A 56,490-nucleotide genomic window follows, 5' to 3' on the forward strand; every position below is an offset into this window, starting at 1 on the left:
CATTCGCCCAATCCTCAAATTTTGCTAACTCAAACAGCTTCTAAGAAGTAACCGCAATGTGCAAATCAGCCCTGAGCCTCTAACTGCTCCAGTAAACAGGGCGACAGGGACAGGCTGCACGGACTCAGGCTCCATTTTCGGGCTGGCGAAGCAAAGGCTTCGCCCTACACTTATGGATTTGTTACTTGGTCGGTGAAGAGGATGGCATTCGATAACTTCTCGCGGATGAAGAATAGGAAAGGACGGTTCACGGCTACGACCGGCGGCAACGACGTGTTGATGATGCCCACCGACGTGACGGCGGCCGCCTCGGAGCCTTCCTCGTTCACTTCCAGAAAGGCCTTGTGCTGGACCTCGCTGATGGCCAGGTCGGCGGGTCCACTGGCCAGCATCCGGCTAAAGTTGGCCTGGCTTGAGAAGGCCACGCCCATGCCCAGCTGCGTGAGGGCCTCGCGGAGCTTCTTATCGTAGTCGAGCTTGAATTTGGGCAGGCGCAGCTCCAGGCCGGTGGTGTCGGCCGCGGCCAGCCAGGTGCCGAGCTGGGTACGGCTGAGGCGGCCGGCAACGCTGGCGAGGGTACTCTGGCCCTGGGGCACTACCAGCGTCATGCTAAACTGGCGGTTGCTGTAGGGCAGGTTGATTAAGGGCCCGGAAGGCAAAGTCGTTGGGTCTGGCCACCGTGCTTTTTTCGGCGCCACTGAGTGGGCGCGGGGGCTTGCCAACGGGCTCCGGCGCCTCTTCGGCTGATTTTTGGCACGAGGCCAGCAACAAGGTGCTGGCCGCAAGGCTCAGCAGAACATTTTTAAAGATAAGCTGCGACATCAGAAGGAAGATAAAAGGGAGTGGGTAAAAACTGAAGCCTCACCCGAGGCTTCTCTGCGCCTGACCAGCGAGCCCCCGCCGGGGTTGCATGCGCCATTCCCAGACTCCCCAACTATCTTTCGCACCCACTCCTACCGCCTCCACATGAACCTGCAAGCACATTACGACACCCTCCGCGAAGATGCTCTCCGCCAGCTCGCCCAGGGAGAAGCCGACCTTGACCTGTTGATTGATTCGAGTGAGGATAACCGCCGGGGCATTACCCTGCTCACCCGGCCCCCGGCGCCCATCACGGCTATTATCAAGGCAATCACTGCTGATTTTCAGAGCGCCGACCCCACTCAGTATTATTACCCCGCTACCGATATCCACCTAACCATCTTGTCCATTATATCCTGCTACAGCGGGTTTACCCTGGACATGATTGCCCCAAGTGCTTACCAGGAAGTCGTGCGGGCTATTGTGGAGCACGTCCGTCCATTCACTATTACCTATTCGGGCCTGACGGCTTCGCCGAGCGGTATTATGGTGCAGGGCGTGCCGGAAGACGACAGCCTGGAAAATCTGCGAGAGCAGACGCGAAAATTTTTCCGGCAATCGGGCCTTCAGCATTCCATCGACCAGCGCTACACTATTCAAACGGCTCATTCCACGGTGATACGCTTCAAAAATCCGATTCAGGACCCGCATATTCTCGTCGAGATTATCAGAAAGTACCAGCAGTTTTTTATCGGCTCATTCGAAGTCAATACCGTCGAATTGGTGTACAACGACTGGTACCAGCGGGCGCGCAACACGGTGCTGCTGGAAGAGTATTCGCTAGGCCGCTAGCCGCGCGGGCGTCTTCCGGCTGTACTTGTCGCGGTACGCTACCGGCGAGACGCCCGTAATCCGCTTAAACAGCGTCCGAAACGCCTTGGTATCGGAATAGCCCACCGAGTACATCACCTCGTTCACGTTCTCCTGCGACGACTCCAGGCTCATTTTAGCGGCTTCAATCTTCACCCGTTGCACGTATTCGGCTACCGTGTTGCTGGTGGCTTTCTTGAAGCGGCGCTCAAAATTTCGGCGGCTCAGGCAGCATAGCGCCGCCAGCTCGTCCACGGCAAGCCTGGCCGCAAAGTTTTTCTCGATGAATTCCTGGGCCTTCTTGATGGGCTCATCCTCGTGGTCTTTCTGGCCCTGAAAAATGACGAAGGGTGACTGGCTGCGACGCCCAATGTCAATCTGAAACACCTTGGCGCAGCACACGGCCATGTCGCGGCTCACGTACTTTTCGATGAGATAGAGCACCAGGTTCAGATAGGAATAGGCTCCGCCGCTCGAATACAGGCCCTGCTCGTCGGTAATCACTTGCTCGGCCACGAGGTGCACGGCCGGAAACATGGCGGCAAACTGCTGGGCACCCAACCAGTGCGTGGCACACTGCCGGCCATCAACGAGGCCCGTGGCCGCTAGGATGAACGCGCCCAGGCATAGGCTGGCCACTTCGGCCCCAGCGGCGTGCTGCGCCAGTATCCAAGGAATAAAAGCTTCATTCAGCTCCACGGCCTCGCGCAAGTCGCCGTGCGGCGCCGGGATGATGATGAGGTCGGTACGAAAGTCCTCGTCAAGGGTGCGGTCGGCGTGCAGCGTAAACAAGCCGCGGTTGAAGGTTCTGTGCTTAGTCAGGCTCACCAGTTCAATTCTGAAGGCGGGCTCCTGTCCCCTATCACGCAGAAAGTCATTTACCTGGCTCAGCACCTTGTGCGGGCCTTCGATGCTACCGACCACCGCGTCGCCGGCCGGCACCAGAATAGAAATGTGCTTCATAGACCAAATGTAGGCAAAACCCTGCCGCATTCAGCCCCCTAAATGGACGTAATTCCCCCTATCGCCCCCTCTCATTTGCTAATACCTTTGCTAAACCAATTAGGCAATACTAAACCTCTAATCACTCATTTTTCATCCCAATTCCAACCATGAAACCACGCACCACCGCCCGCCTGTACTGGACCCTGACTATTCTCTTCTGCCTCATGATGCTGGCCAATGGCGTCACCAGCCTGATGTTAGAAAAAACGGGCCAGGAAGTCCTGCGCCAACTCGGCTACCCCATGTACATTATGACCATCACGGGCGTCGCCAAAATTCTGGGCGCCCTGGCTCTGCTCCAAAACAAGTACCGCACTTTGAAAGAGTGGGCCTTCGCCGGCTTCACCATCGACTTCATCGGGGCGGCGGCTTCCATCGCATTTTCCGGCATGGGTGCCGCTGCCACCCTGCCGGCTCTGGTGATGCAGGCAGTACTCTTCGGGCTCTATTTCCTCTGGAAACGCTACCTCGCCACCGCCAAGCCCACGCCCGAAACTGTAGAAGCTTCAAGGATGCGCGTAGCCGCCGCGGCATAATTGAACGACTGTAGAGACGCGACCCTTCGCGTCTCGGCGTTGAACGATAGCACTTAAACCCTTCCATTCCAACCAATCTAAAGCCGTTCTGGCGCGGACGCCGAGACGCGAAGGGCCGCGTCTCTACATCTCCTACCTACAAACTCTTTATCAACCATGGCCCAACTCAGCCCCTATCTCTCGTTCCAAGGCACCTGCCGCGACGCTTTCACCTTCTACCAAAGCTGCCTCGGTGGCAAGCTCAATCTCCAAACGTTTGCCGACTCGCCCATGGCCGCCCAAGTACCAGCGGACATGCAGGACCGCATTCTGCATGGCAGCTTGAGCGCCGGTACGCTCACCCTGCTTGGCTCCGACGCCGGCGACCCGCGCACGCCCTTCATCGAAGGCACCAACGTGGGCTTGTGCCTCAACTGCGAAAGCGATGAGGAAATCACAACTCTGTTCCTAGCCCTAGCCGAGGGCGGCACCATTCTCGACCCACTGGCCGATGTGTTCTGGGGCGGCAAGTTCGGAGCCCTCACCGACCGCTTCGGCCTGCGGTGGATTCTTAATTATCAAAAAGCTCCCGCACAATAAATTTTTAAATTTCATGAGCAAAGTAATAGCCGCCGAATACCTCACGCTGGATGGGGTGATGGAGAACCCCGCCTGGACTACTCCTTATTTCAACGATGAAGTGGGCGAATTCCAACACGAGCTGCTTTTTGCCAGCGACGCATTGCTGCTGGGCCGCACCACCTACGAGGGTTTCGCCGCCGCCTGGCCCGGCATGCAGGACGAGCAAGGCTTCGCCGACCGCATGAACACCATGCCCAAATTCGTAGCCTCCCGCACTCTGGAAAAGGCCGACTGGAATGCCCAAATCATTCAGGGCGACGTGGCCGCCGAAGTAGCCCGGCTGAAGCAGGAGCCAGGCCACAACCTACTGATTTACGGTAGTGGCGAACTGGTCGAATACCTGCGTCAGCACCGCCTGATTGATACCTACCGCCTCATGGTGCACCCGCTGGTGCTGGGCAGCGGCAAGCGGCTCTTCCCGGAAGGCAGCACCAACACCGACCTGCAACTGGTATCGAGCCACACAACCAGCACGGGCGTCCTCATTCTCACCTACCAGCTAGCCGACGCCTGAGCCGCCGCTGTCAACCTCAACCCGCCATCCCATGGACTTCAAACTCGAATTAATCCCGGTTCCGGTTGCCGATATTGACCGCGCCAAAACCTTCTACCGCGAACAAGCCGGCTTCCGAGTAGACCACGACGTGCGTCCAAGCGATACGGTTCGGGTGGTGCAGCTGACACCACCCGGCTCCGCCTGCTCCATCTTGCTGGGCGCCGGCCTGCCCGGCATTGTCATGCCGGCCGGCTCGCTGCGGGGTCTGCACCTCGTGGTGGCCGACATCGGCCAAGCCCGCGCCGAGTTAGCCGGTCGTGGCGTGGCTATGGAAGAAATTCAGGACTTGGGCGGCATTAAATACGCTGGCTTCCGCGACCCCGACGGCAACACGTGGACCTTGCAGGAAATCTCGCCGCGCAGCTAGTCATCACTCAACTACAAGCCCGTTTGTCGCGCTGCACTACGGACGAAATCGTAAGACTACCCTCATCTTATCAACTAGTTACATTCATTCAAGCGACGGGCAATGTGAAGTTGAAGGTACTGCCGCTGCCCAGCTCACTTTCTACCCACAGCCGGCCACCTTGCGTGGTAATGAACTCGCGGGCAATGCTCAGCCCCAGGCCGGAGCCACCACGGTAGCCAGCCTTGTCCGGCAGCTGGGCAAAGCGCTGGAAGATGCGCTCGTGGTGCTCGACAGCGATGCCGGGGCCACGGTCCTGCACGCTCACTTGCACGAAGGTGCCAGCTACGGCAGCACGCACGGTGAGCACTTCGGCGCTGGGCGAGTAGCGAATGGCATTAGCCAGCAGGTTGATGAGTACCCAGGTGGTTTTTTCTACGTCGCCGCGTACTTCGGGCAGGTTGGCGGGCAGTTGCAGGTCAAGGCGCAGGTGCTTGTCGTCGAGCTGCGGCTGCACAGTGGCGGTGGCAAAGCCTACCACATCGGCCAGATTGGTGGGGCGCACGTCGAGCTGGATGCCAGCTCCCGCGTCGAGGCGCGACACGTCAAGCAGCTCGCCCACCATGCGCTGCAGGCGTTGGGTTTCCTGGCGGATGTAGCCGGTAATGCGCAGCCGCTCATCGGCGGGCAGGCGCTCATCTTGCAGCAGCTTGGTATTGAGGTTAATGCTGGAAAGCGGCGTTTTGAGTTCGTGGGAGACGGTGGCCAGGAAATTTGACTTCACCTGGTCCAGCTTTTTGAAGTCCGACACGTTGCGCAGCGTCAGAATTTGGCCGACGAATTCCATCTTATCCAAGGCTTCGTTGAAGGACACCAGCTCCTGCACGGCCAGGCGGTAGAAGGCTTCTTCGCCCTGCTGCGCGATGCGCAGCAGCGGGGCATCGGCCACGGCCTGCTCGCGGCCAGCGGCATCTGCTTCCAGCGGACGCAGCATTTCGCGCATCAGGTCGTTTTCCTGGGCCACGGCGGCGGCGGCCTGGCCAAGCAACCGCTCTACCGGCACGCTCAGCAGGGCACACGCCACCGGATTGGCCAGGATAATGCGGCGGTTTTCATCGAGCAGTAGCAGGCCCTCATCGAGCCCACTCACGATGCTGGCGGCGCGGTTGCGCTCGGTAATCAGCTCGGCCAGGGTGGAGCTGCGGTACTCTTGCAGCTGCACCAACATGCGGTTGAAGGCCCGGGCCACGCGCCCAAACTCGTGGGCCCCTTCGGCGGGAATAGTGGCCGTGAAGTTGCTGGCCGTGGCGTACTCCAGGCTCTGGGTGAGTTCGCGCAAGGGCGCTACGGCCGCCTCGGGCACGCTCAGCACAAACATCATCCCCACTAACATACTCAACACCAATACGGTGAACAGGTAGCGTGAGGCCCGAACGACGTTCTGATTGGCACGCTCATTTTTGCGGGTGAGGGCGGCTGTATTTATGGTCATTATGCGGTACGTTTGCCGGCGCAATAGCTCCAACTTGGGCTGGCGACTGGCGGCTGGCTGACCAGCATCGAGCAGATGCTGAAAATCGGCCTGAGTCTGCGTCAGGCTGTCTACTAGCTCCCTCTCCCCCGCCTCCGTGATGTTGCCGGCTTCGCGGGTCAGGCTCCGGCGAAACCGGAGCAAGCCGCTGGGGGCATTGGGCTCTGTTTCCATCTGGTCGAGGGCCTGGAGCATCTGCTGGCCCAGCGCCACGGAGTATAAATTGTCTTTAAGCACGTTGCGCAAGCTGCTTTCGAGGCGCTGCATGGTATAAAAAGCGTAGCCACCAATGCTGAGCAGCAGCAGCAACATGGCCGCGAAGCCGAGGGTGATTTTGGTTTTCAGATTCATCATTCAAGCGGTTAATAGCTGCTGGCGGTCAGCTTATCTGAGGGTAGTTACTGCCCGCTGGTCAGCAAAGCTTTACATACTAATAGCTAACCAGATACACGTCCAACTCCTGTTTGGTGTGGGCAACGACGCGGAGGAGGTCGTTGGTCACGCCGCGCCGCGCAAGCGGGCTCCACAGGCCTTTTTTGCTGGTGATACCGCAAATCAGCAGAGTGGCATTTTTCTCCTGGGCCACCCGCCGAATGGCACCCACAATGTCATCGTCCTTCACGCGCAGAATCTGGGCTCCCAGCTCGGTGGCCAGTTGCAGGTTATTGAGCAGGTGGCGCTGGGTAGCCAGCTCAATGCGGTCGGCGGTTTCGCGGCCGGTCTGAACGTAGAGCACGTACCAGGCAGCGGCTCCAAACCGGTCGGCCAAGCGCGAAGCTTTGCGAATGATTTCCTTGGCGGCCTGGTCGTTGGAATTGATGCAGGCCAGCAGACGGTCGTCGTTGCGGCGGGCGGGCAGCACGGCGGGCGCGCCGCCCGCATCGGATTCTACTTGGTGGCCCAGCAGCTGCGCCACTTCGCGCACCGCCAGCCGGCGCAGTTGCAGCAGGTTTTCAGCCTGAAAGAAATTAGCCAGCGCCGTGGGTACCTTGGCCCGGTCGTAGATTTTTCCCTCCTCCAGCCGGGCGCGCAGCTCGCCCACGGTCAGGTCTACGTTCACCACTTCATCGGCCTGTTTCAGCAGCCGGTCCGGAATGCGCTCAGTCACGTCCGTGCCCGTGATTTTCAGCACTTGGTCGTGTAGGCTCTCCAGGTGCTGCACGTTCACGGCGGTTATCACCGAAATGCCCTGCGCCACGAGAAACTCCACGTCCTGCCAGCGCTTTTCGTGGCGCGAGCCAGGCACATTGGAGTGGGCCAGCTCATCCACAATCACCACCTGCGGCCGGCGCTGGGTAATGCCTTCCAAATCCATTTCTTCCAGCGCCCGACCTTTGTAGAAAATGTGCTTGCGAGGCATCAGGGGCACGTTCTTTAGCTCGGCCACGGTGCCGGGGCGGCCGTGGGTTTCCACGTAGCCGAGCAGCACGTCCACATCGTGCTGATGCAGGTCGTGGGCTTCCTGAAGCATCCGGTAGGTTTTGCCCACCCCAGCGGCTAGGCCCAGATAAATCTTGAGCGTGCCCCGCCGCTTGGCCTGCACAAGGCGCAAAAACCGCTCGGCGGAAGTATCGCGCTGGTCTTGCTCGGACATGGAAAGTGCTACTTGAATGGCCTAAAGACACTTCGCGTCTCTACCTCACTCACCGCTATTTAAAATGAAATGGCAATGCTCGTGGTCATGTTGCCGTAGCTCTTGTTAATAGCGTCATCGCTGCGGGCGAAAATGCCGTTAATGCCATTCAAATACCGGCCCTCTATCCGAAAAACAACGTTGCTGGTCGGTGCGTAATCCATGTTGAGCGAGCCGCCCGCTACTCGGAAATTTGCATCGGTTGTGTTGGGCTTGATGCCTTGAATAATCACGCCCCGCTCTGCGTAGTAGTACTCGCCGCGTAGCGTAGTCGAAAGCTTATCAGTCAGCTTGTATTTGAGGAACGCCGATGCTGTATGCCACGTGTCGTAGTTCGAAGCGGTGGCGCTTTGCTGCTTGCCCACATCAAATATCAAGGCCAGATTCACCCGCTCGGCGGGCGCGTAGGTGATATAGAAATCGTGAAAATACCGGCGGCGCACGGCCTCTGTGGTGGGCTGCTCGTTGCCGTAGAATGTGCTGCTATTGATGAGCAGCTTGTCCGAGGGCTTCCACTGAATCTGGGTGCCGAGAGCTTTGGCCTGGTTGGTTTCGCGGATGTTCTGCCAGCCGTTCAGTACCAGCCCGGTCAGGGTTAGCTTGGGACCTACTTCGTAGGTGAAGCGCGCCCCAGACTCATAGTAGGGAGAATTCTCGGCCATGAGCGAACGGGTCAGCGTCCAGTTGTCTTTCGAAATGGCCGACTCGAACCCAATGTGCGAGCCGAAAATACCCAAATCCAGCCAAGCTTTGGCAAACGGCCGGAACCCGGCGTAAGCCTCGAACACATGCCGCAGAGCCTGGTCTTCGGCCGCGTAGTTGGCGCTGACGTAGGTGCCCGCGTGCAGGCCCAATGCGCCACGCACCTTGCCATCGTCGTAGCGCACACCAATAACGGCTTGGTTGATGGTGAACTCATTCTGGCGGTTGTGCGAGTAGAGGAACGACTGGCGGTTGTTGCCATTATCGTACTTAAAATCGTAGCCGTAATAGCCGTCGACGAAGCCGTAGGTGGTCAGCGGATTTGGGATGGCCTGGGCGGGAGCTACAGCGAGTGGCACGGCCAAGCTCGGGTCGGTGGTGGGCGTGGTTTGGGCCAGGGCGGCACTTGTACTCAGAGCAACGAGAGCAGGTAATAGTAGTTTTTTCATTGAAAAGCAGCAAAAATCAGTTTTTGCCAAAGGGAAGGTAGCAGGCCAAACGCTGGCGAAGGAGCTCGACCGTTGAAAAAATTATTTATTGCTGCCTAAGGCGTCGAGAGCGAGGTTTAGCTTCAGCACATTCACCTGGTCAGGGCCGAGGGTGCCAGCTTCAACCTGCTCCCGCACCAGGGCCCGCACGCGGCCCGCGGCCAGCTTGCGGGCGCGGGCCACGCGGGGTACCTGCACCAGCGCGCCCTGCGGCGAAAGGTGCGGGTCGAGCCCCGAGCCGCTGGCCGTAAGCAGTTCGGCGGGCACGTCAGCGGCTTTCACGCCGGGGTTTTGCACCAGGAAAGTGTCGAGGCGAGCCTTCACCACGGCCAGGTACTCAGGGTTGCTCGGGCCCTTGTTCGAGCCGCTGGAAGCATCGGCGTGGTAGTCGGCGGCCGAGGGCCGGGAGTTGAAATACTCCGGCTTATCGAACTTCTGCCCCACGTTGGCGAAGCCCACCACATGGCCATTGCGGGAAACCTGCACGCCGGCCCCCTGGCCGGGCACGGCCTGCGCCACAGCCCACACCAGGGCCGGATAAAGCACGCAGCATAGCACCATCATGGCAAGCGTGAGGCGGAGAGCGGAAATGAGTTGGGATTTCATTGGGTTGGGGTTTGGTTACTTCAAAACGTCATGCCGAGCGGAGCCGAGGCATCTCGCTCGCATCGTTGCCACGGTTGAGTTACTGCTGCACGCGAGATGCCTCGGCTCTGCTCGGCATGACGGGCGTTTGACGGGCTTTTGGTTGAATCAGCTATAAAAACATGCTCACCAGCAAGTCAATGACCTTGATGCCGATGAAGGGCACTATCACCCCGCCGAGGCCATAAATCAGCAGGTTGCGGCGCAGCAGCGCGGAGGCGCCGATGGGCGTGTAGGCCACGCCGCGCAGGGCCAGCGGCACCAGCGCCGGGATGATGAGGGCGTTGAAAATCACGGCCGAGAGAATGGCCGACTGCGGCGACTTCAGCCCCATGATGTTGAGCGCGCCCAGGCCGGGGATAGCCAACATGAATAGTGCCGGCACGATGGCGAAGTACTTGGCCACATCGTTGGCAATGGAGAAGGTGGTGAGCGTGCCGCGCGTCATGAGCAGCTGCTTACCGATTTCGACTACTTCGATGAGCTTGGTGGGGTCGTTGTCGAGGTCGACCATGTTGCCGGCTTCCTTAGCGGCTTGGGTGCCCGAGTTCATGGCCACGCCCACGTCGGCCTGGGCCAGGGCGGGGGCATCGTTGGTGCCGTCGCCCATCATGGCCACCAGCTTGCCCTGCTGCTGCTCGGTGCGGATGTACTGCATCTTGTCCTCGGGCTTGGCCTCGGCGATGAAGTCGTCCACGCCGGCTTTGTCGGCAATGAATTTGGCGGTGAGCGGATTGTCGCCGGTTACCATTACGGTCTTGATGCCCATGTTGCGCAGGCGCTCAAACCGCTCCTGAATGCCGGGCTTGATGATGTCCTGCAATTCCACCACGCCCAGTACCCGGTCGTTTTCGCTCACCACCAGCGGGGTACCGCCGTTGCTGGCCACGGCCTGCACCCGTTCGGCCACTTCGGTAGCGTAGGGCTGGCCGGCGGCTTCCGACAGCTTGCGGATGGCATCGGCCGCGCCCTTGCGGATGCGGGTACCGTTGGGCAGCGTCACGCCCGAACTGCGGGTTTCGGCGGTGAACTTGATCAGCGCGGCCCCTTCCAAACGGGGTTGCAGCTGCGCGGGGTCCACCTTGTGGTCGCGGGCCAGCGCCACAATGCTTTTGCCTTCGGGCGTTTCATCGGTGAGCGAACTCAGGGTGGCCAACTCCACGAACTGCCCCAGGGCCACGCCGGGCGCGGGCCAGAAGTGCGTGGCCTGGCGGTTGCCGATGGTAATGGTACCGGTCTTATCCAGCAGCAGCACATCAATGTCCCCGGCCGTTTCCACGGCCTTGCCGCTTTTGGTAATCACGTTGGCGCGCAGGGCGCGGTCCATGCCGGCAATGCCGATGGCCGAGAGCAGCCCGCCAATAGTAGTCGGAATCAGGCACACGAACAGCGCAATAAAGGAAGCCACCGCGATGGGCGTTTTCGAGTACTCAGCAAAGGGCTGCAAGGTGACGCACACAATCACAAACACCAGCGTGAAGCCCGCCAGCAGGATGGTGAGGGCAATTTCGTTCGGCGTTTTCTGCCGCGACGCGCCCTCGACCAGCGCAATCATCTTGTCGAGAAACGACTCGCCGGGCGCGGTGGTCACCTGCACCACAATGCGGTCGCTCAGCACCTTGGTACCGCCCGTGACACTGGATTTATCGCCGCCCGCCTCCCGAATCACCGGGGCCGACTCGCCGGTAATGGCCGACTCGTCAATGGTAGCCAAGCCTTCGACAATCTCGCCATCGGTGGGGATAATCTCGCCGGCCTCAACCACGAAAATCTGGCCCTTCTGGAGCTGGGCCGAGCTGACCTGCTGCAGCTGGCCGTTGTCGAGGCGCACGTTGGCGGGCGTGTCCTGGCGGGTTTTGCGGAGCGAGTCGGCCTGGGCCTTGCCCCGCGCCTCGGCGATGGCCTCGGCGAAATTGGCGAAGAGCAGGGTCAGAAACAGTACCGCGAACACCGTGAAGTTGTAGCCGAAGCTGCCCTGCGCCGCATCCGGCCGGAAGAGCAGGCCCAGCGTCACGAACAGCATCACCACGGTACCAATTTCCACGGTGAACATCACCGGGTTGCGAAACATCGTGCGCGGGTCGAGCTTCACGAAGGCCTGCTTAGTGGCCTCAGCAATGAGCGCGGGTTGAAATAAGGATTGGGATTTGGAAGCCATGTTAGAAGAAAATCAGAAGGCGAGCCGGCCCGAGGAACTCAAGAGCAGGCAAAAGCAGTGCATGAGCAGGCACAAGTGCCATAGGTATGCCCCAAAGTGGGGTGGGTAGTAGCCAAAGTGCCAGTCGTAAGCCCGAAAGTGTTAGTCGTAAGCCCGAAAGTGTTAGTCGTAAGCCTGGAAGTGCCAGTCGTAAGCCCGGAAGTGTTAGTCGTAAGCTCGGAAGTGCCAGTCGTATGTTCAGAAGTGCCAGTCGTAAGCTCGGAAGTGTCAGTCGTAAGCTAAAAAGCGGCTGTTGAGCAGCTCAAAATGGCTGCCGGTTCGGGCTCAGAAGCTTTTTGAGTGCGTCAGCCCGCTGTAGAGACGCGACCCATCGCGTCTCCCCGTTGAACGATGAAGGAACGACACCCACGCGGCGCGGACGCCGAGACACGATGGGTCGCGTCTCTACAGGGGGCTGGTGCGGCTTTCATTAACTCAGACAGCTTCTTTTCTTAGTACAGCGTGAAATGCTCGGCCAGCGGCCCCAGCGCCAGCGCGGGGAAGAAGGCCAGTGCCGCGATAATCCAAATCACAAAGAAGACCATCACGCCAAACGTGGCGGTATCGACGCGCAGCGTGCCGGCGCTTTCGGGAATGTATTTCTTGCGCGCTAGCAGGCCGGCAATGGCCACCGGCCCGATGATGGGCAGGTAGCGGGCCAGCAGCAGCACCACCCCGGTGCTGATGTTCCACCACGGCGTGTTATCGCCCAGGCCCTCGAAGCCCGAGCCGTTGTTGGCGGCCGACGAGGTGAACTCATACAGCATCTCCGAGAAACCGTGGTAGCTGGGGTTGGCCAGCCAGCCGGCGTACTCGGTGGGGTTGCTGGCGTAGAGGTGGGCCGACAGCGCCGTGCCCGTGAGGATGAGCAGCGGGTGCAGCAGGGCAATGACAATGGCAATTTTCATCTCGCGGGCCTCAATCTTCTTGCCCAGGAATTCCGGGGTTCTCCCCACCATCAGGCCTGAGATAAACACGGCCACGATGATGAACACGAAGAAGTTAAGAAAGCCCACTCCCACCCCGCCGTAGAAGGCGTTGGTCATCATGCCCAGCAGTGTGTTCATGCCCGACAGGGGCGTGAGGGAGTCGTGCATGGCATTCACCGAGCCGTTGCTGGTGACGGTGGTGGTAATGGCCCACAGCGCCGAAGCCGGGGCCCCGAGGCGGATTTCCTTGCCTTCCATCGAGCCCAGGCTTTGGTCGACACCCAGGTGGCCGATGGCGGGGTTGCCGTGCATTTCGAGCGCCACGGTGGGCACTTGCAGCAGCAGGTAGCCGGCCGTCATCACCCCAAATACCATCCAGCCCAGCTTGGGCCGGCCCAGGTAGTAGCCGAAGGCCAGCGCCATGGCAATAGGAATCAGGATAATGGCTCCATTCTCCACGGCATTGGTGAGGTAGGTAGGATTCTCGAGCGGGTGGGCCGAGTTGACGCCGAAGAATCCACCGCCATTGGTCCCAATCTGCTTGATACCAATCAGGGCTGCGGCCGGGCCCCGGCTCACGCTCACCGAGTCGCCTTGCACCGTCACGATGGGCGCTTTGGCCGCCCAGTTCATCGGCGTGCCCTGGAACACCAGCACCAGCGCCACGGCCAGTGACAGCGGCAGTAAGATGCGGGTAATACTCTTAACGAAGTAGTTATAGAAGTTACCCAGCTTCTCGGTGGTGCCTTCGCGCAGGGCGTTGAATACGACCACGCAGGCGGCCAAGCCGGTCGCAGCCGTCACGAATTGTAAGAACATCAGGCAGAACACCTGCGAGAAGTACGTCACGCCCGATTCGCCGGAGTAGTGCTGCAAGTTGCAGTTCACCAAGAAGGAAATGGCCGTGTTAAACGCCTGGTCGGGCGTCATGGAGGGGTTATGGTCGGGATTGAGCGGCAGGCTACCCTGCGTGCAGAGCACGAACATAGCCCAGATAAACCACACCAGATTGATGGTGAGCAGCGCCACCAGGTGCTGCTGCCAGGTCATACCCCGGTTGGCATCGATGCCGCCAATGCGGAACAGCAGCCGCTCAAACGGCGCCAGGAAATCGGTCCAGCTCGTGTCGCCCCGGTACACGGTGGCCAGGTAGCGGCCCAGCGGAATGGCCAGCAGCACCGTGCTGCCGAAAATGAGCAGGATACCGAGAATTTCTTTGTTCATGGGTGTGCGGGGTAATTAAATCTTCTGTCATGCTGAGCGCAGCCGCAGCATGACGTTGTTTTTAAATCAGAACTTTTCCGGTTTGAGCATCACGTAGCACAAATAGCCGAAGGTGGCAATGGCAAGCAGCAGCAGGGCGAACATCATGGCAGTGGGAGCGAAAGCGGAGTAAAATCAGATGCGGTCGAAGAAGTCAATGGCGCGGAAAAACAGCCAGAAGCTAGCAAGGCCAGCGACATACAATAGCGGAATCATAAGAAGAGCAGACATGAGCAATCAGGGTTAGAAGCGTCGTGTGCCGGAGGGTTGGCAAGGAGCGACCCAATCAGTGGCAAGCTTGGCCACTTCTAAACAACCCACTGATTATGAATGAAAATATTTTCAGAACCGCCGCAGCAAATTCATGAGCCCGGTACCGGACCGTAGCGTTTCGCTAGGGTATTTCTCAAAATGCTAGGCTGGTCGGCTAGGGCAGCCTGTATGGGGGCGGCTGTGGGCCCGGTACAGGCCCACGGGCATGAGCAGACACGCGCCGGGCCGAGCCTGATTTCCTGCGCTTCTGCCTGGAATGGCGCGGCTACGATATGCGGGGCTTCATGGCCGCAGCTCTCCATCGGCGCCTTCAGCCCCTAGGTTGCCAACGGTGAATTCAATGGCGACTTACCTCCGCACGCCCCGGGGCGCTAGCCCCCAAAGTACCTACAGGCCGTATTCCTGGATTTTGCGGTAGAGCGTGGTGTGGGCAATGCCCAGCACACGGGCGGCTTCAGTCTTGTTGCCGCCAGCTTCCAGCAAAATGCGCTGCACGTGCTGCTTCTCCACGTTGCGCAGGGTGCGCGGGTCGTCGGAAGCCGGGGCAGCGGTGCCGGTGGGCGTAGCAGTGAGTTGGATTTCGATGGGCAGGTCCTCCACGGCCAGGGGCTGGTCGGGCGGGGTGAGGATGGAAGCGCGTTCCAGCACGTTTTTCAGCTCGCGCACATTGCCGGGCCAGGGGTAGTTTTCGAGGGCGCGCAAGGCTTCGGGACCGATGGTGAGTGGGCGCTGGCGGAGCTTGGCCGCGAAGTGCTGCACGAAGTAGTGGGCCAGCGCTGGTACATCGGCCCGGCGGGCGCTTAGCGACGGCACCCGGATAACCACCACCGAAAGCCGATAGTACAAATCAGCCCGGAAATGGCCGGTGTCGGCTTGCTCCCGGAGGTTGCGGTTGGTAGCGGCCACCAGGCGTACGTTCACCCGAGTGGGCCGGCTGTCGCCGAGCTTGGTAAACTCCTGGGTTTCCAAAGCCCGCAGCAATTTAGCCTGGGCCCCAATTTCCAGCTCCCCAATCTCATCCAGAAACAGGGTGCCGCCGTTGGCTTCTTCAAATTGCCCCTTCTTATCAATCAACGCCCCCGTGAAGGCTCCTTTCTTGTAGCCAAACAGTTCCGATTCCAGCAAGTCTTTGGGGAAGGCGCTGCAATTGAGCGCCACAAAAGGCTTGTTGCGGCGCGGGCTAGCCTGGTGAATGGCCTGGGCAAACAGCTCTTTCCCCGCACCAGTGGGGCCTTCGAGCAGCATCGTCGCATCGGTGAGGGCAACTTGCTGGGCGGTTTTTTTAGCCTGCTCCAGCGCGGGCGCATGGCCAATCATCGAATCGAAGCTGTACTGAGCCCCAACTTTCTTCTCCAAAGTCGCCACGCGGTGTTGCAAGCGGGCTTTTTCGGCGGCGCGGTCCACTACCACCACTATCTGCTCGTCGGCATCACCTTTGGTGAGGTAGTCGAAGGCGCCTTCCCGCATAGCACGTACGCCGTCGGCAATGGTGCCGTAGGCTGTCATTAACACCACTTCGGCCAGAGGGGCCAGGGTCTTGTAGCGGGGCAGCAGGTCGAGGCCACGGCCATCCGGCAGCTTCACATCGGAGAGAATGACCAGGATTTCGGCGGCGTGCTCGCGCAGGCTTTCGAGGCCGCGGTGCCCATCAACGGCTTGCAGCACGGTGTAGCCCTCTAATTCCAGCGTGCGGGCAATAGCCTGGCGCAGCACGGCTTCATCGTCGATAAGTAGAACGGTGCCGTCGGGCATGAGCGCGAAAGAGTAGGGGCCGGCAAAGTACGGTTATGCTCCGCCAATCCATTTAGCTCCTCTCCAGCCAAAGGCCGAAAACAGAGGTAAATCATGCTAGCTGACCATCATGCCAAACTCAACGGAGCATGACGACCAAGTTGCTAACCCAAGTTGCAGAATTCCGTTACGCGGTCCGCAACTTGGGTTAGCTACGCAGCAGCAACTGAATTAAACTCCACAAACCCTCCTCATCTGGTTTTGCCAAAAACTACTTCTGTGCCGTGGGCCCAGCGACCACCGCCGTATTGGCTGGCAGGGGAATCTCGCGGGAAGTTTCGAAGATGCCGGCTTCGGGAGCGGTTTCCTCTACCCGGCGCTGCACGATGCGCAGCCGACGAGCGTCGACCACGAGCACGGCCAGGTCGGAGCTGATACCGGTCGAGGCCTGGTAGCTACGGAAACCCAGGAGCATGCCGTCGGGAAAGTTGGCAGCCTTGGCCTTGGCAGCATTCACGATGTCGGGCTTGCCAGCAAATTTGCCCAGGTCAATATCCATCGGCTTGGCACCTTGCAGCAGCAGGTGGGCGTTGGTTTTGGGATGCTTGGGGTCATCGGGGTCGGGTACCGGCTTAAAGCTGAAGGACATTTTCAGGGTTTCGACCTCCTGCAGCTTGGGGGCTACGTGAGGCGGCGCGGTGGCCACACCATCGGCCGGGGCCGCAGCCGAATCTGGCGCGGCAGGCTTGCTGGCGGGCGCTTCAGCCGTGGCGGACGCGGCTGATGTAGTGGGAGCCGAGGTGACAGGGGCAGTTTGATTGCAGCTGGCCAGCAGCACGGCGGAGCAAATAGTAAGGTAAGAATACTTCATAAAAGAACTTATTATTGAAGGTTGCCGCCGTAAGATTAAGCATAATTCATGAGCAGTCCGCATCTTTTCACCATTTACTAATGCTGCGCCATGACGACTGTAGTGCGGCCTAACCAACCACAAAAAAGCCCTGTCAGCAGTTGACAGGGCTTTTATCAGAATAGCCAACCGGTCCTCCCCGGTAACTACCAGCGGCGGCCGTGCCCCCGGTAGCCATAGTAGCGTGGCGGAGCGTAGTACCGCCGCGGCGCGCAGTAAGGCGCAGGCACCACCACTACACGGGGCCGAGGTGCGGCGTAGACCACAGTCGGCCGGGGCGGGCAATAATAACGGGGGCCGTAGTAAACGGGTGGCGGGCCGTAATAACGAGGCCCAACGCTCACCACCACCTGGGCCGCAGCTGGGCCGCTGGCCAACATTTGCCCGGTGAGCAGCAAGGCTACCAGCAGCAAAAAAGAACGTGTCTTCATCGGATTAAGCAAATTAAATGAGACTACTGAGGTATTTTACGTATCTCAGACAGCGCCCAGTTGCCCAGGTTTAATGCGGTGTTTTACTTAGTCGGGGGCGCGCCGCTAAAGCGGAATGCGGTAAGTAGCATCGGCGGCACCGGCAAACAGGCCATAGCCGGAGCGCACGTTTGAGGTTAGCGGCGCGGGCTCGGCGAAGGGGCTGTCGTCGCTATCCTCGTATCGACGGCGCGAGAGGTAGAAGTTATAAGCTTCGGGGGTAATGCTGCTTACGTAGACCTCAATGTAGGTCGGCGTCGGGCAGCTGGGTTGCCCCGGTGGGCAAGGGGAAGTAGTAAAGAAGGATACATCGGAGGCCAGCGAAATGCGCTTTCCGTTCACATTAGTATCGGCGAATGGGTAAACGTCAGACCTCGTCCGCAGGCTGGAAAGCTGGAACTGTTCGATGTTTAAGCCAGTGTCTTCATCGCCATAATCCACATCCAACGACGACCACTGGCCGGGTTTCCCCTGCGCGTCGAGCACGCGGGCATAGGCCACGTAATAGTTGGCAGTGGCCGGGTCGTCTTGCAGCACCAAGTTCACGCGGCCCCGCTGTTGGGAAGAGCTGGTGCCGGAGCCCCCGGCGCGGGGCGTGTAGGTGCCACTTTCCACCACGGGCGGCGTGGGTATGGTCTGGGTACTTTCTACCGTTTCCAGGCCCGGCACGGCGGCGCGAAGCGTGTAGGTTTGGCCGGGCTGGGGCTGGTAGCCAAGCACCGGCCGGTAAGCGCCCGTAGAACTGAAGCCCAAAAATGCTCGCACGGGCTCGTATCGCTCCACTATATTGCCAGCGGCATCGCGTAGCTCCACAGTGGCATCGGCGCGCCCAGTCAGCGCCTTTTGGTCGAATACGCTCTGACTGCTACTAATATAAAGCTGACGCTGTTGGTACAGTTCCTCGAAAGAGGAGTCCTGAGGCGTCGGTGTCAGGGTGAAGCTTAGGGCCACACGGGGCGTATGCGGCGGCTCGGGCACATCCACGGAGGTTTCGCAGCTGGTCAATAAGGCGGCGGCCAGCAGTATAGAGAGGGCAGTGAGATTTTTCATGAGTGAGCAAGTGCTTTAGAACCGGAACGTTTTGCTGAAAGAAGGCAGGATAGGGAATAGCGACACCTGCTTGTAAGTTGCCCGCTGGCTACCCAGACCGCGGTCCAGGTAAATGAAATACGGGTTTTTGCGGCTGTAGACGTTGTATATGCTGAAGCTGTTTACCACTTCACCCCAGCGCTTTTTCTTGGTGTGACTCAGGTCGAGGTCCATGCGGTGGTAGGCCGCCATGCGGTAGCTGTTGCGTGAGCCATAGTCCTCGTACTCCTCGAAAGGTCTCAGCTGGTAGCGGCCCTGCGAAAGCGTAGTAGCGTTGCCGGTGCCGTACACAAACGTGCCCGACAGAGTGAGCGTGGGAGTAAATTCGTGAATCACCACCAGCTTGAAGTCGTGGCGCCGGTCGTACTTGTAAGGGTAGGTTTTGCCTTGGTTCAAATCTGAAAAGCGGCGGTTGCTCCAAGACAGCGTGTACCCTATCCAGCCAGTGGTTTTGCCCGATTTCTTTTGCAGAAACAGCTCGCCACCGTAGGCCCAGCCCTGCCCGCTCGCCACTTTGCTTTCGTAGCTGGCGTCGGAAGTACCCACGAAATCGGCACCCTCACGGAACTCAATCAGGTTCTTCATGGGCTTGTAGTAGCTCTCGAAGCTCAGCTCAAACTCCTCACCCTTAAAGCGCAGGTTGCGGGCAGCCCCCACGCTGAACTGCTGGGCTAGTTGGGGCTTGACCTTGGCCGTGGCGGGCACCCACAGGTCGGTGGGCAGGCCAATGCCGCTGTTGGTGAGCAAGTGCACGTACTGCGTCGTACGAGCGTAGGAGGCCTTCAGCGACCAGTCTTCGGTGAGCGAAAAGCGGGCAGCCAGCCGCGGCTCCACCGATGGGTAGAGCTTCTTATCGACCAGGAAGTTATTCAGCCGCACTCCGATGTTCACCTTTACCCGGCTGGTCAGCTTTACGTCGTCTTCGGCGTAGAGGCTGGCCTCGTCGGCGTTGATGCGGCGACCCGAAGCCACATCCTGCGAGGGGTCGGCGCTGTTAGTGGTTTGCTGGGCGCCGGGCCGAAACTGGTGCCGGATGTATTGCCCCCCGAAGCGCACGTAGTGGTTGGGGTTGGGCACGTAGTCGAAGTCCGACTTGACGCTTAAGTCCTGAATGTTGGACAGGTAATTCAGGGAGGATTTTTCCGTCTGCAGCGTACCGTTGTTGCGGAACCGGTCGTCCGTTTTGATGCCCACGTTGAACTGGTAGCGGGTGTAAGTGAAGTGGGTATTCATAAACAGCCGGTCGTTCACCACGTGGTTCCAGCGCAGCGCGGCGGTACGGTTGCCCCAGCCCAGCGAGCTATTTTGCTTGTCGTATTCTTCACCCCGCTTGTCCTCGTCGTTGGCATAAAATTCATCGTATCCGGTGTAGCCGCTCAGGTAGAGGCGGTCGCGGGAGCCCACTTTCCAGTTCAGCTTGCCGTTGAGGTCGTAGAAATAGTAGCCGGCCGTCACCCCATCCGCCTGGGCCTTGATGAGGGGCCGGGCCAGGATGTCGATGTAGGTGCGGCGGGCCGAGAAGATGAACGAGGCCGTGTCTTTCTTGATGGGGCCTTCCAGCGTCAGGCGCGAGGCAATGAGGCCAATGGCGCCCTCCCCGTGAAACTTCTGCATGTTGCCCTCCTTCATGCTGATGTCGACCACCGACGACAGCCGCCCGCCGTAGCGCGCCGGAAAGCCACCCTTAATCAGCTCCACGTTCTTGATGGCGTCGGCATTGAACACCGAGAAGAAGCCGAACAAGTGCGAGGCGTTGTATACCGGTGTGCCGTCGAGCAAAATCAGATTTTGGTCGGGCGAGCCGCCGCGCACATACAGGCCGCTGCTGCCTTCGCCCCCACTTTGCACACCGGGCAGCAGTTGAAGCGCCTTCAGCACGTCGGTTTCGCCGAATAGCGCGGGCAGCAGCTTTATCTGGGCCACCGGCACGTTGATAGTGCCCATGCGGGTGGTTTCGGCAAGCTTCTCCTCCCGACTGCCCACCACTTCCACGTCCGCCAGCTCTGCCGACGAGGCCTTGAGCCGGAAATCGTGGGTGAAGCTCCGGTCAGCCTTTTGGGCCAGCCCCTGCCGCTCGTACCCTAGCGACGACACCAGCAGCCGTACCGAATCTGCCGTGGTCGGCAACGTGAGCGAGTAGAAACCGTAGGCATTGGTGGTAGTGCCCTGGCCGCTGGCGGGGTGCACAACGGCCACGCCGGGCAGGCTCTCGCCGGTAGCCCCGTCGCGCACATACCCGCTAATGGTGAAGCGACTCCCCTGCTGGGCCGACGCGGCAGAATTGTGCAACAGCCACGCCCCGCTGAGCAAGGCAACTCGAAAAAGCGTTTTCATTCAGATAACAAAGGGGGGCATAAGATTGGGGACGACCGTAAACTGCTCGCCCCGCCGGGCGTAGCGGGCCCGAAACGGAAGGCAGTTTTATCGGAGAGGAGGCTTTCTGGTGTTAGGTTGGTTGCCCGGCAAAAAAAGACCGCTCTTTTTAAGCAAACTTCAAGCAGTACAGTCGATTAATTAAATAAACACCTCCTATTCCCCTTCTTCCACTATGTTTTATCTACCTGACTTCAGCCTATGCCGGCACCAGCTTGATACTACCCCGGGGCTCTTGCTGGCATAGGCCATACTGTACCTGAAAACTTATTGCCCAGACCTTCCTGGAAGTGCCAAGGTTGCTCAGGGCCATAAAAAAACCGGTTGCTTCTCTCCGAAGCAACCGGTTTCCATGCCACCATGCGCTGACCTGAAGGCGGTAGTTGAAATAATTTCAACCTGCCCCCAACGGCGCCCTAGCGTAATTTGTTATTGATAAGGTCAAGCGCAAGTTGCTCATCAACTGGGGCGGTAGCTGAATTTCGCCCCCGCAGCAAAACCGTGTAAGAAGAGCCGGGAGCAAGGGTCACGGTCTTGGAAACCAGCACCGCCTCGGGGCTAGCAGCCTGCTGCACGGACAGCACATATTCTTTCGCATCAACGAGCACGAATGGGCTAGCCCCACCATAACCAATATTGGCAATGAGCGGGGTAGCCCCCGCGGCTTGCGGCGTCAACGTAACCGCACCTGCATCAAAGCCTAAATTGACCAGCCGGATGCTGGCCCTTCCCGTCGCCTGGGCCGAAGCGTCTAAATCTGTCGTTACTAAGGCTCCAATGCTCGAAGCAGTAGGATTATAGATAAATAAAGAATACGCCTGACCGAGCTGAATTGGTTGGGGAACGGTGAATAAATCAGCTTGAGTAGCGGCGTCTTTCAACGTTAAGGTGCCATTACCACTGACTTTGAGTGTGTAGTCAGGAGTATTGGTGCCGTATTCTACATCGCCGAGCTTCTGACCACTGAGCTGAGCCTCAACCTTGGCCTTGTTGAATGGCGCAGCGTGCAGGACTTTCACAGCAATAAGGTCGATTGAGGCCGACGACGTAATATCATCTTTACTGCATGCAGAAAGGAAAATGGTACAAGCCAAAGGAGCATACCGGAGGACGTTAGCGAAGGTTTTCATAGGGCTTAAGGAAAGAATTGAAAAGAAGCAAGGTCTATTTGACAGTCATAAAGGTACCTTGCGACTATTCAAACCGTTAGAAAGCAGCATGCTTTGGGTAGACGGAGCAGATGCCTACAGGGTTTTTCCGGCTGTCTGTCGTTTAGTTAAAACCCAAGAGGGAGGAGTTAAAATAAAAGTTGCTTTCTGAATACTTACCCGGAGAAAGCCTACCAATACTGTACACGTTGGCTCCAGCGCGAACTGCTAGTCCGCGGTCCTGATGCGACACCCGAATGATTTTAACGGCGGCTATTTTTTGTAGTTCTGGTTTAGGTAGGCCAGCACCGGAGTCGTGATGTCCAGGTTCTTTTCTCCATAGGCGATGGTGCCGCTGGGCGCCGCAATTAGAATCAGCTTGTAACCGTGGGCTTTGCCGTAGGCTTCAACCTTCTTGTTCACGCTTTCGAGCACTTTTTGAGTCAGCTTGGCCTCCTCTTCCTGGGCCTGAGCCTGGAGCTGCTGCTGCTGCTGGCCCACCTGCTGCTGCTGGGCTTGCAGCTTCTGCTCGGTGGCGGCACGCTGCTCGGCGGTGAGGGTTGGGGCCTGCTTCTGGTAGGCTTCTACGGCTGACTTGAAACCGGCCAACATGGTTTGGTTTTGCTTTTCCCAGCCTCGGGCTTTGCTCTCGAAGGCTTTTCGAGCGTCCTTCATGCCTTGGTAACCGTCGAGCATCTTACCCGATTCCACGTAGGCAATCTGGGCCGCAAAGCTACTGGCCGAAGCAGCCGGAGCAGCCGCAACTGGGGTAGCGGTGCTCGCAGTTGCGGTGGGCTCAGTGGTTTTGGCCGTAGCCGTGGTATCAGCCGTGTTGGTATCCGGCGCGGCCATTACCGCCACCGATTTGTCGGTCGCAATGGCAGGCGCAACCACTTTTTGGTTGAAATGCAGAACATACAAACCGGCCACGGCTAACGCCAGCACGATGTTAATGGTTAACTGAATGGGGTTTTTCATCGAAAAGCAAAATAAGGAAAAAACAAAAGTAATGCTTCGCTCACTGGAGAGAGCTGAATAAGGCATTAGCCCCTTCAACCAACCCCATGAGGACAATCGGCATAAGAATTTGATCCAAATCAACCGGAAATCTGGTTAATGCGCCCAAGCCACCCTACTTTTTGCACAAAGCGTGGTCCTTAATCTGGCACGGCAATGTGCAACAGTGCATCGCCTTGGTTTACCACCGGCATATGGTTCAGCCCGATGACATAACCGCTCACCGGCGACTCCAGCCGCACCGACTGCTGCCCGTACGGGTCACCTACAGAACCATAAATCTGCCCCTTCTCCAGAAACTGCCCGTTCTCGACGTGCGCCCGAAACAGCCCCGCAAAGCGGGCCCGCAACCAAGTGTGCCGCCGGCATATGATGCCCGGCCGGGCCGGCGTTGGCGCCTTGGGGCCCATGCCCAAATGGTGCAGCACCCGCAGTGTACCGGCCACCGCCTCTTCAATTCCCGGCTCATCAAGGCGCAGACTCTCCCCCGTTTCGTACACAATGACGTGCTTGCCCAGTCCCTGCGCCGCCTCGCGCAAAGACCCTACCCGCAATGCCGCGTGCAGCGTAAATGGCGCACCAAAAGCCGCGGCCATGGCGTCTACCTCGGGGTCGATGCCTAGCAGGCAGCGCACTTGGGGGAAATTGGCCCGCGCCGCACCGCCGGTATGAAAATCGATGCCATAATCAATCAGGGGCATTATTTCGCGCATAAAGCGGTGAGCCACCCGGCCAGCCAGCGACCCGCGCGGAAACCCAGGAAATGAGCGGTTCACGTCCTTGCCATCAGGCACATCGCGGCTGAAATTCAGAAAGCCGTAAATATTGAGAATGGGAATGGCGATGATGCTGCCGCGCAATGGGTACAGTAGCTCACGCCGCACCAGCCGCCGAATGGTTTCGATGCCATTTACCTCATCGCCGTGCATGCCGCCCATCAGTAGCAGCGTAGGTCCAGGCTTGAGGGAGCGCATCACATGCACTGGCACATCAATCACCGTACCCGAAGGCAGCTTCGAAATCACCAGCCGCGTAAGCACCTGCTCGCCAGGCTTGATGGTGAGGCCGTTGAGGTAAAACGGGGCGGTAGCTGGGGGCATAAGCAAAGGAAAGTACCAGACAGAACGCAAGCTCCTTCCTTACCAAAGAAGGGGTATTTCAGCTACGCTGAGATGGTAGTAGCCTATTGGTCCATGGGCACATCCGACTGTGCATCTACGGCCTGGCCCGTATCTTTCTTGGGCTTGGGCTTGGGCTTCTTCTTACCCGCAAGATTGTTAGTATACTCGATAATACGGCCCGCAATATCCTGCTTCGTAGCCTTTTCGATGCCTTCCAGCCCCGGCGAGGAATTAACTTCGAGCACCAGCGGGCCGCGCTTGCTTTGCAGCATATCCACGCCGGCGATGCCCAGGCCCAGCGCTTTGGTAGCCAGCATGGCCGCGGCTTTTTCGGCCCGGCTAAGCTTTACCAAGGTGCCTACGCCACCGCGGTGCAGGTTGGAGCGAAATTCGCCCTCCTTGCCCTGGCGCTTCATGGCACCCACCACCTCGCCATCGACCACGAAGGCGCGCAAGTCGGCCCCCTTGCTTTCAGCAATGAATTCCTGCACGATTATGCGGGCTTTAAGGTTATGGAATGCCTCAATCACGGACTGCGCCGCTTTGGCCGACTCAGCCAGCACCACGCCCAGCCCCTGCGTGCCCTCCAGCAGCTTGATGATGACCGGTGCGCCGCCCACTTGGCTTATCATAGTCGGCACGTCTGCGGAGTAGTTGGTGAAGGCAGTTTTGGGCATGCCCACGCCGGCACGGCTCAGAATCTGCATCGAGCGCAACTTGTCGCGCGAGCGCACAATGGCTTGGCTGTCGACGGCAGTACGCACCTTCATCATCTCAAACTGCCGCACCACGGCCGTGCCGTAGAACGTGACCGAAGCGCCGATACGGGGAATGATAGCATCAAACCCCTCCAGCCGCTTACCTTGATAGATGATGCCGGGGTGGCCCTTTTCCAGCACCAGATTGCATTGCAGATGGTCGATGACCACCGCTTCGTGGCCCCGCACGGCGGCAGCCTCCACCAGCCGTTGGGTGGAATATGATTTCGGCTCACGCGAGAGAATGGCCAGTTTCAAGGGATGGCAGCGGTTAGATGAAAGGAGGCAGTTGAAAGGAACCCGGGGCAAACTACGGCACAAAACCCGGTCAGTGCCGCGCGCGACGCGTTGCAGCGTGCGCCAGGGCTTTGTAGGAAAGGTTACGCTTGGCTACGTCGACCACGAAGCGACCTTGACGTAACAGGCTGCGCCCCAGCAATACGGGGTATTTCATGTCGGAGCGGTCAGAAAGAGAAAAATCAGCTTCAAAATCTTCGCCATACAACTGCACCACTGCCCGGATAACGTACCGCTCCTGCACTTCGCCATTGGAAGAGCGGATATCGCGCAGGGCAAATTGAGTGAAGGCTAGTGCGCGGCCGTCCGTGCCTTCGTGGCCGGGGTCGAGGAGGTTGACCAGTAACACGGGCCGTTGCTGCGCATCGGTACCGATACGGATATCAGTGCAGTGAATAGCGCTGGTATAAGCGCCCGTATCCACCTTGGCTTCTACGCCACCCAAGGCAAAAGCTGGGAAATCAACCAATTCGCGGCGGCCGAGCAGACGCTTAGGAGAACGGGCAGGAGTCATGGAGAGAAAGGCAAACGAACAGCGAACAGGCTGCTGGCATTCAAAAATACGGGAGCACGCCTTAACAAAATGACTGCACCCGAGGCATAAAAGAAGAATACCTACTCCACGAATGATAATACACAAAACTCATGCAGCACGCTACAGCTATGGGCAGTCGACACGGAGCGGCGCTCAAGCACCAGCTGACGAATGTTCAGCAGCACGGCAACAACGAGTAGCGAATCATGACGGGATGTTGGTATCGGCAACAAGATACAGAGGCCGCTGGCGCACGTTGGCCGACAGCCGGGCAATGTACTCACCGATAATGCCCACCGCAATCAGCTGCACTCCACCCAAAAACAAAATGCTAATCATGAGCGAAGCCCACCCCGGCTCGTAGTCATGAGAAATAAATCGCGAGTACAGCGTGTAGAGCATCACCAAAAATGCTATGCCTGATACCAAAAACCCGCTTAGCGTGGCAAATTTTAGCGGTGCGTCAGAGAAGGCGGTAATGCCATCCAGCGCTAAGCGAATCATTTTGCGGTAGGTATAACCGGTTTCGCCACCAGCCCGCTCGGCGCGGTCATATTCCACAAAGGTTTGACGATAGCCTATCCACGAAATCTGGCCGCGCAGAAACTTATTTTGTTCTGGCATCTTCTTCAATCCTTCCACCACCTTACGCGAGATGATGCGGAAGTCGCCGGTATCCACCGGAATCGACACGCTGGTGATGCGAGCCAGGATGCGGTAAAACAAGCGGGCTGTAAACTTTTTGGCCGCGCTTTCACCCTGCCGCGAACGGCGCTTGGCATACACTACTTCGTAGCCAACCTGCATCTTTGCGTACAGGCTTGGGATGAGTTCGGGCGGGTCCTGTAAGTCAGCATCAATAATGACTACGGCTTGGCCCCGGGTCGCATCCAGTCCGGCCGTGACGGCAATTTGATGCCCGAAATTCCGGCTCAGATCAATATAGCCTACTTGGGGGTCGCGGGCAGCCAATTCTAGCAGCAACTCCAGCGACCGGTCGCGCGAGCCGTCGTTGACAAAAACGAACTCGTAGCTCACTTCCATTGCCTCTAGCACACCTTTCACGCGGCGGTGCAGAGCGACAATATTAGCTTCTTCGTTGTAGATGGGAATAACAACTGAAATATCCACGGGCTTAACAAATCATCATTTAGGAAGCCAACAAGGCTCCGACCGAGCAAAAGTAGGCTTAATCAGGCAACGCCGGAGAGCTACCGCTACCTTTGTGTCCTCATTTTACCACTACCTCGTGTCCATATTTGCTGCTCGCTTCCGTACGTTTCTGCTTCAGCCCAGTATGTTGCACTGGCTTTATGCTGGGCTCACCGTATTCATTACGGCTCAGCATTACTTTAAAGGCCCGAGCTCCTACAACAACTACCTGATTTTTATCAAGCCATTCTTTAACCTCATAGCGGGGAAAAACCTTTACCTCGAGTATCCGGAATATTACCAAGATACCTATAAATATAGTCCCACTTTTGCCTTGTTCATGGGCCCGCTAGCAGTGCTGCCTGTCTGGCTTGGCCTATTTCTGTGGAATGCCCTGAATAATGCTGTATTCTACTTAGCTGCCCGACGCCTTTTTCCATCTGCCCGCAGGCAGGCTCTGTTCCTGCTACTCGTGCTCATCGACGTGCTCACGGCCCTGCACAACTCCCAAGCCAATTGCCTGCTTGCTGGCCTCATGCTGTGGACCTATGTACATCTGCAAAACCGCCGCGCGGCCTGGGCTGGTTTGTGCTTAGCACTGGCCGCCTTCATCAAAGTCTACGGCATTGCTATAGGGCTGCTGTTTTTGTTCTACCCTGGTTTTTGGCGCAATGCGCTCTGGGCTGCTATATGGATAGTAGTGTTGGCTGTGGCGCCGCTTCTGGTAGTTTCGTGGCCAGCTTTTTTAATGATTTATCAGGGGTGGTACGACATCGTACGTGAATCAGCTACCGGCATCCAGCTTTCGCTTATTGGAATCATGCAAAGCTGGTTTGGCTTTCCATTACGGCTCAGGGGCCTGGTGCAAGCTGTAGGCTTAAGCTTACTCATGCTACCTCTAATATATCGCCGCGCTTGGCACGAAGCCGGCTACCGCCGGCTTTATCTAAGCTCCCTGCTCATATTTGTGGTCATTTTCAACCAAATGGCAGAGTCACCCACGTTTATTATTGCAATAACAGGGTTTATGTACTGGTTTATCTATTATGGTCGTCATGTGGTATTAGGCTGGCCACTTTTTTGGCTGGCATTTGTCTTCACTACTCTTTCGGCTACTGATTTGCTGCCCCATTCCTTGCGAGAAGCTTATTTTGACGTCTACAAACTCAAGGCTGTGCCTATGGTACTGGCGTGGGCCGTCATTCAAGGCCAGTTACTGCTCTATTACCGTTGGCAGCCCCAAAGCAACGAAAAAACAGAAGGCTCTTCCCCTTTTATCACAAGCAAGCCATTGGCGTAGTGAAGCACTGGGCATTTGCGGGCTGATTAAAAGACAATTGCCGTTCTGTCAGCATGCATACCAAATCGGTAGCACGGTCCTACCTTGGTCGTCGCTGACCAGCATCAAGCCATCGGACAGATATGAGAAGGCACACCGAGCGGCCTCAACTTTCCTGGCCCTGCAACCAACCTTAGACGAAGGTTTGGTAGCTGGTAGCATTGCCAGTGGCATCCAGCTTCACCACATATAATATGGTAGCCACTCTTTGCTACTGCGATTCCAGGAGCCGTGTTCGGGGATGAATATTTGGCTGCGGTACTGGGCGTCGAACTTAGTATCAGTATAAAATTTCATGCCCAGCACGGCTACGTGCGTGCCCAGCTTGCGAGTGGGCTTAGTATGCATCGGCGCCGCTCAATGGTTGCCAGTCGGCGGTGGTCTGGTAAAAACCCTAGGGTTAATAGTTCCTCCGCAACACCGCCCAGGCCGATAGCCAGACCGCAGTCCAAGTGGGAACTCAAAAAAAAGCCGGTCAAAAATTGAGTCCCCCTACCTGGGGGATTCAAAAAAAGGTCCGTTTTTTGAATCCTCCCTTAGCTTCTCCCTCAGTCCCTTCTGTGCCCCCAATGAACGCCTGACGACCACCCGCGCCCACTTCGGCCTGAGCCAGCGCGAGGCGGCTCAGTTACTGGGCACCCACGTCAATCACGACGAGACGAGCCGCCGTTTCCTGCCCTGCGCCGGTAGGCCTTTCACGCGGTGGGCCGGGTCGCCCCTGCCCCGCCGCGGCCGATGCGACTAACCCGCTGCCGGGCCCTCACCAAGCCCGCCTGCCGGTCTGCATGCAGAAGCTGCCGTGCTGGCCGCCCTCGAAGCCCCAGCAGATTGAGATAGATGGTTAAAACTACCTTTCTGGCCCTGCCAGGCGCAATTTACTATTACCGAGCCGTCGTAGCACGCCTCCGAAGTATCAATTGCGGTAGCCCAAGCGTAGGCAATAAGTGATTCGTGTTCGCCTCGCTAGTCCAACAGCTTTCTGCATTCCCAATGGCCTCTCCTACCGTTTCCAATCGCATCCAGCTTGTGCAGGGCGACATCACCCGCCAAGAAGTCTCAGCCGTCGTCAACGCCGCTAATTCCACCCTGCTTGGTGGGGGCGGGGTCGATGGTGCTATCCACCGTACCGGCGGCCCTGCCATTTTGGAAGAGTGCCGCATCATTCGCGCCAGCCCTGATTACAAAGACGGCCTGCCGGCGGGCCAGGCTGTCATCACCACCGGCGGGAAACTGCCGGCCGCGCACGTCATCCACACCGTGGGCCCAATCTGGCACGGTGGCCAGCAAGGCGAGCCTGAACTGCTAGCCAATTGCTACCACAACAGCCTACGCCTGGCGGCCGAGCATCAATTGGCAAGCGTGGCCTTCCCCGGTATTAGTACTGGAGTGTATGGTTACCCAAAAAAGGAAGCTACGAGCATTGCCGTGCGCGAAGTGTGCCAGTGGTTATCCGAAAATCAGTTTCCTCAAACGGTCGTTTTCGTGACGTTTGATGACGAAAGCCGACGCCTGTACGAGCAGGAACTATGACGCCATCCGCAGACGACGGCTTACGCCAATTCACCAACGGCTTCAATGCGCTCGGCTACCTGCTGCATGAGCCAAAGCGGCGTGCTGGTGGCCCCGCAAATGCCCACGGTGCTGGCCCCGGCAAACCACTCGTCCTGTACTTCCTCGGCATTTTCGACGAAGTAGCTGCGGGGGTTGTGCTGTTGCACCACGCTGAACAGCGCTTTGCCGTTGGAGCTTTTGCGGCCGCTCACAAAAATGATGACGTCGTACTCCACGGCAAACTTAGCCAAAGCTGGCTCACGGTTGCTCACCTGCCGGCAGATGCTATCGTTGGCGTCAAAGCTGTCCAGCACACCGCCCGCCGCCACGATACGCGCTTCCATCAGCGCCTTCATCTTGTAGAAGCCCGCCGTACTCTTGGTGGTTTGGCTAAATAGAGTGACGGGACGGGCGAAATTAATCTGGTCCAAATCGGCCTCGTTCATCACGATGATGGCACGATTGCCCGTTTGACCGGTGAGGCCGGCAACTTCGGCGTGGCCCGGCTGGCCGTAAATTACAATTTGGCCGTCTTGGCGCTGGCTCAGGTCGAAAGCGTGCTTCACGCGGTTCTGCAGCTTGAGCACCACCGGGCAACTGGCATCAATCAACTCCAGGTTGTTTTGCAGGGCTAACTGGTAGGTTTCGGGCGGCTCGCCGTGGGCCCGGATGAGGACTTTGCAGTCGTGCAAGGTGGCCAGTTGCTCACGGTCGATGATGCGCAGGCCCTGCTGGTGCAGGCGCTCTACCTCCATACGGTTGTGCACGATATCGCCGAGACAGTAGAGCTGCTGGCCGTGGGCCAACTCATCTTCGGCCATTTGAATGGCGAATTCTACGCCGAAGCAGTAGCCGGAATTCTTATCAATCGTGACCTTCATGCTGAATGACTAACACCACGCGTCGGCGAGAGGGTTCGCCGGGGCAAAGGTACGACTACCCTCGCGGCGCAAATAGCGCGGCCGACACTCGTTCAAGCACAAAATCCACTTGCTCGTCAATTACGAGGTGCGTAGTGTCGAGTAATACGGCGTCGGCAGCGCGGCGCAGGGGGCTTTCGGCGCGGGTCGAGTCGAGGTGGTCGCGCTTGCGCAAATTTTCAATAATGTCTTCGAGCGGCACCTGCTCGCCTTTTTCAGCCAGCTCGGCCTGGCGGCGCTGGGCCCGCACCACGACGTCGGCAGTCATGAAAACTTTTACTTCGGCATCCGGAAAAACCGTGGTGCCAATATCGCGGCCATCCATCACCACGCCGCGCTTGCGCCCCATGCGCTGCTGTTGGGCCACCATGGCGTGCCGCACCATCGGGATAACCGATACCTCGCTCACCGAATTGGAAATAACCATCTGCCGGATATCGTCCTCCCGGTTCACGCCGTCGAGTAAGACTTCGTTGCGGCCCGTGCGCCGGTTGCGGCGGAAGCTGATGTGCAGCGTGTGCAAAGCTTGCTCCACCTGCCCCAAATCCTCGAACGAAATGTTATGCTCCAACAAGTACAGCGTCACGGCCCGGTACATGGCGCCGGTATCAACGTAGGCGTAGTGCAACGCGGCAGCAACGGCTTTCGCGGTGGTGCTTTTGCCACACGAAGAGTAGCCATCAATGGCGATAACGAGTTGTTTCATAACGACGCGGGCGGCCATTGGCCCCGCAAGATTACGAAATCCAGGCCTTACGTACGGCAGGCAGGGTCTTTATCCGGGTCGGTACCGAGGCAAAAAAAGCCGCTACTGAGGCGCTTTCTCCCTCATTCAGTTGCGCATCGACCAAATGAAAGGGATTAAAAAAAAATCTTCCGGCCAGCCCGACACCGGTAGTACCGTCGCGCCCGGTGCCCCATTCGCCCCGGTATACCTGCACCAGGCAGTGCCCCAGAAAGCAGCCCAGGGCCATGATAACGCCCGGCCGCTCGGCCGCACCCAGCTCTCCACGCTGGGCCTGGATGAAGTTGGCGAGATGCGCCACGGCTTCGGCGTTGAAAGCTTTCAGCTTCAGCTGCTCGCGCACTTGCTCGGCAGCAGCCTGAATGGTATTGAGTGGATTGGAAGTGTCGTGAGCCATGAGAATAAAGATAATTATTGGGAGTACAACTACTGGCTACCACCGGGCATACGGTGATAAAACTTCCCTTAAATTTTGCGAACCTCCCGCGTTTTTCTTCGTTTTTTCGGTCAACTAATCTCCTTTACCCCATCAACGACAGCCTTGCCCCAACGAAACCAGACTTTTGCTGGTACTAATAATTTATTTTATCCGTGAGAATTTATCAGTTCTTGTTGCTTACTTAAATGAGTGCGCAACGGCAGCCCCATCATAACTCAGCCCAGGCACATAGTCACTGCCTCTTGGCTTTGTCGCCACACTCGCGGCACCTAATGGCCGCACGGGCACGGCACTGACTTGCCGCCGCTGTGGTGCTTATACCAGCTGGTCTTCTTTTGCTGAGGCGTGCGACGAGCGCAGCCAACCAGGGTGCTGGCGCCCAGGCTCAGCAGCACGAGCAGTAACAGCAACGACAGGGGTTTTCTCATGGCCAGGTATTTTACTTCAAAGTTAAGGTTCTTTGCGGACCGCGCGGCTTTTCGCTTCCATCCAGCTAATTCATGAATTTCCCCGATTTCTCGCTCCTCTCCAACGTTGTCGACATCTTTGCCCGTTCCATTCAGCCCGCTACCATTCGGGTAGTGGAGGGCCGCATTGCCAGCATCACCCCCACCGGGGCCACCACCCCCGACGCAAACCTGCCCTATGCCCTGCCGGGCTTCGTGGATGCCCATGTGCACGTGGAAAGCTCCTTGCTGGTGCCCACCGAGTTTGCCCGGCTAGCGGTAACGCACGGCACCGTGGCCACCGTCTCGGACCCGCACGAAATCGGCAACGTGCTGGGAGTGGCTGGCGTGGAGTATATGTTGGAAAATGCCAGCCACTCACCTTTTAAGTTCTGCTTCGGCGCCCCAAGCTGCGTGCCCGCCACACCATTCGAGACGGCGGGGGCTGAAATCACGCCCGCCGACATCGCCAGACTATTTGAAAACCCCAAAATCGGCTACCTGGCCGAGATGATGAACTGGCCCGGTGTGCTGCAGCGCGACACCGATGTGATGGCCAAAATTGCCCTGGCTCAGGCCACTGGCCGCCCCGTCGATGGCCATGCCCCCGGCCTGCGCGGCGACGACGCGGCCCACTACGCCAGTGCTGGCATTAGCACCGACCACGAATGCTTCGCCGCCGATGAGGCCCTCGACAAGCTGGCGGTCGGTGTGAAAATCCTGATCCGCGAGGGTTCGGCCGCCCGCAACTTCGATGCCCTCATTGGACTTTTGCCCGAGCACTACGCTCATCTGATGTTTTGCTCCGATGACAAGCACCCCGACACACTTGTACTCGGCCACATCAACCAGCTGGTGCAGCGCGCCGTAGCCCTCGGCAACGACGTATTTCATGTGCTGCGGGTGGCCTGCATCAATCCGGTGAAGCACTATAACCTACCCGTGGGCCTGCTGGAAGAAGGTGACCCAGCCGATTTCATTGTGGTGAAGAACTTGCAGGACTTCCAAGTGCTGCAAACCTACCTCAACGGCCAGTTGGTGGCGGAAAATGGCCAGCCGTTGCTACCCGCTACCCCTATTGCGGTGGTCAACAACTTCCACGCCCTGCCCGTCACGGCTGTTGACTTTCACTTACCCACAAGCCAAGAATACAACACCTTACGCGTTATCCAATGCTTCGACGGTCAGCTCATCACTGCTCGCGTTGACCTGCCGGCCCGAATAGAAAACGGTCTCATCGTAACCAACGTAGCTGAAGATGTGCTCAAGCTGGCCGTTATCAACCGCTACCAGCCGCACGTAGCGCCGGCCCTGGCCTTCATCCGGGGCTTTGGTCTGCAACACGGGGCCCTGGCCAGCAGCGTTGGCCACGATTCGCACAACATTACCGCTGTTGGCTGCGACGATGAGAGCATTGCCCGGGCTGTTAATCTGGTTATCGCAGCCAAAGGCGGCTTAGCGGCCGTGGGAGCTGACGGCCGGGAAATCCTCGTTCCCTTGCCGGTGGCGGGGCTGATGTCGGACCAGGAGGGTCAGGCTGTGGCCGGCACCTACGCTGCCGTCGATGCCTTGGCTAAGGAATTAGGCTCTCCGCTGGACGCCCCGTTTATGACACTATCCTTTATGGCGCTGCTCGTGATTCCTAGCCTGAAGTTGAGCGATAAAGGCTTGTTTGATGGACACCGGTTCGAATTTGTTGACGCCGTGGAGTAGGCCGATGCGTACGCTTTCGAAGGGCCAGGGCAATTTCCAGTGGCAATTTGGCGTATAAGTTGCCAGGGTAGTGGGGCGCACCCTACGCCCGCCATGCTCGTTTTATGATGCTACCTCCGCCTGAATTACTACTTCTTCTGCTGCTAATTGCTGGCTTGGCCCAACCGGCGGCGGCTCAGAAATACCGCACCGCCGCTGGCTTCCGCAGCGATGGCACCAACTACGGCCTCACCATTCAGCAACTCATCATTCCCAAAACCACCCTGGAAGGGCTGGGAATGCTGGCTCCGCGCGAGCGTAGCGCCACACTGCTGGCCGAACGCCATTTCGGCATCCTCGGCCCCAGCCTGAACTACTATCTCGGCGCCGGTGCCCACTACGGCCGGCACAAGGACGATGGCAGCTTTTGGGGGTTCGATGGCATCATCGGGGCCGAATACAAAATAGCCTTCATCCCTATCGTCATTTCCTTCGATTTCAAGCCCACCATCGAATACGGCTCGGGCGACTGGAACCGCTTCCCCACGGCTGTTTCGGTGCGCTACATTTTCTGGAAGAAGCGCAAAACTGGTATCTTCCGGGCTCTGGACAAGCTGTAGACCTATGTGGAGACGCCACCTTGGCGTCTCGTCGTGGAACGACCGTAACCGCACAACCTTGCGCAGGTCTTTGCATCAACAAAAAGCCCCGACGCCAGCTGGCGTCGGGGCTTTTTGTTGATGTGGCTAGTAGCTCAGAGGAAGACGGGGCTTATTGAAACCGCTTTTCCAGCAGCTTGCGCATTTTCTCTTCGGTCAGCGGCTTCGTTAAGTACTCTACATTGGGGTACTTGGCTACGCGAGCCGTGTCGGCGCCGTGCATGGATGTAGTGAGCACGGCCATTACCGTTTTGTCCTGCACGGGCTGGGGCAGGGAATTATACAGCTCCAGGAACTCAAAGCCGGAAACGCCCGGCATTTTCAGATCAACAAATACCAGGTCGGGGGCGTTGCTACCACCGTTAGCATTGCCCCAGAGTTGTTCAAACGCCTCATCGGCCCGCGAGAACGTGCTCACGTGGTCGGCCACGGCTAAGCGGCCCAGCAGGCGATTGTTGAGGAAACTGGTGGTTTCGTTATCGTCGACCAGTACAATATGATTCAAATTCGCGGACATCAGATAGGGATTTGTTTCTAGCTTTCACGAAGATACCATTGGCATCTCACTCTCACAAAGATGGTCAAAATCTTATAACCACCCTTGGGCCCGCATCCAGTCGTCGTTGTAAATCTTGCCCAGGTAGCGGGTGCCGTGGTCGGGCAGCACAATAACCATCGTATCCTCTTCCTTCAAATGTTCCCTGGCATATTCCAAGGCGCCGTAAACGGCTGAGCCGCACGACCAGCCCACAAATAAGCCTTCTTCTTTAGCAAGGCGGCGCGTCATCACGGCTGCGTCCTGGTCGGCCACTTTAATAAATAAGTCAATTACGTCGAAGTCCACATTCTTGGGCAGAATGTCTTCGCCGATGCCTTCAGTTTTGTAGGGATAGATTTCGTTTTCGTCGAAAATACCCGTTTCCTTGTACTTCTTGAACACCGAACCGTAGGTATCAAGCCCAATCGTGACGATAGCCGGGTTTTGCTCCTTCAGGTACTTGCTCACACCGCAGATGGTGCCGCCCGTGCCCACGCCAGCCGCCCAATGCGTGATTTTACCGTCGGTACCGTTCCAGATTTCGGGGCCGGTAGTGTCGTAGTGCGCGGCAGCGTTCGAAAGGTTGTCGTACTGGTTGGGATAAAAGGAATTGGGGGTTTCCTTGTTGAGGCGACGAGCCACGGAGTAGTAGGAGCGCGGGTCTTCGGGAGCTACATCGACGGGGCATACCACTACTTCGGCGCCCACGGCCCGCAGAATATCCTGCTTTTCCTTGCTCTGCTTGTCGCTCATCACGAATATCGTTTTGTAGCCTTTGGCGATGGCGGTCAGGGCCAGGCCCATGCCGGTGTTGCCGCTGGTACCCTCGATAATGGTGCCGCCGGGCTGCAAAAGGCCAGCTTTTTCGGCATCCTCAATCATGCGGATGGCCATCCGGTCTTTCACCGAGTTGCCGGGGTTGAAGTACTCCGCTTTGGCCAGTATCGTACCTTTTATACCCTCGGTTACTTTGTTGAGCTTGACGAGGGGAGTATGGCCGACGGCCTCAATAACGTGGTTGAAATACATCGAAAAGGGTGGGTGGGGAGTTGGTGAGAGAGGGCACAAAGGTAGGGACTTTCGACGGGGAGGTGCGGGCGCAACCCTCATCAGAAGTTCTCGGCCTGCGCTCCCAACTCCGTACTGCTCCCTACTGTTCGACCGCCCATGCCAGGTGAAGGTTGTAGGGCCTGGGTCTGGTCGATAACTAGCAGTGCATCGTAGCGGTGCGGCAAATCTGTAGGTACGCAGTTGCCACTTTCGCTGCCCGGGTTGTACTCTACCCCAATGGCACGGTGGCCGCGGCGTTGCGTCAGCCGCTCATCGGGGCGCCAGGATTCCACCAGAATCAGGTTGTTGCCGGGTGATTGCTCGTGCAGCGCAGCCTCCCAGGAATTGGGCTGGGCGGCGGGCACCGGCATGGAAGTCACGGGACCACCCCAGTACGGCGATGCCGTGACGGTACCTGTATAGGTTGTAAAGCCAACCACGAATACTCCCTCCGCCGCATGCTGCTCCCGCATCAACTGGCCTACATTCACCATACCGGCATCGGCCATGTCGGTGTAACGGGCGTCGCCAACGTGGGTATTGTGCTCCCAAACGGCAACTTTGGCATCGGGCCCGTGGAAGCGCATCAACCGATTGATGGTTTCGGTCATGTGCTGGTCGCGGATGTTCCACGAACCCGCGTAGCTCCGCACAGCAGCTCGGTAGTATCGCTCGGTATTCACGGCCACCAGCGCATTTTGCTCGGCATTGAAGGCCCCTTCGTGGTCGGCGGGTAGCGTCTTCAGGCGGTTGCGCACGGCTGTCAGCACGTTGGCCACCGCAGTGGCGCAGCGGGTCCCGCTGGTCGTGGCTTGGCCATAGTCCTCTTCATTCGGATAGGCGCTCAGGCAGTCCAGTGCCGCATCTACGGCGTTGCGCGTGGCCGGGTCGGCTTCGACGAAATTGGTGCGGATGTTTTGCAGCGACTCCCGTAAGCTGTAGAGGTCCAGGCCATAAAAGCCTACTTTTTGGGTTGCCGGGCGGGTGCTATTATAACCCCGCAGCCACTCGGCAAAGTCAGCCACTTCGGTATTGGCCCACATCCAGGTAGGCCAGCGCGTTAGGCGTCGCAATACCTCGGCCGCCGAGGCGCCATTGTTGACGCCTTTCACATAGCGGTTTAGCTGGTAGAGCGCCGGCCAGTCACCTTCCACACCAATCAGGGGAAAGCCTTTTTCCTGAATGAGCCGCTTGGTGATGGTGGCGCGCCAAGCGTAGAACTCGGCGGTGCCGTGCGAGGCTTCGCTCAGCAGTGCGTAACGGACCGTGCCTATTTGATTGAGGAGCGGGTCAAGATTCTGAGGGGTTTCGAGCCGCGAAATGCCGCGCTCCGGCACGGTGACGCTGATGCTTGGAAAAGCAGCATTTTCCTTTTCTGAGCAGCTTGTGAATAAAAAGCACAAGCTCAGGAGCAACACTAAACTAAGATTTTTCATCACAAGTAATTGTTACGATTGTTTTTATGATTGCTCACTAAACTGCTGTGCTTTTATCGCCGCACTTGCAGACTCACCAGCAATTATTTAGGGCTTATAAGCCAATCCGGTGCTGCTCCAACTCAATTCGGGTAAGAGCTTATGCTCTAGCAACGCGGCACCGGACGGCGGCAGTTGAAAAACGCTACTAGGGATTCCGGGGATTCCCACCGGGCCTCTAATTCAGTAGTTTTTCCTGGATTTGAGTTCTTTCCGCAGTCCGCGCGCTTTCAACGTACGCGTGCCTTGCCCCTGCCCCAAAAAGCCCTACTTTTGCAGCCGTTGCCCGTCCGGGCCACCTCCCCTACTCCATCAACTCCCAAAAACACCTCCGAATGAGCGTTCTGGTCAATAAAAATTCCAAGGTTATCGTGCAGGGCTTCACTGGCTCCGAAGGCTCGTTTCATGCCCAGCAGATGATGGACTATGGCACCAATGTGGTGGGCGGCGTCACGCCCGGCAAAGGCGGGTCTGAGCACCTCGGTCGTCCCGTGTTCAACACCGTGGCTGAAGCCGTGGAAAAGGCTGGCGCTGACACCAGCATCATTTTCGTGCCGCCGGCTTTCGCCGCCGACGCCATCATGGAAGCTGCCGATGCAGGCATCAAGGTGATTATCACCATCACGGAAGGCATCCCCACCAAGGATATGATTGCCGTGAAGCACTACTTGAAAGACCGGCAGGGCATCACGATGATTGGCCCGAACTGCCCCGGCGTAATGACCGCCGGCGAATGTAAAGTGGGCATCATGCCCGGCTTCATCTTCCAGAAAGGCAAAATCGGCATCGTCTCTAAGTCGGGCACCCTGACGTACGAAGCGGTAGACCAGCTCACCAAAGCCGGCTTGGGCCAGACCACGGCCATCGGCATCGGCGGCGACCCCATCATCGGCACCACCACCAAGCAGGCAGTCGAATTGCTGATGAACGACCCCGAAACCGAGGGCATCGTGATGATAGGCGAAATCGGCGGCGGCATGGAAGCCGAAGCCGCCCGTTGGATTAAGGAAACCGGCAACAAGAAACCCGTCGTGGGCTTCATCGCCGGCCAGACGGCCCCTCCCGGCCGCCGCATGGGCCACGCTGGTGCCATCGTCGGCGGTGCTGATGACACAGCCGCCGCTAAAATGGCCATCATGCGCGAGTGCGGCATCCACGTCGTGGATTCGCCCGCCGAGATTGGCGACACCATGCTGCGCGTGTTGGGCGGCAAGTAATTACTAAGCTCCTGCGTCGCTTGCGGCGGCGAGGGTTTGACATGAAAAAGGCCTCAGCAGAAGCTGAGGCCTTTTTTATTGCCAGGGCTGCCGTAATGGCGCGCCGCTACTCGTCCAGGGTTGTGTTTTTATCTAAGTTGATAACTATTCCCAGCTGAAATACTGAGTTGGCGGCTTTCAGGTATTTGTTGTTGCGGAAGCCGAAAATCTGGCCGCTGATTAATTGGAGCTGTACGGGGCCAACAATCTGGGTGCGGGTGAAGGTGATGGGCTCAAAGAAGACGTTGTTCTCGCCGGGAGTGGCCACACCATCGATGCGGAAGTTGTTGAGCTGCATGTAGCTCATGCGCAGGGCGGCACCGTAGGTGAGAGGGAAGTCGTGGTTAAAGAGGTGCAGGTTTTTGCTCTTTTTGCGGGCGTAGTTTACCTGGCCGAAGACCTTGGAAAGGCTACCGTTGAGGGTGCGGGTAGTGAGCTGCTCGCTGTTGCGCTCGATGCGCTCGGTGGAGCCGCCGCCGCCGCCCACGTACACTTCCAGCACACGCTTATCGGGCAGGCGGGTGAAGTAGCCGAGGCTGGCTTCGCCGAAGTCGATGTTTTCGGTGCGGTTGGACTTCTTGCGGTGCAGGGAGGAGAAAGTACCGGCTACCGCCAAATGATTGGTGAGGCCATAAGCGCCTTGCAGGGCATAGTTGGTATGCTGGTTGGTGCTGACGTTGCCGTAAAACTCGCCCTTATGCGTAAGCATCGGCGCGTGGGGCGGTGGCGGGAAATAGAGCGAGGAGCAGCCCGTGAGACCAGTGAGAGCAAGCAAGAAGACGAGACGCAACGGATACTTCATAAAGGGAGTCGAGAGAGCAGGCAACGCCTGGACCAGCAATTTCGTGTTTATGCTGAATCAGCAGGACAATTTAAATGGTGCGGTCAGTCGTGCAGGCAGGCTCAGCAGCCAAGCTCGCGCAAAGTTACTAAGTGGTACCAAAGCCACTAACTACCACGGACGGGCTAGGCGGTCGAAAATGGGCTTGTAAAACCTTATATTTGCCTACTCTACCTTTTTTCCCTGCTCCTTATGCCTTTTCCCAAAAAGCCAGTTCCAGTCAGCGACCGGTTCGCGCTGCTCAATCAAGGTATGCGCCCACCTTCGCAACATACCAGCGGGAAAGCAACGGTTTTGCACCAATATTCGCAATTTGGCTCCTTGCTCCATAACCCGGTGAAGCAAGTAAAACAGGTGCTGTGCCAGGCTTCACTACGAATCAATGGCCGCGAAATCATTAACTGGTGGTCGGGAGTTGATGTGGGGTACCACGGGTCAGGCTGGGGGCACGGCCTCCGGCGCTTATTGGCCGACCAACTGGGTCTGGACAACACAGTGAGCAACCTGGTGGAGTTGGGTATTCACTCCCAGTTGCAATCGAGCCGGGTGCGGGTGACGGGCCACCTACTGGCCCTCATCATCGCCGACCCAGCCATGATACGTTTTCAAAACGAAAAAATCCGGCAAATACGCGCCCATTCTCGCTACGGGGTTTATCCCTTCACACCAATTATTCTCCCCGCTGTTGTTGGTTTCGGTGGCGACCGGACCGGTGGCGACAACTGGAATAAACTGAGCCGCGAAAATCCCATCTTGCACAAGTCTACCTGGCAGGTAGCCACCAATGAACTTACTTGGTCGCTGCGAAATGTCATGGTGCATTGCACTGCTTCCGTGGACTCACGGGGCACCATTACCCTTAACTACTGGCTGCGAGACACTTTTGACTTGAGCGAACAGAAGGGTCGGTCGGGAGCCTACAATGCCATTAGCCGCAGTACTGGCTTCTTATATCACGACGTTGTGGGCGGCAACAGTGAGCTACAGGTAGAAGCCCGCTGGACCCAGGTGATTACTCCCCGCCGACCATGAACTTACTGTATTGCTGTGGCCTGGCCCTGCTGCTGGCCGGCTGTGCGCCCGAAGTCAAGAACCCGGACGGCAGCCCAGCCGAGGCGTTCTACACGGAATCTTCTATTGGTGACGGCGTGCGTCTCCCCTTGCTCAAGCCCTATGAGATTCTACGTCTGACCGGCGAAACGCACTGGCTCATGAACTGCTTCAATGGCCTTGGTAGTATAGATCAAGTCAATAAAGTGGCCGTCGTGGACAGCGTCATGGTGCTCTACGCAGCTGGAAAAATAGCTGATAAGCTACGGGAGTCTTACATCTCGGAAGCGTGGTACGTCATTATTCCAGCGAAAAAAGTGGAATTGCAATTTGACCATCGGAAAGACTTCGTAGCCTACTTACGCACCCTCCATGTGGACCCGGCCCGTGTGCGGCTCTATCCCATTGACTCGGTGTTTGCCTCGTTCGAACGCAAATACCCTATCGACTGGGTCCACGATTTCCGGCACTTGTCCGGCCAGTGATGAGACGTGAGGCCGCGCCTGTCAGGTAAGTCGGCGGCACGTTTTTTCTAATAAAAGCGCATCCTTTCGGGCTGCACGGGCGACCTGAACCGTACAAGGGAAACCCTACCTCTCTTGCCTACTCATGCCCGCTACTGCTTTCGACGTACTTATTATTGGTTCTGGCCAGGCCGGCAACCCCCTGGCCACCGCGCTGGCCGGGGCGGGCCGCCGCGTGGCGCTTATCGAAGAAAACCTGCTGGGGGGCTCCTGCATCAACTACGGCTGCTCACCCACCAAAGCGCTGCTCGCCACGGCCGAGCGCCTGCACCAGCTGCGCACCACGGCCACCGTGGCAGCCCCGGACGTTCCCGACGCGGCCCAGCTTCGGGTTGATTTGGCAGCGGCCGTGGCCCGGAAGGACGTCATAGTACAAGCCATGCGCGACGGCACCCGCGACAACCTCACCAAGGAGCACGACAACATCACGCTCTTCGACGGCCACGCAGCCTTCACCGCGCCGCACACGCTACAAGTTGCCCTCAAAGATGGCAGTGCCCGGGACCTCACCGCGCCACTTATCTTCATCAATACCGGCACCCGGGCCGCCATTCCGGAGGTAGAGGGGCTGGCCGAGGCGGGCTACCTCACCACTACGCAGTTGCTCGACCTGAAGGAACTGCCCGAGCACCTGCTCATTCTGGGTGGCGGCTACATTGGGTTGGAGTTTGGCCAGATGTTCCGGCGCTTCGGCAGCCGCGTCACCATCGTAGAATCGGGCCCGCAGCTGCTCGAACGCGAGGACGATGACGTGTGCCAGGGCCTGCAAGAGGCTCTGACGGCCGAAGGAATTGAGTTTGTGATGGGCGCGCGGGCCCACCGCGTGAGCCGCGGGGCTGATGGGCAGCTTATCCTCACGGCCCGCACCAGCGCGGGCGAGCGGCGGCTGCGCGGCACCCACCTGCTGGTAGCCACCGGCCGCCGCCCCAATTCGGATAAGCTGGGGCTAGGTTTCGCGGGCATCAAAACCGATGAGAAGGGCTACGTCCTGGTCAATAACAATCTGCAAACAAATGTGCGCGGGGTGTACGCGCTGGGTGATATTCACCCTGGCCCGCAATTCACGCATATTTCCTACGACGACTACCGCGTGGTGCGCGATGCCCTGCTCCACGGCCAACGGCGCTCGGCCCGGCAGCGCCCCCTACCCTACTGCGTATTTACCGACCCGCCGCTGGCCCGCATCGGCCTGAACGAGGGCCAGGCCCAGGAGCAGAAAATTCCCTACCGCGTGGCCACCATGCCGGTGCGCACCATTGGCCGGGCCCAGCACACGAGTGAGGCGCAGGGCTTCTGGAAGGTGATGGTGGGCGACGATGACCGACTGCTGGGCGCCACCCTGCTCGGTCCCGAAGTCGGCGAAATCATGGCCATCATCGAAGTCGCCATGGCGGGCCGGCTGAAGTATCAGCAACTTCAGGAAATGATTTTTGCCCACCCCACGTGGGCCGAGGGCCTGAACAACGTGTTCCGCGAACTGGAGCGCCCCGGCAAGTAGGCGTACTTGCCGGGGCGCTCGTTGCTCTCCTGGAGCAGTCGTTACATTTTGGCTAGCTTTTCGAGGTCCATTTCTTCGGCTATCGACTTGAGCCGGGCCATGTCTTTTTGCTTGCTGCCGGTGAGCGTGAGCAAAAAACGCCCCCCTACGGCGAGGGTCATTTCGGCACGGCCGTCTTTTTTGTAGTAGGTCTCCATGCCCTTCACACCGTCTACCTTGAGGGTGGTGGGGCCCATGATGTGGTCGTCGTCTTCCTGCTCAATGCCGAGAGCCATCATGGCAGCGGCGCCTTCGTACAGGGCATTCGAGCCGTTATAGTCTATCAGGGCTACTTTTACCTCCTCTTCGCCATTGGTAAACGCCCGTTCGGCACTGGAAAAGGCCATGCCGCTCATCTTCTGCGACTGCCCGCTGAGCTCGCCGGCTGTGTAGCCGCTCACGGCCGTGGGCAGGAACTGTTGCAATTCCTTGTAGGGCAGCGAGAGGGTGTCGCCGCGCTTTTCGCGCTCGGCCCGGTCGGTTTTAGCTTTTTCGAGGTTGGTAGTCATTTCCTTGCCGGCCTCGCTGAGCTTGGATAGGGCCGAGTAAGACTCTTTGGCCTGCTTTGCTTGCTCGCAGCCCGTGGTCAGAAGCAGGGCGCTAGCCAGAATAGTTAATTGTTTTTTCATCAATTAGGAGCGTCAAAAAGGTGAGACAAAGATTCAACAGTACAATTATAAGTTAATTATTCAATAGTAAAGTAGAGTGAAGTAGGCTACTAGGGAAGCGGTATCGGCAACACGACCTGCCATACCGGAGGAAAAAGTTGCGCTGTTTTTCTTAGTTTTTACAAAAAACAGCGCAGATTCCCGCATATTTTTGCGCTGTTTTTTGTAAAAACTAAGAAAAACAGCGCAAGGTCACTACCCTTCTGGCAGAGACGTCAAAGCCGTTTAGGAAGTATTGTCGAACATCCTAACCAGCTTCATCCATGGAATACTGCCTTGGGGTATTTACTGATGAGTAAGCCGAAGCCGACCCTGCTTCGTTGCTCAAAGACCTGCCGTAGCTGCTCAACCGCCTCGAAGCCCGGCTGCGGCGCGTCGCGGCGCTCACGGTGGCGGCCGAGAAGTTTGACATCGAGGCCGTGCGCCGCGACCGCAACAACAACGAGAACGAAGGCCTGGCCGACTCGCTGAAAACCCTGCTCCAGAACATCGAGGCCAATAAAGCCGCGCTCCTGGCCAAAGGGTCAGACTCAGGCCGAAATCGACTCAGTCCCACGACTACCCGGTAAAGAACAGCACCGCTCAGGGCAGCAGCCTCAGCGACCAGCACCTGCTCACGGCCAGCAACGTGCAGCTGTTCCGGGCCCTCTACGCCCCCCTGAAGCACCTGATCGACGACGGCAAAAGCCTCTACAAAACCGCCGACAAAATCAAGCTGCAAGACTATACCCTAGGCAAGATTCTCCAACAGGTGCGCCGCGAGCAAGGCGGCAGTGACGACGCGGCAAAGGGAACGAAAGCGGCTTAGGGAACAGCAAGTTTGGGTTGGTTATAGAAGAATGGCACTCGCTTGGCGTGGGTGCCCTTTTTGCTGTTAACAGCACTACCTCAATCGACTTTCGTCTAACGGATAATGGCTTGACTGCACCATGAGTACCGTCAGTTGCCCAGTGGGCACTACTTGATAGATGATTCGATAGTGTCGATGAAATACCTCCCGTATCGTTGCTCAGCCTAGTTCTGGCACCATTCGCCCAAGCTGCGGAAATGTGAGCAACTGCTCAACCTTCGCAAAAATGCTGTCTACAAATTGCTGGGCAGCGGCGGGCGAATGCTCCGCAATAAACTCCCGGTTCCGCTGAATGTCATTCAGGCACTCAGTCAGAAATTTAGGCCGCATCCGACTGCCCGTTGGGATAGAAGCGCTTGCGGGCCTCCTCGAAAGAAACCACGTCGTTCTGCGCGGCCTGCTCCAAGCGCTGCTCCAGTCGATGAATGAACAGCAGGCGCTCGAAAAGGTCCTCTAGCTCAAAATTGTCGGGCAGTTGCTGCACAGCTTCTACGATTTGTTCTTTGGTCATGGCGGTGGGTGGCTTGGTGTGGGCGTCTGCTAAACTACGCGGCGGGCTGCGAAAGTGCCGGGGGTTACACAATCATTTAGGCTGTATAGCTGGCCAAAGTGCTTGGATGTCTTCGCAAGTCATTTCTATTTCCTTTATCCTTTTGGAATAGCTGCCAGATGCAGAATATATCGTAGAGTTGATGACGTCATAAACAAAGCAATGCTTGCTATCTGCATTATCATCAAATAATTTAAGATGTTCATAGACCATCGAGGAGATTGTTTTCCCCATATCAGCAGTCAACTTATTCAATTTAGAAAAGTAAAGCTTTACAGCACCGCAATACTTTTTACTCCGGTACTCGCCGCGAATTATCACATCAGGCTCAACCGATATCTTAACACCTTTTATCTCAATTGAACCATTATATGTGCTAGGAGAAAAATCGTTTAACTTATATCTATCCAAGAGGTTGATGTTTTCTAAAAACAATTCTAATGCTTCCAAGCAAGACTCTTTCTTTTGAATCTTCACTTTATGCTTTTGAATTTCGGAACCTACTTCAGGATAGTTTGCATTCATTTCTGCTATCTCTTTCTGAAGTTTATTAATCATTTTTGAAGCAGTATCAAGCTTGAATGATGTTGTAGCAAAGCACTTCTTTATGGGCCGCTTTGCTTCATCATACCACGTCGATTTGAATTCGCTGTCTTTTGGGAACTTTTGGTCCCGTAGAATGCTCCTACGTTTTGTGACCGATGACGTTGAGAGATAGTCAGCTAGTTTATTAACTGACATTCTTGGAGACCTTACTTTTTCGATTTCTGCTGATGATTCCATTTTTTGTTTTTTAATATTGAAAAAACAAAACCCCCGCGCCAGCCAAAGCCGACGCGGGGGTTTCTCTTGTTGCTTAGGCTGCCGCCAAGCTACTACATATTGTTCACAATCTCCTGGGCGAATTCGCTTGTTTTCAGGAGCGTGGCGCCTTCCATCTGGCGTTCGAAGTCGTAGGTTACGCGCTTGCTGGCGATGGCGGCTTCGAGGCCTTTATTGATGAGAGCGGCGGCTTCTTTCCAGCCCAAGTGCTCCAGCATCATCACGCCGGAGAGAATAACCGAGCCGGGGTTCACCTTGTCCTGGTTGGCGTATTTGGGGGCCGTGCCGTGGGTGGCTTCGAAGATGGCGTGGCCGGTCACGTAGTTGATGTTGGCACCCGGCGCAATGCCGATGCCGCCCACGATGGCCGCCAGCGCGTCGGAGATGTAGTCGCCGTTCAGGTTCAGGGTGGCTACCACCGAGTAGTCGGCGGGACGTAGCAGAATCTGTTGCAGGAAGGCATCGGCAATGCTGTCCTTGATGATGAGCTTGCCCTGTTCCTGGGCTTGCTTTTGCAGCGCGTCGGCTACGGCCACGCCCTGCTTGGCCACGATTTTATCGTACTGTGCCCAGGTGAACACCTTGCTGCCAAACTCCTTCTCGGCCAGCTCGTAGCCCCAGGTTTTGAAAGCGCCCTCGGTGAACTTCATAATGTTGCCCTTGTGCACCAGCGTCACCGACGGCTTCTTGTGCAGCAGCGCGTAGTTGATGGCAGCACGCACGAGACGCTCGGTGCCTTCCTTGCTCACGGGCTTGATGCCGAACGAGGAAGACTCGGGGAAGCGGATTTTCTTCACGCCCATCTCGTCCACCAGGAATTCGAGCATTTTCTGGGCCTGGGGCGTGCCGTTCATGTACTCGATGCCGGCGTAGATATCCTCGGTATTTTCGCGGAAGATGACCATGTCGGTCAGCTCCGGGTGCCGCACGGGCGAAGGCACGCCGTCGTAGTAGCGCACGGGGCGCACGCAGGAGTAAAGGTCCAGTTCCTGGCGCAGGGCCACGTTCAGCGAGCGGATTCCTCCCCCCACGGGCGTGGTCAGCGGGCCCTTGATGCCCACGAGGTAGTCGCGGAAGGCATCGAGGGTTTCGTTGGGCAGCCAGTTATTGGTTTGCTTGTAGGCTTTCTCACCGGCCAATACTTCCTTCCACACGAGTTGCTTTTTGCCCCCATAAGCTTTTTCGACGGCGGCGTCGAATACAAGTTTAGAAGCGGCCCAGATGTCCGGACCGGTACCATCGCCCTCAATGAAGGGAATGGTAGGTTTGTCCGGTACGTTCAGCTTGCCGTTTTTGATGGTGATTTTTTGCTCTGCCATTGGGGTCGTGTGTTAGGCGTGTTCGATTTGTTATTAACTATGTTCGAGCGGGGAAACCTCACCCCCTAGCTCCTCATTCGCTGCAGACGCGAAGACGGGCACTAGATTTTAGTTTTAATTTCTAGCCTTAGAGCTATATCTGGCGAAGCCAGACACTAGTTCTCCCCTCTCCACGGGCTTCGCGCTGATAGCGAATTGGGGGGCTAGAGGGGGTGAGGTCCCCCTTGGTGGGCACTAGGCACTAATACCCAAAAACCTCTTTCAGCGTGAGCTGCTGCACCGTTCCATACTTGCTCAGCTCCTTAAAATTCAGGCGGTCTTTCGAACCTATAACAAGAATAACTTGATTTTGTCCTTTAATCTTGGCGTTTTGAAACTTCTTTAACTCGTCAAAGGTCATTTTCTGCGTGCTGGCGTACACGTCGCGACGCAGGTCATAGTCGAGGCCCAGGCGCCGGGCCCGCTCATAGCTCAGCAGCACGTTGCCCTTCGTAATGCGCTCAGTACTGATGCTGTTGCGAATGGCATTTTTAGCGATTTCCAAGTTGGCATCGGCTACGGGCATGTCGGTCAGCAGGGCTTCCATACCGGCCATGGCCTCGGGCAGCTTGTCGCTCTGCGTGCCAATGTAGCTCAGGTTATAATTGGAGCGGCCCAGCTTGTCGGCATTGGCGTACCGGGAAGACGCAGAATAAGCCAAAGCCTTACTCTCGCGCAAATCCTGGAATACGATGCTACCCATACCACCACCGAAATACTCGTTGTAAAGTGCTACAGTGGGGGCCAGTTCCTTGCTATATAAGTCGCCCTTGGTTAGGAACAGGATTTCAGCCTGCACCATGTTGTAGTCCACCCAATAGACCTTCCGGTCCTTCAAGGGTTGCTCGGCGAAGTCTTTAGAGGCCGGGGCAGGCGTAAGCTTGGCGGGGGTTTGGTGCACATTCTTCAATGTCCAGAGTAAGCCAGGATAACGCACGCCGGTTGGTGCTTCAGGAGTAGGAGCACCTTTGATAACCGCAGGTGCATCATCTGTGGCAGGACGCGGACCATAATACAGCACCCGGTGCTGGTAAGTCGGCAGCTTCTTAATCAGCGCGGTGAGTTGCTCCGGCTTCACAGCCTTGAGTTGTTTTTCGCTGAGAATATTCGTGAAGGGATTTTTCGGACCGTATTTCACGTAGTTCACCATCGCGGCATTCAGGATAACCTGCTTGCTGAGCTTGGCATCCTGGCGCGACTTCAGCGTACCGGCCACCATGTTTTTCAGGGCGGCGGCATCAGGTTTGGGGGCGTTTAGCAGTAGCTCAAACAGCTTTAGCGCCGGTTCCAGGTTGGCATCGAGGCCGTTCAGGGTCACAAACGTGCGGTCGGCGCCGCTGCTCACGTTGAAGGAGCAGCCCAGTTTGTAGAACTCCTGTTGCAGTTGCGCGGCCGAGTACTTACCAGCGCCGAGGTATTGCAGGTAATCGGCTGCCAAGCCCCAGCGCGGGTCATTGTTGGTGCCAATGTCCAGAATGTAGTACAGGTTGAACAACCCGTTTTCGGCATTGTGCGTGTAATACAGTGGCAGGCCAGGCTTGATCTGCGTCTCCTGAATATCCTTTTTGTAATCCACAAACACCGGCTCCAAATCTGTGCTGGGCATGGCCGTGAGCTGCTTGTAGTAGGCCGAAGCCGCGTCGCGGTTAGCCGGCACAGGCGTAATAGCGGGCTTCACGACTTTCACCTTACTAGGGTCGACACCGGTACGTTTGAACACGGCCACGTAATTCTCGCCGTAGTTGTCATTGGCGAATTTCACGATGTCTGCCTTCGTGATTTTGCCGAAATCCTCCTGCTGTTGCAGGTAGTCTTTCCAATCGACCCGCTCAATAAATGCCTCGTACATGGCACTGGCGCGGGCCTCGTTGCTTTCGTAGCCCTTGGTACGCGTCAGCTTCTCGTTGTTGATAATGGCCGGAATCAGCCAGTCAGGGAAGTTGCCGGCTTTCACCTTGGCCAATTCTGCCAGTAGCAAGGTCTTCACTTCTTCCAGCTTCTGCCCCTGCCGCGGCGTGCCGTAGATAACGTGCGTCGAATAGTCGTCGTTGAGGTCCGTGAACGACGCGGCTTCCAGCACCTTCTGCTGCTGGTTCAGGTCGAGGTCGATAAGACCGGCCTGGCCGTTGGTCAGAATTTTATCCAGCATGCGCAGCCGCACGGCATCTTTCGACGCCTTGCCCGGTAGGCGGAAGCCCAACATCACATTCTCCGACTGCGGACCAAGCACTTCGCGCGTTATGGGCGCCGTCAGCGGCTGCTCCACGGGCGCGTTGAAGGCCGGCACCGGCTTGCTCGGCAGTGCGCCAAAGTACTTGTCGATAACCCGGATAGTCGCATCGTAATCCAGGTCGCCGCTCAGGCACAGGGCCACGTTGTTTGGCACGTAGTACTGGCCGAAATACTTCTTAATCTCCGTAATAGACGGATTTTGCAGGTGCTCAATTGTGCCGATGGTCGTCTGCGTCCCGTAAGGATGCGTAGGGTACAGCGCGGCATTCAGCGCCTCAAACTCCTTGTTGAAGTCGCTGTCGAGCCCCCGGTTTTTCTCCTCATACACCGCTTCCAGCTCCGTGTGGAACAAGCGCGGCACCATCTCCTGCATCCGCTCCGCCTGAATGGCGGCCCACTTCTCCAGTTGGTTGCTGGGAATATCTTCCTGGTATACCGTTTCCTCATTCGAGGTGTGCGCATTCGAGCCCTTAGCCCCAATGGCACCCATCACCTTGTCGTACTCATTCGGCACGGCATAGCGCGCAGCTACTCCCGAAATCGAGTCAATCTGGTGGTAGGTCCGCTTGCGGGCAGCGGGGTCATTGCGCTGGCCGCGATACACTTCATACAGCGCCTCAATCTTATCAAGCTCTACTTTTTCCTTGGCCCAGTCCTGCGTGCCCAGCTTCGAAGTTCCCTTGAACACCATGTGCTCCAGGTAGTGCGCCAGGCCAGTAGCAGTGGCGGGGTCATTCTTCGAGCCCGCCCGCACAGCTAAGTACGTTTGAATGCGCGGTGCATCTTTGTAATCCGACAGATAAACGGTCAACCCGTTATCTAAATGATAGATGCGTACGCCCAACGGGTCGTTAGGTACCGATTCGTAACGGTATTCCTTCGGAGCAGCGGACGCCACAACGGGAGCTGTCGTCACTGCCGGGATAGTCGTAACCGACTTACTTGACTGGCACTGCGTAGCAAGACCTAGTACCCCCAGGGCCGGAAACAGCAGCAAAAAGTTGTTTTTCACGAAGGACGCGAGAGGGTAGCTGGGAAAATTCAAAAAACAAAGGTAGCTGGCTGATAGGGGAATAAAAAAAGAAATTTTAGTCTATCTTGCGGGTTTGCCATGTCGTTAGCTGAGCCCTTACTCGGCCGCGAAACACTTCCCCCAAACGATTGCGTAATTATATCGCTTGTTCAACCGCAGCTTGGCCGTGACAAATCCGTGCCCATGTAACCCAGTTACAGTCGTAACACCAGTGGCTGATTTACATTCTACCACCGCTGTGGGTTAAAACCTTTCACTCAGAGAGGTTTTCGCGTATCCCCATCCCCTCACCTTCGGGAAAGGCGACTGCTTACCAGGCGGCAGGTTTGCGAGTTAGCCGCTTTTAAAAATCGGCTTCCAAACCCAACCGTTGCTTAGCCTCACGCAGCGCGGGAAACCGCTCGGCTAAGTACTCGAACTTATCTGAGGCCGTGTAGAGCTTGCGGGCCGTGGGTGCGGCGGTGGTCACCACAGGCTGCACCGTGAGGCGCGGGTGGCCGGTGCGACGGCGCAGCTCGGCCAGGAATTCCACCCGCATTTCGTTGAACTGGTCCACCTGAATGGGATTGTCCACGCTTAGCTCGATGAGGTGCTCGGCGTTGGCGGTCACGGGCCGGTTCAGGACCCAGTATTCGCTCATGCGTTCCTGAGCCCGGCGCTCCTCGGCCAACTCCTGCCATACCCGCTGCAATAGAGCCGCGTCGATGGGAGCAACTGGGCCACTGGTAAACTGTGGCTCAGCTACCACCGAGACGGCCGGGCCACTAGCTGCCCGACTACTCAAGTCCTTCAGACTCGGGATTTTGCTGGCCAGGCTGGGAATCTTGGCAAAGGCCGCCGCTGGTGTAGGACGAGGGGCCGGCTCCACGCCTTCGAAGCTGGGCACCCCAATTTCAACGTGCGGCAGCGTATCACGCATCTGGTGGCGCTCGGTGATGGCCGCGGCCGGCTCGGCTTCTATGCTCGGCGTGTCGTGCAGCTCCTCCACGCCGTTCTCGACGGGCAGTGGCTCGGGGCCGTCGGCCGGGGCTGCGCCGGTGGCTACGGGAGCCCCGGCTGGCATTGGCAGTGGGCCAGACGCAGCTTGCGGGGCTACCGGCGAGCGAGGAACTGGCGCGGGAGCAGTGGTAGCTGGCACAGGGCCCCCTGTAGCCACGGGCGCCTGCTGCGTGTGGCCATTGCTCGAAGTACTGCTTGGCGCTGCGGCAGGCGTGGGAGTAGGTGCCTCGACCGCGCCGTTTAGGTCACTAGTTTTTTTTTTAGCGGCACCGTTCGTGGCGGGGCCCAGTTCGCGGACGAACTGCACCGCACTATTCAGATAGGCTAGCTTCATCAGGGCCAACTCAACGTGCAGGCGCTGGTTCTTGGCTTGCTTGAACTCCCGGTCGCATTGGCTAATGAGGTTCAAGGCCGAGAGCAGGAAAGCCAGCGGCGCAGCCTGGGCCTGCTGCACGTATTTCTGCTTGATGCCTTCGGACACCTCCAGCAGCTGCACGGTCACGGCATCTTTGCACACAAGTAGGCCGCGCAGATGTTCGGCAGTACCTACCACGAAGTTGTGCAGATCGAATCCGTTCTGCATCACCTCATCGAGCAGCAGCAGGGCGGCGGAGAGGTTTTCGGTGAGCAGACTGTCAACCAGGCGGAAATAGTAGTCGTAGTCGAGGATGTGCAGGTTTTGCACCACCTCTTTGTAGGTCAGATTGTTGCCGCCAAAGGTGACCATCTGGTCGAACATCGACAGAGCATCGCGCAGCCCGCCGTCGGCCTTTTGGGCTAGCAAGTGAAGGGCGTCGTCTTCGGCAGTGATGCCTTCCTGGGTGGCCACGTAGCGCAGGTGGCCCCGCATGTCTTCCACCCGAATGCGGCTGAAGTCGAAAATCTGGCAGCGCGACAGGATAGTGGGAATAATCTTGTGGCGCTCGGTGGTGGCGAGGATGAAAATGGCGTAGCTCGGTGGCTCCTCCAGCGTCTTGAGGAAGGCGTTGAAGGCCGCGTTCGAGAGCATGTGCACCTCGTCGATGATGTAGATTTTGTACTTGCCGGCCTGCGGGGCGTAGCGCACTTGCTCCACCAGCGAGCGAATGTCTTCAACCGAGTTATTGGAAGCAGCATCCAACTCATGTACGTTGAACGAGGCATTTTCCTGGAAGGCCACGCACGAAGCACATTGCCCACAGGCCTCCGTTTCGGCCGAAAGATTGGTGCAATTTATCGTCTTAGCCAAGATGCGGGCGCAGGTGGTCTTGCCCACCCCGCGGGGGCCGCAAAACAAGAACGCCTGAGCCAGGTGCTGGCTCTGAATGGCGTTCTGCAGCGTGGTGGTGACGTGCTGCTGCCCCACCACGCTACGAAACGTGGAAGGACGGTACTTGCGGGCCGAGACGACGAAATTATCCATAAGTTCTGTCTACAAAGTTACCCAAAGGAGGGCGAAGATTGGGCAAGATGTGGGCTGAAGCCTTTGCTTCGGCAACGCGCGGAACCCGAGCTATTCTGAGCCGCCCTGCCAGCTGAGTTACTAAGCCTTGCTGCTAGGTACTCGGTTCCCGCGCGGGCGTTTGCAACGAGGCGGAGCGAAGGCTTCGCCCTACACTGCTGCTTGGTTCCTCCGAGGCCGAAGCAAAGGCTGCGGCCTACTGAAACCTTCTTTTATACCGTGGCGTTTCTACAAAACCGCGTATCTTCGCGGCCCGCTTCGCCTTTCGGGCTTTGGCGGAACTCGTTCTTTACCATTTGGGGATGACCGGAATTGACAGCTTGCGCAAATTGCGGGTAAGCGTGCCGGGAGTTGGTCGAAGCTCTCCCGTTAAAAAATCGTCCGAAAAACAACCGGCGACTATTCGTACGCCATGGCTGCCTAGTTTAGAATTAGGTAACGTCATCGTTCCGCCCGGGTCAGTTTCTACACCTGGGAGTTCGGAGCGTCGTAAGTAGAAAATAGCCTTCGAAGAGCTGTGATTCGGGGGCGAAACTCAACTGCAGCTAGGGGAGTCTCAAAGGCCTGATGTGCGCCCGAGGCTCCATGAAAATCCAAGCACAGATACGCACGTAGAAAGCACGTCGATTTCCTTGTCTGGACCAGGGTTCGAATCCCTGCATCTCCACTTTAAACCCCGTTTGCGACGAGCAGGCGGGGTTTTTCGGTTTTTAGAGGCTTATTATTTATTCCACGTCCATCTTACCGTCTGCTGAACCGTTAGAATGAGTTAGCAATACTTTTGCCCTTCAACCCGCCCTTTTCTGCTCTATGCTTCGTCCCATTATGTTTGTCGGCACCGCTTCCGATGTGGGCAAGAGCATTATCACGGCTGGGTTTTGCCGAATTTTTCGGCAGGACGGGCACCGGCCCGCTCCATTCAAGGCCCAGAACATGTCGCTGAACAGCTACGCTACGCCGGAGGGGCTGGAAATTGGCCGGGCGCAGGCCGTGCAGGCCGAAGCGGCCGGCATTCCGTGCCACGTCGACATGAATCCCGTACTGCTCAAGCCGACTTCTGACCAAGCCTCGCAAGTGGTGCTGAATGGCCGGCTCATTGGCACGCAATCGGCCTACGAGTACTTCCGCGAAAACGACCGGCACGAGCTGTTCGTGGCCGCCACCCAGGCCTACGACCGGCTGGCGGGCCGCTTCTCCCCCATTGTTCTGGAAGGTGCGGGCAGCATCTCGGAGCTGAACCTGAAGCGCCGCGACATCACCAACCTGCGCATGGCCCGCCACGCCGACGCCGCCACCTACCTGATTGCCGACATTGACCGCGGCGGCGTGTTCGGCAGCGTCTACGGCACGCTGGCCCTGCTGGAGCCCGAGGAAAAGTCCTGCATCAAAGGCATTATCATCAACAAGTTTCGGGGCGATGCGCGGCTGTTTGAAGATGGCCGGCAGCAGCTGGCGGAGCTAACCGGCGTGCCCGTGGTGGGCGTGCTGCCTTATTTCCGCGACATCTTTTTGGAGGAGGAAGACTCCGTGGTCCTGGCTCGCAAGCAGCGCGGCCTCGGCGCGGCCGGCCTCGTAAAAGTGGCTGTGGTGCTACTGGGCCGTATGTCGAATTTTACCGATTTCGATGCCCTGGGCCACGACCCACGGGTGCAGTTGTATTACACCCACGATGCGGCCGAAATTCAGGAGGCCGACATCGTCATCCTGCCCGGCAGCAAAAACACCATCGAGGACCTACTGACCCTGAAAAACAATGGCTTGGCCGCCGCCATCGTGCAAGCTCATCGCACTGGCAAAACCGTGGTGGGCATCTGCGGCGGCTACCAGATGCTGGGCCGCTCGGTAGAAGACCCGGCTGGCGTGGAAAGCCGCGTGCCGGCCACCGCCGGCCTGGGCCTGCTGCCCGTGCGCACCGTTTTGCAAGGCGAGAAAACCACCCAGCAGCGCCGCTTCGCCTTCCGCGATGGCGCAGTGCCTGATTGCCAGGGCTACGAAATTCACATGGGCCAGACCATCGCCGACGGCCCGCCACAGCCCGTGGCTACTCTCGCAGACGGCACGCCCGATGGCTACTTCGCCGGGCCGCGCTGCTGGGGCACGTATTTGCACGGCATTATCGACAACCCGGTGGTGATTGACTACCTGCTGGCGCCCTATACCAGCCAGAAGACCAGCGCGCCATTCGATTTCGCCGCGTTCAAGAACGAGCAGTTTGACCGCTTGGCGGCGCTTATCCGCGAAAACGTGGACATGGCGCAGATTTACGCTGCCCTTCACCGCTAGCTCACCCCACTCCTCCCCCATGCTGCACGGCCACGGCGACGACGGCTACCGCCATTCCCAAAAAATCATCGCCGATTTCAGCACCAATGTGTGGTACGGCGGCGAGCCGGCGGGCCTGAAAGAATACATTTTCAGCCAGTGGCCCACCGTGAACCGCTACCCCGAAGTGCTGGCCGAAAGCCTGGCCGCGCAAGTGGCGGCGCACCACGGCGTAGCACCCGCGCAGGTACTCATCAGCAGCGGCACTACCGAGAGCCTCTACTTGGTGGCCCAAGCCTGGGCCGGGCGGTGCAGTACCGTGCTCACCCCCAGCTTTGCCGAGTACGAAGATGCCTGTCGGCTGCACGGCCACGAGTTGCGATTCCGGCCCTGGAATGAGTTGCAACCAGACACGCGGCTTGATAGCGACTTAGTATTCATCTGCAACCCGAATAACCCCACCGGGAGTGTGCTGGAATCTAATGTACTAGATGCCTTGCTGGCAAATAACCCAGGCACAGTCTTCGTGCTTGATGAGGCTTTTATTGAATTCACCACCCGTATTCAAACGGCTACTCCCCGGCTGATGCGGTTTGATAATCTATTGATTTTGCGTTCCCTAACCAAGGCCTACGCCATTCCGGGCTTGCGGCTGGGCTACGTGGTAGGGCCGGCCGCACTCATTGCCCGGCTCGTCCAGCAGAAGGCCCCGTGGGCCGTGAATGCGCTGGCAGCGGCAGCGGGCAATTTTATTTTTGCCCACTACACCAAAGTACAGCTACCCCTTTCCCAATTACTGGCCGATAAAGCAGCTTTGGCTGCCCGGCTGGCCGAGAACCCCGGCCTCGAAATCTTTCCAAGCCACACGCATTATTTCCTGGGAGCCACGGGGCACGGCACGGCCGCCGAGCTAAAGCGTTGGCTGCTGGACCGGCACGGCCTGCTCATTCGGGATGCGGCTAATTTCCGGGGCCTCACCCTGGCTCATTTCCGTATCGGCACCCGGAACGCGACAGATAATTTGCTATTGATAAACGCTTTGACTGAATGGACCGATTCGCTCGCCTAGCTGCCCCGCTCGCCGTCGGCTACGCCCTCGACCTACTGCTAGCCGACCCCGAAGACTGGCCCCACCCGGTGCGCACCTACGGCGCGCTCATCGTCGCCGGGGAGCGCCGCCTGAACCACGGCCCGTACCGTTTTGCCAAGGGTGCGC

Annotated in this window: 54 protein-coding genes, 1 other RNA gene and 1 pseudogene (1 of these 56 only partly in view); 19 read left to right on the plus strand and 37 right to left on the minus strand. The window is 57.8% G+C overall.

Going from position 1 to position 56,490, the window contains the following annotated elements:
* Window positions 1–170: 170 nt before the first annotated feature.
* Window positions 171–659: a serpin family protein gene (locus WX88_RS19325; protein ID WP_072053052.1), complete on the minus strand. Its 489-nt coding sequence runs from the start codon at window positions 657–659 to the stop codon at window positions 171–173.
* Window positions 610–822 carry a hypothetical protein gene (locus tag WX88_RS19330; protein ID WP_046246061.1) on the minus strand — a complete coding sequence of 71 codons (213 nt, stop codon included), beginning with the start codon at window positions 820–822 and terminating at the stop codon, window positions 610–612. The genes WX88_RS19325 and WX88_RS19330 overlap by 50 nt, the downstream gene beginning before the upstream one ends.
* Window positions 823–966: 144 nt before the next feature.
* Between WX88_RS19330 and WX88_RS19335 the strand changes: the two genes are divergently transcribed.
* Complete coding sequence (locus WX88_RS19335) at window positions 967–1,653, plus strand: 2'-5' RNA ligase family protein (protein WP_046246062.1); 687 nt, start codon at window positions 967–969, stop codon at window positions 1,651–1,653.
* On the opposite strand, the gene WX88_RS19340 is transcribed toward WX88_RS19335, so the two are convergent.
* Window positions 1,642–2,634, minus strand: coding sequence for a GlxA family transcriptional regulator (locus tag WX88_RS19340; RefSeq protein WP_046246121.1), 993 nt, complete (start codon window positions 2,632–2,634; stop codon window positions 1,642–1,644). The two genes, WX88_RS19335 and WX88_RS19340, sit on opposite strands and share 12 nt — an antisense overlap.
* A 149-nt stretch (window positions 2,635–2,783) precedes the next feature.
* On the opposite strand from WX88_RS19340, the gene WX88_RS19345 reads away from it, so the two are divergent.
* The 4 genes from WX88_RS19345 (at window position 2,784) to WX88_RS19360 (ending at window position 4,756) form a co-directional block, all read left to right on the plus strand.
* Complete coding sequence (locus tag WX88_RS19345; RefSeq protein WP_072053053.1) at window positions 2,784–3,212, plus strand: DoxX family protein; 429 nt, start codon at window positions 2,784–2,786, stop codon at window positions 3,210–3,212.
* A 156-nt stretch (window positions 3,213–3,368) separates the two neighbouring features.
* Window positions 3,369–3,791 (plus strand): VOC family protein, encoded by a 423-nt coding sequence (locus tag WX88_RS19350; protein WP_046246064.1) that lies wholly within the window; start codon window positions 3,369–3,371, stop codon window positions 3,789–3,791.
* A 13-nt stretch (window positions 3,792–3,804) separates the two neighbouring features.
* A complete protein-coding gene (locus WX88_RS19355; RefSeq protein ID WP_046246065.1) occupies window positions 3,805–4,347 on the plus strand; it encodes a dihydrofolate reductase family protein in 543 nt (180 codons plus the stop codon).
* Window positions 4,348–4,378: 31 nt separating this feature from the next.
* Window positions 4,379–4,756 carry a VOC family protein gene (locus WX88_RS19360; protein WP_046246066.1) on the plus strand — a complete coding sequence of 126 codons (378 nt, stop codon included), beginning with the start codon at window positions 4,379–4,381 and terminating at the stop codon, window positions 4,754–4,756.
* 88 nt (window positions 4,757–4,844) lie between these two features.
* Here WX88_RS19360 and WX88_RS19365 read toward each other — a convergent pair whose 3' ends face one another.
* The 18 genes from WX88_RS19365 to WX88_RS19445 form a co-directional block, all read right to left on the minus strand.
* Window positions 4,845–6,617: an ATP-binding protein gene (locus WX88_RS19365; protein ID WP_046246067.1), complete on the minus strand. Its 1,773-nt coding sequence runs from the start codon at window positions 6,615–6,617 to the stop codon at window positions 4,845–4,847.
* A 79-nt stretch (window positions 6,618–6,696) separates the two neighbouring features.
* The gene (locus WX88_RS19370; RefSeq protein ID WP_046246068.1) at window positions 6,697–7,860 is read right to left on the minus strand and encodes a hypothetical protein; all 1,164 of its coding nucleotides are present in this window, start codon (window positions 7,858–7,860) and stop codon (window positions 6,697–6,699) included.
* 59 nt (window positions 7,861–7,919) lie between these two features.
* Window positions 7,920–9,050 (minus strand): porin, encoded by a 1,131-nt coding sequence (locus WX88_RS19375; RefSeq protein ID WP_052732867.1) that lies wholly within the window; start codon window positions 9,048–9,050, stop codon window positions 7,920–7,922.
* Between the two features lie 81 nt (window positions 9,051–9,131).
* Window positions 9,132–9,695 (minus strand): potassium-transporting ATPase subunit KdpC, encoded by a 564-nt coding sequence (kdpC, locus tag WX88_RS19380; protein ID WP_046246069.1) that lies wholly within the window; start codon window positions 9,693–9,695, stop codon window positions 9,132–9,134.
* Window positions 9,696–9,846: 151 nt separating this feature from the next.
* Window positions 9,847–11,892, minus strand: coding sequence for a potassium-transporting ATPase subunit KdpB (gene kdpB, locus WX88_RS19385; RefSeq protein WP_046246070.1), 2,046 nt, complete (start codon window positions 11,890–11,892; stop codon window positions 9,847–9,849).
* Window positions 11,893–12,383: 491 nt separating this feature from the next.
* Window positions 12,384–14,084: a potassium-transporting ATPase subunit KdpA gene (gene kdpA / locus WX88_RS19390; RefSeq protein WP_046246071.1), complete on the minus strand. Its 1,701-nt coding sequence runs from the start codon at window positions 14,082–14,084 to the stop codon at window positions 12,384–12,386.
* Window positions 14,085–14,150: 66 nt separating this feature from the next.
* Entirely contained in the window at window positions 14,151–14,231 is an 81-nt protein-coding gene (gene kdpF / locus WX88_RS32145) for a K(+)-transporting ATPase subunit F (RefSeq protein ID WP_072053054.1), read from the minus strand.
* 552 nt (window positions 14,232–14,783) lie between these two features.
* Window positions 14,784–16,148: a sigma-54-dependent transcriptional regulator gene (locus WX88_RS19395; protein ID WP_046246072.1), complete on the minus strand. Its 1,365-nt coding sequence runs from the start codon at window positions 16,146–16,148 to the stop codon at window positions 14,784–14,786.
* A 250-nt stretch (window positions 16,149–16,398) separates the two neighbouring features.
* A complete protein-coding gene (locus tag WX88_RS30935; RefSeq protein ID WP_046246073.1) occupies window positions 16,399–16,998 on the minus strand; it encodes a hypothetical protein in 600 nt (199 codons plus the stop codon).
* Window positions 16,999–17,183: 185 nt separating this feature from the next.
* Window positions 17,184–17,468, minus strand: coding sequence for a hypothetical protein (locus WX88_RS19405; RefSeq protein ID WP_197076858.1), 285 nt, complete (start codon window positions 17,466–17,468; stop codon window positions 17,184–17,186).
* Between the two features lie 105 nt (window positions 17,469–17,573).
* On the minus strand, window positions 17,574–18,557 hold the full coding sequence (locus tag WX88_RS19410; RefSeq protein ID WP_046246075.1) for a DUF4249 domain-containing protein: 984 nt from the start codon (window positions 18,555–18,557) through the stop codon (window positions 17,574–17,576).
* Window positions 18,558–18,572: 15 nt separating this feature from the next.
* Window positions 18,573–20,930, minus strand: a complete 2,358-nt coding sequence (locus WX88_RS19415) for a TonB-dependent receptor (RefSeq protein WP_046246076.1) — start codon at window positions 20,928–20,930, stop codon at window positions 18,573–18,575.
* A 455-nt stretch (window positions 20,931–21,385) separates the two neighbouring features.
* The gene (locus WX88_RS19420; RefSeq protein ID WP_046246077.1) at window positions 21,386–22,099 is read right to left on the minus strand and encodes a DUF4397 domain-containing protein; all 714 of its coding nucleotides are present in this window, start codon (window positions 22,097–22,099) and stop codon (window positions 21,386–21,388) included.
* A gap of 291 nt (window positions 22,100–22,390) precedes the next feature.
* Window positions 22,391–23,095: an OmpH family outer membrane protein gene (locus WX88_RS28015; protein WP_052732868.1), complete on the minus strand. Its 705-nt coding sequence runs from the start codon at window positions 23,093–23,095 to the stop codon at window positions 22,391–22,393.
* A 179-nt stretch (window positions 23,096–23,274) separates the two neighbouring features.
* Window positions 23,275–24,234 carry a succinylglutamate desuccinylase/aspartoacylase family protein gene (locus WX88_RS19430; RefSeq protein ID WP_046246078.1) on the minus strand — a complete coding sequence of 320 codons (960 nt, stop codon included), beginning with the start codon at window positions 24,232–24,234 and terminating at the stop codon, window positions 23,275–23,277.
* 83 nt (window positions 24,235–24,317) lie between these two features.
* Window positions 24,318–25,271 (minus strand): 30S ribosomal protein S6--L-glutamate ligase, encoded by a 954-nt coding sequence (gene rimK / locus WX88_RS19435; RefSeq protein ID WP_046246079.1) that lies wholly within the window; start codon window positions 25,269–25,271, stop codon window positions 24,318–24,320.
* Between the two features lie 70 nt (window positions 25,272–25,341).
* The gene (locus tag WX88_RS19440; RefSeq protein ID WP_046246080.1) at window positions 25,342–25,824 is read right to left on the minus strand and encodes an ATP-dependent zinc protease family protein; all 483 of its coding nucleotides are present in this window, start codon (window positions 25,822–25,824) and stop codon (window positions 25,342–25,344) included.
* A gap of 225 nt (window positions 25,825–26,049) precedes the next feature.
* The gene (locus WX88_RS19445; protein ID WP_046246081.1) at window positions 26,050–26,976 is read right to left on the minus strand and encodes a glycosyltransferase family 2 protein; all 927 of its coding nucleotides are present in this window, start codon (window positions 26,974–26,976) and stop codon (window positions 26,050–26,052) included.
* Between WX88_RS19445 and WX88_RS19450 the strand changes: the two genes are divergently transcribed.
* The gene (locus WX88_RS19450) at window positions 26,951–28,297 is read left to right on the plus strand and encodes a glycosyltransferase family 87 protein (RefSeq protein ID WP_082116162.1); all 1,347 of its coding nucleotides are present in this window, start codon (window positions 26,951–26,953) and stop codon (window positions 28,295–28,297) included. The two genes, WX88_RS19445 and WX88_RS19450, sit on opposite strands and share 26 nt — an antisense overlap.
* A 219-nt stretch (window positions 28,298–28,516) precedes the next feature.
* On the opposite strand, the gene WX88_RS30305 is transcribed toward WX88_RS19450, so the two are convergent.
* Entirely contained in the window at window positions 28,517–28,684 is a 168-nt protein-coding gene (locus WX88_RS30305) for a hypothetical protein (RefSeq protein ID WP_197076859.1), read from the minus strand.
* A 642-nt stretch (window positions 28,685–29,326) separates the two neighbouring features.
* Here WX88_RS30305 and WX88_RS19455 point away from each other — a divergent pair.
* Entirely contained in the window at window positions 29,327–29,866 is a 540-nt protein-coding gene (locus WX88_RS19455; protein WP_046246082.1) for an O-acetyl-ADP-ribose deacetylase, read from the plus strand.
* Between the two features lie 20 nt (window positions 29,867–29,886).
* On the opposite strand, the gene WX88_RS19460 is transcribed toward WX88_RS19455, so the two are convergent.
* The 4 genes from WX88_RS19460 to WX88_RS30310 form a co-directional block, all read right to left on the minus strand.
* The gene (locus WX88_RS19460) at window positions 29,887–30,768 is read right to left on the minus strand and encodes a 4-hydroxy-3-methylbut-2-enyl diphosphate reductase (RefSeq protein WP_046246083.1); all 882 of its coding nucleotides are present in this window, start codon (window positions 30,766–30,768) and stop codon (window positions 29,887–29,889) included.
* Window positions 30,769–30,823: 55 nt separating this feature from the next.
* Window positions 30,824–31,513, minus strand: a complete 690-nt coding sequence (gene cmk / locus WX88_RS19465; RefSeq protein ID WP_046246125.1) for a (d)CMP kinase — start codon at window positions 31,511–31,513, stop codon at window positions 30,824–30,826.
* A gap of 31 nt (window positions 31,514–31,544) precedes the next feature.
* Window positions 31,545–31,949 carry a hypothetical protein gene (locus WX88_RS19470; protein ID WP_046246084.1) on the minus strand — a complete coding sequence of 135 codons (405 nt, stop codon included), beginning with the start codon at window positions 31,947–31,949 and terminating at the stop codon, window positions 31,545–31,547.
* A gap of 311 nt (window positions 31,950–32,260) precedes the next feature.
* Window positions 32,261–32,419, minus strand: a complete 159-nt coding sequence (locus WX88_RS30310) for a hypothetical protein (protein WP_156176285.1) — start codon at window positions 32,417–32,419, stop codon at window positions 32,261–32,263.
* Window positions 32,420–32,491: 72 nt separating this feature from the next.
* Here WX88_RS30310 and ade point away from each other — a divergent pair, with 72 nt between their 5' ends.
* On the plus strand, window positions 32,492–34,150 hold the full coding sequence (gene ade, locus WX88_RS19475; RefSeq protein ID WP_046246085.1) for an adenine deaminase: 1,659 nt from the start codon (window positions 32,492–32,494) through the stop codon (window positions 34,148–34,150).
* A 104-nt stretch (window positions 34,151–34,254) separates the two neighbouring features.
* A complete protein-coding gene (locus WX88_RS19480; protein ID WP_052732870.1) occupies window positions 34,255–34,749 on the plus strand; it encodes a hypothetical protein in 495 nt (164 codons plus the stop codon).
* A 151-nt stretch (window positions 34,750–34,900) separates the two neighbouring features.
* Here the strand turns inward: WX88_RS19480 and WX88_RS19485 are convergent, their stop codons facing one another.
* From WX88_RS19485 to WX88_RS19495, 3 genes and pseudogenes are all read right to left on the minus strand, one after another.
* Complete coding sequence (locus WX88_RS19485; protein WP_046246086.1) at window positions 34,901–35,305, minus strand: response regulator; 405 nt, start codon at window positions 35,303–35,305, stop codon at window positions 34,901–34,903.
* Between the two features lie 75 nt (window positions 35,306–35,380).
* Window positions 35,381–36,355, minus strand: a pseudogene (locus WX88_RS19490) (PLP-dependent cysteine synthase family protein); the annotation flags it as partial.
* An 80-nt stretch (window positions 36,356–36,435) separates the two neighbouring features.
* Window positions 36,436–37,812 carry an erythromycin esterase family protein gene (locus WX88_RS19495; RefSeq protein WP_082116163.1) on the minus strand — a complete coding sequence of 459 codons (1,377 nt, stop codon included), beginning with the start codon at window positions 37,810–37,812 and terminating at the stop codon, window positions 36,436–36,438.
* 374 nt (window positions 37,813–38,186) lie between these two features.
* Between WX88_RS19495 and sucD the strand changes: the two genes are divergently transcribed.
* Window positions 38,187–39,068 (plus strand): succinate--CoA ligase subunit alpha, encoded by an 882-nt coding sequence (gene sucD / locus WX88_RS19500; protein WP_046246088.1) that lies wholly within the window; start codon window positions 38,187–38,189, stop codon window positions 39,066–39,068.
* Window positions 39,069–39,174: 106 nt separating this feature from the next.
* Here sucD and WX88_RS19505 read toward each other — a convergent pair whose 3' ends face one another.
* A complete protein-coding gene (locus WX88_RS19505) occupies window positions 39,175–39,909 on the minus strand; it encodes a hypothetical protein (RefSeq protein WP_046246089.1) in 735 nt (244 codons plus the stop codon).
* A 231-nt stretch (window positions 39,910–40,140) separates the two neighbouring features.
* Between WX88_RS19505 and WX88_RS19510 the strand changes: the two genes are divergently transcribed.
* The 3 genes from WX88_RS19510 (at window position 40,141) to WX88_RS19520 (ending at window position 43,020) form a co-directional block, all read left to right on the plus strand.
* Entirely contained in the window at window positions 40,141–40,980 is an 840-nt protein-coding gene (locus WX88_RS19510) for a hypothetical protein (RefSeq protein WP_046246090.1), read from the plus strand.
* Entirely contained in the window at window positions 40,977–41,483 is a 507-nt protein-coding gene (locus tag WX88_RS19515) for a hypothetical protein (protein ID WP_046246091.1), read from the plus strand. Before WX88_RS19510 ends, WX88_RS19515 begins: the two co-directional genes overlap by 4 nt.
* A 124-nt stretch (window positions 41,484–41,607) precedes the next feature.
* Window positions 41,608–43,020, plus strand: coding sequence for a mercuric reductase (locus WX88_RS19520; protein WP_046246092.1), 1,413 nt, complete (start codon window positions 41,608–41,610; stop codon window positions 43,018–43,020).
* A 41-nt stretch (window positions 43,021–43,061) separates the two neighbouring features.
* Here WX88_RS19520 and WX88_RS19525 read toward each other — a convergent pair whose 3' ends face one another.
* Window positions 43,062–43,688, minus strand: coding sequence for a hypothetical protein (locus tag WX88_RS19525; RefSeq protein WP_046246093.1), 627 nt, complete (start codon window positions 43,686–43,688; stop codon window positions 43,062–43,064).
* Window positions 43,689–44,116: 428 nt separating this feature from the next.
* Between WX88_RS19525 and WX88_RS19530 the strand changes: the two genes are divergently transcribed.
* Window positions 44,117–44,296 (plus strand): hypothetical protein, encoded by a 180-nt coding sequence (locus tag WX88_RS19530; protein ID WP_046246094.1) that lies wholly within the window; start codon window positions 44,117–44,119, stop codon window positions 44,294–44,296.
* Between the two features lie 59 nt (window positions 44,297–44,355).
* Window positions 44,356–44,535 (plus strand): hypothetical protein, encoded by a 180-nt coding sequence (locus WX88_RS19535; protein ID WP_046246095.1) that lies wholly within the window; start codon window positions 44,356–44,358, stop codon window positions 44,533–44,535.
* 201 nt (window positions 44,536–44,736) lie between these two features.
* Here WX88_RS19535 and WX88_RS32150 read toward each other — a convergent pair whose 3' ends face one another.
* The 6 genes from WX88_RS32150 to WX88_RS19560 form a co-directional block, all read right to left on the minus strand.
* Window positions 44,737–44,907, minus strand: coding sequence for a type II toxin-antitoxin system RelE/ParE family toxin (locus WX88_RS32150; protein ID WP_072053055.1), 171 nt, complete (start codon window positions 44,905–44,907; stop codon window positions 44,737–44,739).
* Complete coding sequence (locus WX88_RS19540; protein WP_046246128.1) at window positions 44,897–45,088, minus strand: hypothetical protein; 192 nt, start codon at window positions 45,086–45,088, stop codon at window positions 44,897–44,899. The genes WX88_RS32150 and WX88_RS19540 overlap by 11 nt, the downstream gene beginning before the upstream one ends.
* A 72-nt stretch (window positions 45,089–45,160) precedes the next feature.
* On the minus strand, window positions 45,161–45,685 hold the full coding sequence (locus WX88_RS19545) for a hypothetical protein (protein ID WP_046246096.1): 525 nt from the start codon (window positions 45,683–45,685) through the stop codon (window positions 45,161–45,163).
* 317 nt (window positions 45,686–46,002) lie between these two features.
* Window positions 46,003–47,268, minus strand: coding sequence for an NADP-dependent isocitrate dehydrogenase (gene icd, locus WX88_RS19550; protein ID WP_046246097.1), 1,266 nt, complete (start codon window positions 47,266–47,268; stop codon window positions 46,003–46,005).
* 241 nt (window positions 47,269–47,509) lie between these two features.
* A complete protein-coding gene (locus WX88_RS19555; RefSeq protein ID WP_231590750.1) occupies window positions 47,510–50,551 on the minus strand; it encodes a M16 family metallopeptidase in 3,042 nt (1,013 codons plus the stop codon).
* A 364-nt stretch (window positions 50,552–50,915) separates the two neighbouring features.
* Window positions 50,916–52,973, minus strand: coding sequence for a DNA polymerase III subunit gamma/tau (locus tag WX88_RS19560; RefSeq protein WP_046246098.1), 2,058 nt, complete (start codon window positions 52,971–52,973; stop codon window positions 50,916–50,918).
* Window positions 52,974–53,310: 337 nt separating this feature from the next.
* Here WX88_RS19560 and ssrA point away from each other — a divergent pair.
* From ssrA to cbiB, 4 genes are all read left to right on the plus strand, one after another.
* Window positions 53,311–53,682, plus strand: a transfer-messenger RNA (tmRNA) gene (gene ssrA / locus WX88_RS28940).
* Window positions 53,683–53,822: 140 nt separating this feature from the next.
* Window positions 53,823–55,295 carry a cobyric acid synthase gene (locus WX88_RS19565; protein ID WP_046246099.1) on the plus strand — a complete coding sequence of 491 codons (1,473 nt, stop codon included), beginning with the start codon at window positions 53,823–53,825 and terminating at the stop codon, window positions 55,293–55,295.
* Between the two features lie 19 nt (window positions 55,296–55,314).
* Window positions 55,315–56,343, plus strand: coding sequence for a pyridoxal phosphate-dependent aminotransferase (locus tag WX88_RS19570; protein ID WP_046246100.1), 1,029 nt, complete (start codon window positions 55,315–55,317; stop codon window positions 56,341–56,343).
* Window positions 56,322–56,490 carry the 5' end (the start) of an adenosylcobinamide-phosphate synthase CbiB gene (cbiB, locus tag WX88_RS19575; RefSeq protein ID WP_046246101.1) on the plus strand. It continues 776 nt past the right edge of the window, so the window shows 169 of its 945 coding nt (coding positions 1–169); the start codon lies at window positions 56,322–56,324; its stop codon lies off the right edge, out of view. Before WX88_RS19570 ends, cbiB begins: the two co-directional genes overlap by 22 nt.

Origin of the sequence: Hymenobacter terrenus (genome assembly GCF_000972495.1) — a bacterium.
Taxonomy (GTDB): domain Bacteria; phylum Bacteroidota; class Bacteroidia; order Cytophagales; family Hymenobacteraceae; genus Hymenobacter; species Hymenobacter terrenus.

Bases quoted from the DNA above. Each gene is read 5' to 3' on its own strand.
- kdpB (WP_046246070.1), bottom strand. From the start codon at position 11,892: ATGGCTTCCAAATCCCAATCCTTATTTCAACCCGCGCTCATTGCTGAG.
- WX88_RS30935 (WP_046246073.1), bottom strand. From the start codon at position 16,998: ATGAAGTATTCTTACCTTACTATTTGCTCCGCCGTGCTGCTGGCCAGC.
- WX88_RS19375 (WP_052732867.1), bottom strand. From the start codon at position 9,050: ATGAAAAAACTACTATTACCTGCTCTCGTTGCTCTGAGTACAAGTGCC.
- WX88_RS32150 (WP_072053055.1), bottom strand. From the start codon at position 44,907: ATGCGGCCTAAATTTCTGACTGAGTGCCTGAATGACATTCAGCGGAAC.
- WX88_RS19355 (WP_046246065.1), top strand. From the start codon at position 3,805: ATGAGCAAAGTAATAGCCGCCGAATACCTCACGCTGGATGGGGTGATG.
- WX88_RS19395 (WP_046246072.1), bottom strand. From the start codon at position 16,148: ATGCCCGACGGCACCGTTCTACTTATCGACGATGAAGCCGTGCTGCGC.
- sucD (WP_046246088.1), top strand. From the start codon at position 38,187: ATGAGCGTTCTGGTCAATAAAAATTCCAAGGTTATCGTGCAGGGCTTC.
- WX88_RS19405 (WP_197076858.1), bottom strand. From the start codon at position 17,468: ATGAAGACACGTTCTTTTTTGCTGCTGGTAGCCTTGCTGCTCACCGGG.
- WX88_RS19370 (WP_046246068.1), bottom strand. From the start codon at position 7,860: ATGTCCGAGCAAGACCAGCGCGATACTTCCGCCGAGCGGTTTTTGCGC.
- WX88_RS19360 (WP_046246066.1), top strand. From the start codon at position 4,379: ATGGACTTCAAACTCGAATTAATCCCGGTTCCGGTTGCCGATATTGAC.
- WX88_RS19430 (WP_046246078.1), bottom strand. From the start codon at position 24,234: ATGCCCCCAGCTACCGCCCCGTTTTACCTCAACGGCCTCACCATCAAG.
- WX88_RS19345 (WP_072053053.1), top strand. From the start codon at position 2,784: ATGAAACCACGCACCACCGCCCGCCTGTACTGGACCCTGACTATTCTC.
- icd (WP_046246097.1), bottom strand. From the start codon at position 47,268: ATGGCAGAGCAAAAAATCACCATCAAAAACGGCAAGCTGAACGTACCG.
- WX88_RS19335 (WP_046246062.1), top strand. From the start codon at position 967: ATGAACCTGCAAGCACATTACGACACCCTCCGCGAAGATGCTCTCCGC.
- WX88_RS19450 (WP_082116162.1), top strand. From the start codon at position 26,951: ATGGGAATAACAACTGAAATATCCACGGGCTTAACAAATCATCATTTA.
- WX88_RS19570 (WP_046246100.1), top strand. From the start codon at position 55,315: ATGCTGCACGGCCACGGCGACGACGGCTACCGCCATTCCCAAAAAATC.
- WX88_RS19440 (WP_046246080.1), bottom strand. From the start codon at position 25,824: ATGACTCCTGCCCGTTCTCCTAAGCGTCTGCTCGGCCGCCGCGAATTG.
- WX88_RS19470 (WP_046246084.1), bottom strand. From the start codon at position 31,949: ATGGCTCACGACACTTCCAATCCACTCAATACCATTCAGGCTGCTGCC.
- WX88_RS19350 (WP_046246064.1), top strand. From the start codon at position 3,369: ATGGCCCAACTCAGCCCCTATCTCTCGTTCCAAGGCACCTGCCGCGAC.
- WX88_RS19495 (WP_082116163.1), bottom strand. From the start codon at position 37,812: ATGAAAAATCTTAGTTTAGTGTTGCTCCTGAGCTTGTGCTTTTTATTC.
- WX88_RS19565 (WP_046246099.1), top strand. From the start codon at position 53,823: ATGCTTCGTCCCATTATGTTTGTCGGCACCGCTTCCGATGTGGGCAAG.
- WX88_RS19365 (WP_046246067.1), bottom strand. From the start codon at position 6,617: ATGAATCTGAAAACCAAAATCACCCTCGGCTTCGCGGCCATGTTGCTG.
- WX88_RS19415 (WP_046246076.1), bottom strand. From the start codon at position 20,930: ATGAAAACGCTTTTTCGAGTTGCCTTGCTCAGCGGGGCGTGGCTGTTG.
- WX88_RS19510 (WP_046246090.1), top strand. From the start codon at position 40,141: ATGCCTTTTCCCAAAAAGCCAGTTCCAGTCAGCGACCGGTTCGCGCTG.
- WX88_RS19480 (WP_052732870.1), top strand. From the start codon at position 34,255: ATGATGCTACCTCCGCCTGAATTACTACTTCTTCTGCTGCTAATTGCT.
- WX88_RS19330 (WP_046246061.1), bottom strand. From the start codon at position 822: ATGTCGCAGCTTATCTTTAAAAATGTTCTGCTGAGCCTTGCGGCCAGC.
- WX88_RS19420 (WP_046246077.1), bottom strand. From the start codon at position 22,099: ATGAAAACCTTCGCTAACGTCCTCCGGTATGCTCCTTTGGCTTGTACC.
- kdpF (WP_072053054.1), bottom strand. From the start codon at position 14,231: ATGATGTTCGCCCTGCTGCTGCTTGCCATTGCCACCTTCGGCTATTTG.
- WX88_RS19410 (WP_046246075.1), bottom strand. From the start codon at position 18,557: ATGAAAAATCTCACTGCCCTCTCTATACTGCTGGCCGCCGCCTTATTG.
- WX88_RS19560 (WP_046246098.1), bottom strand. From the start codon at position 52,973: ATGGATAATTTCGTCGTCTCGGCCCGCAAGTACCGTCCTTCCACGTTT.
- WX88_RS28015 (WP_052732868.1), bottom strand. From the start codon at position 23,095: ATGAAAAACCCCATTCAGTTAACCATTAACATCGTGCTGGCGTTAGCC.
- cmk (WP_046246125.1), bottom strand. From the start codon at position 31,513: ATGAAACAACTCGTTATCGCCATTGATGGCTACTCTTCGTGTGGCAAA.
- WX88_RS19540 (WP_046246128.1), bottom strand. From the start codon at position 45,088: ATGACCAAAGAACAAATCGTAGAAGCTGTGCAGCAACTGCCCGACAAT.
- WX88_RS30305 (WP_197076859.1), bottom strand. From the start codon at position 28,684: ATGCATACTAAGCCCACTCGCAAGCTGGGCACGCACGTAGCCGTGCTG.
- WX88_RS19520 (WP_046246092.1), top strand. From the start codon at position 41,608: ATGCCCGCTACTGCTTTCGACGTACTTATTATTGGTTCTGGCCAGGCC.
- WX88_RS19340 (WP_046246121.1), bottom strand. From the start codon at position 2,634: ATGAAGCACATTTCTATTCTGGTGCCGGCCGGCGACGCGGTGGTCGGT.
- WX88_RS19460 (WP_046246083.1), bottom strand. From the start codon at position 30,768: ATGAAGGTCACGATTGATAAGAATTCCGGCTACTGCTTCGGCGTAGAA.
- kdpA (WP_046246071.1), bottom strand. From the start codon at position 14,084: ATGAACAAAGAAATTCTCGGTATCCTGCTCATTTTCGGCAGCACGGTG.
- kdpC (WP_046246069.1), bottom strand. From the start codon at position 9,695: ATGAAATCCCAACTCATTTCCGCTCTCCGCCTCACGCTTGCCATGATG.
- WX88_RS19515 (WP_046246091.1), top strand. From the start codon at position 40,977: ATGAACTTACTGTATTGCTGTGGCCTGGCCCTGCTGCTGGCCGGCTGT.
- WX88_RS19545 (WP_046246096.1), bottom strand. From the start codon at position 45,685: ATGATTAATAAACTTCAGAAAGAGATAGCAGAAATGAATGCAAACTAT.
- WX88_RS19485 (WP_046246086.1), bottom strand. From the start codon at position 35,305: ATGTCCGCGAATTTGAATCATATTGTACTGGTCGACGATAACGAAACC.
- WX88_RS19505 (WP_046246089.1), bottom strand. From the start codon at position 39,909: ATGAAGTATCCGTTGCGTCTCGTCTTCTTGCTTGCTCTCACTGGTCTC.
- ade (WP_046246085.1), top strand. From the start codon at position 32,492: ATGAATTTCCCCGATTTCTCGCTCCTCTCCAACGTTGTCGACATCTTT.
- WX88_RS19525 (WP_046246093.1), bottom strand. From the start codon at position 43,688: ATGAAAAAACAATTAACTATTCTGGCTAGCGCCCTGCTTCTGACCACG.
- WX88_RS30310 (WP_156176285.1), bottom strand. From the start codon at position 32,419: ATGAGAAAACCCCTGTCGTTGCTGTTACTGCTCGTGCTGCTGAGCCTG.
- WX88_RS19455 (WP_046246082.1), top strand. From the start codon at position 29,327: ATGGCCTCTCCTACCGTTTCCAATCGCATCCAGCTTGTGCAGGGCGAC.